Genomic DNA, 56,886 nt, shown 5'->3' on the forward strand with positions numbered 1-56,886 from the left:
CCATGGTCTCGGCGACCTGCGGGGTGTCGGCGTGGGTGACGCCGAGCAGCACCAGCAGGCCGTCGGTGATCGCGCCGACCACCTCGTCGTCGACCGTGACGCTGGCCCGGCCGACGGTCTGCACCACCGCCCGCATCAGCCGCGCCCTCGCATGCCGCTCACGGCCGGGACCGCGTCGCTCACGGCCGGGACCGCGTCGCTCGCGGCCCGGACTGCGCTCACGGCCCGGACTGCGCCGCTCGCGGCCGGGACTGCGCCCGTCACGCGGTCACCGGCTCGATGAAGCCGCGCTCGACCAGGTGGGCCACGATCGGGCCGGCCGCCTCGGCCAGCTCCTCCGGCGCCACGTCGTGCGCGGCGGCGAGCAGCGCCAGCTGGTCGCGCAGGGCGAGCCGGCCGTCCGCGCCGCCGACCAGGGCCAGCACCAGCGGGTCGACCTCCTCGGTCCAGCGCAGCCCGTGCGGCATGGCGAGAACCTGCCGGTCCACCGCCCAGCCGTCGTCGCCCATGGTCGCCTCCTGGCGCAGCTGGAGGCCGTCGGCGGCCCGGTAGCGCTCGGCGAGCAGCGCTTCCGTGTCGCGTACCCGGAGGAAGTCCTGGCGGTCGAACCAGGCGGCGATCCGGTCGCCCATCGGCGGCTCGACCCGCTGGCGCAGGTCCTCCACCCGGACCATTGGCTGGTCGTGGCCGGAGCGGCGCAGCGAGACGATGCCGAAGCCGATCGCCTCGACCTTGTGGGCGTCGAACCAGTCCAGCCAGGCGGCCATCCGCTGCGGGTCGTGCGCCTCACCCACGTCGGTCAGCCAGAGATTGACGTACGCCATCGGGTCGGCGACCTCGCGCTGGACCACCCAGGCGTCCAGCCCGGTGCCGGCGAACCAGCCGGCCACCCGCTCGCCCCAGTCCTCACCGGCGACGTGCACCCAGTTCGCGAGGTACTGCATCGTCCCGCCCTCGGTGAGCAGGTCCGGCGCGGCGGCGGCCAGTTCGGCGCCGATCGCGTCGCCCACCCGGCCGGAGTCCCGGTAGACGTGGGTGGTGGTGCCCGGGCCGACCACGAACGGCGGGTTGCTCACCACCAGGTCGAAGCGGCGCCCGGCCACCGGCGCGACCATGTCGCCGCGTCTCAGCTCCCAGTCCTGGCCGTTGAGCGCCGCCGTGGTGGCCGCGAAGCGCAGGGCCCGCTCGGAGAGGTCGGTGGCGGTCACCCGCCGGGCGTGGGTGGCCAGGTGCAGCGCCTGGACGCCGGAGCCGGTGCCGAGGTCCAGCGCGGTCTCCACCGGCCGGCGGACGGTGGCGCCGATCAGCGTCTGAGTGGCCCCGCCGATGCCGAGCACGTGCTCGCTGTGCAGCGGGCGCCCCGGCCGGGCGCTGGCCGGCACGTCGGCGAGGACCCACCAGTCGTCGCCGTACGGCTCCAGGTCCAGGCCCATCCGCAGCCCGTCGCCGTGCCGCTCGACCAGGCCACCGGCGAGCGCCTCGTCCAGTGGCAGCGGCGCCAGCGCGGCGCCCACCGCGGCCTCCGGCTCGGTCTGCTCGCAGATGAAGACCCGGATCAGGGTGCCGAGCGGGTCACGGTCCTCGGTGGCGCGCAGGGCCGCTCGGAAGTCGTTGCGGGCCACCCCGCCGGTGGCTTGCGGCCCGAGCCGGGCGGCGATCCCGTTGGACGTGTAGTCGGCCCGGGTCAGCGCGGTGCGCAGCGCGTCGACGCCGGCGGGGGAGAGCAGCATGTCGTGTCGGTCCACGCAGCCATCCTGCCTCGCCGCCCGGCCCGACCGGCCGGCACCCGCGACATCCGCCCCGCCGGAAGAGTTGATCGATATTCATCTCTTTCATGTTCATCGATTGTTGCCTAGAGTCTGCGGCAACGTTCGTGACAGGAGCGCCCGGTGGCCACGAGTCCGTCCGGGCGCCCCGGTAGGAGGTCAGTCGATGTCCGTTGTGCCCGTACCCCGACGCCGTGTGATCCGCGCGATCGCCGTGGCCGCCGCAGCCGCCGCCGTGTCCGCCGCCGCCTCCACGCCCGCCCTGGCCGCCCCCACGGGGGAGATCCGCGGCGCCGGCGTCCCGGGCGCCATCAGCGGGAGCTACCTGGTCGTCCTCAAGGGCGATGCGGTCGGCTCCGTCAACAGCCTCGCCGCCCGCACCGCCGTGCCGGACCGCGCCGCCGCGCTGACCCGGCGGTACGGCGGCAGCGTCGCCGAGACGTACAGCGCCGCCCTCACCGGCTTCGCCGCGAAGATGTCCGCCGGGCAGGCGCGGCGACTGGCCGCCGACCCCGCCGTCGCGTACGTCGAGCAGGACCAGGTGCTGACCGTCCAGGGCACCCAGACCAACCCGCCGTCCTGGGGGCTGGACCGGATCGACCAGCGCAGCCTGCCCCTGAACGCCTCGTACACCTACCCCAACACCGCCACGAACGTGCGGGCCTACATCATCGACACCGGCATCCGGATCACCCACAGCGACTTCGGCGGCCGGGCCAGCTGGGGCACCAACAAGGTGGACACCAACAACACCGACTGCAACGGTCACGGCACCCACGTCGCCGGCACCGTCGGCGGCGCCTCGTACGGGGTGGCCAAGGGTGTGCGGCTGATCGCGGTCAAGGTGCTCAACTGCTCCGGCAGCGGCAGCACCACCGGCGTGGTCAGCGGCGTCAACTGGGTGACCGCCAACGCGGTCAAGCCGGCCGTGGCGAACATGAGCCTCGGCGGTGGGGCGAGCACCACGCTGGACAACGCGGTCGCCAACTCGATCAGCTCCGGGGTGACGTACGCGGTGGCGGCCGGCAACTCCAGCGCCAACGCCTGCAACTCGTCCCCGTCGCGGGTCGCCTCGGCGCTCACCGTCGGCGCCACCACCAGCACCGACGCCCGCGCGTCGTACTCCAACTACGGCTCCTGCCTGGACCTCTTCGCGCCGGGCTCGTCGATCAAGTCGGCGTGGAGCACCGGTGACACCGCCACCAACACGATCAGCGGCACCTCGATGGCCAGCCCGCACGTGGCCGGCGCGGCGGCCCTGGTGCTGTCGGCCAACCCGGGCTACACCCCGTCGCAGGTGGCGAGCACGCTGACCAGCAAGGCCACCACCGGCGTGGTGACCAGCCCCGGCACCGGCTCGCCGAACCGGCTGCTCTTCGTCAGCTGACCCGCTCCGGGTGCGCCCCGGTGGACGGCTCCCGCCGCCACCGGGGCGTATCTCGTCGTCCGGCAGTCGCCCACCGCCGACCCCGACGTGCCGCGAGCGGGGCTGTCCGGGCGTAGGGATGGCCCGACGTGCCGGAAGCGGGGCAGTCCGGGCGTAGGGGTGGCCCGACGTGCCGCGAGCGGGGCTGTGTGTAGGGGTGGCCCGACGTGCCGCGAGCGGTGCCGTCCGCCCGCCGGGCCGGTCTGCGGGTCGGCGGAGTCGCGTGCTGGCGTGTCGCGGGCTGGATGCGATGTCGGTGACGAGCGTGATGACTCTCAGGTATATATATTCCTGACAGTCATCACGCTCGAAAAACTCATGCCGGCCGGCGTCCGCCGGGCGGGCCAGTCCGCTGGGCGGGCCAGTCCGCCAGGGGGGCCAGTCCGCCAGGGGGGCCGGTGTCCGCCAGGGGGCGCCGCTGTCCGCCAGGGGGCGCCGCTGTCCACCAGGGGGCCGGTGTCCGCCAGGGGGGCCGGTGTCCGCTTGCAGGACAGCGGGCCATGCGGACGGGCCCGCCGGGCGGGCCGGGCGTCAGCCGACCGGGACGGCGGGGACCGGGGCGCCGCTCGGCCGCGCCGGCCAGGCCCGCGCCGGGCCGTCCACCCGGAGGCCGACCTCGGCGCCGACCGACGCCGGCTCGGCGGAGTCGCGGACCCTGGCGGTGACCCGGGTGCCGTCGGCCAGCCGCAGGGCGACCAGCGCGTCGTGGCCGTGGAAGTCGTGCCGCAGCACCGTGGCCGGGACCGCTCCGTCGCGGTCGGCGGGGAGCAGGCAGACCTGTTCAGGGCGGACCAGCACGGTGACCGGGCCGTCCGGGGCCGGGCCGGCGATCGGCAGCGCACCCAGCGGCGTCGCGGCCCGGCCGGCCTCGGCCACGGCGGGCAGCAGCACGGCCTCGCCGACGAAGCCGGCGACCCACGGGTCGGCCGGTTCCCGGTAGACCTCGCTCGGCGTGCCGGCCTGCACCACCCGGCCGGTACGCAGCACCACCACCCGGTCGGCCACCGAGAGCGCCTCGCCCTGGTCGTGGGTGACCAGCACCCCGGTCGCCCCGTCGGCCCGCAGCGCCGCCCGGACGTCGTGCCGCAGTCCGGCCCGCAGCCCCGCGTCGAGGGCGCTGAACGGCTCGTCGAGCAGCACCAGCGACGGCCGGGGCGCCAGCGCCCGAGCCACCGCGACCCGCTGCTGCTGCCCACCGGAGAGCTGGTGCGGCATCCGGTCGCCGTAGCCGGCGAGCCCGACCAGGGCGAGCACCTCGTCGACCCGCTCGCCGCGCCGGGCCGGCCGGTCCAGCCCGTACCCGACGTTCGCGGCGACGTTCAGGTGCGGGAAGAGCGCACCCTCCTGGGGCACCACGGCGATCCGCCGCCGGTGCGCCGGCACGTGCCGGCCGCCGCCGGCCACCGGGCGACCGTCCACCCGGATCTCACCGGCGTCGAGTCGTTCGAAGCCGGCCAGGCAGCGCAGCAGGGTGGTCTTGCCGCAGCCGGACGGGCCCAGCACGGCGGTCAGCTCGCCGGCCGGCACGGTCAGATCCACGCCGGCCAGCGCGGTGACCGCACCGTACCGCTTGACCACGCCGGTCAGCCCCACCTCGCTCATCGGCGATCCTCCTTCTCCAGCAGGCCGCTGCGGGCGACCAGCAGCCAGGTCGGCACCGCCGAGATGGCCACCAGCAGGGCCGCGTACGGGGCCGCCGCGGCGTACGCGCCGACCGCGGTGTTGGTCCACAGCTCGGTGGCGAGGGTGTCGGTGCCGGTCGGGCGCAGCAGCAGCGTGGCCGGGAGTTCCTTCATGCCGGTCAGGAAGACCAGCGCCGCGCCCGCACCGATGCCGGGCAGGGTCAACGGCAGGGTGACCGTGCGCAGCACCGTCCACGGCCCCCGGCCCAGCGACCGGGCCACCTCCTCCAGCCCGGGCGGTGCCTGGCCGGCCGCGCCGGCCACCGCGCCGACGGCCAGCGGCAGGAAGAGGGTGGCGTACGCCAGAGCCAGCAGCCACCGGGTCTGGTAGAGCGGGTACGCGACGGTGATCCCGAAGAAGATCAGCGACAGCCCGATCACCACGCCGGGCAGTGCGTGGGCGAGGTAGGCGAGCCGGTCCAGCGCGGTGGCCAGCGGGCCGGGCGCGCGTGCGGTGAGCAGCCCCAGCGGCAGCGCGAGCAGCATGGTCAGCGCCGCGCCGGCCAGCGAGAAGGTCAGCGAGTTGCCGGCCGCGGCGAGCACCTCGGTCAGCGCGCCCGGCCGGGACACCCCGGCGGCGAGCCGGCGGGCCAGGCTCACGGCGGGCACGCCCAACGCCAGCGCGGCGACGCCGAGCAGGCCCGCCAGGGCCGGCCAGCGGGCGGCGCCCAGCCGCAGCCGCGCCGGGGGCCGGCGGGCGCCGCCGAGCCGGGCGTACCGGGCGCCGCGGCGACGGGTGAACGTCTCCCCGGCCAGCAGCAGCACGGTCAGCGCCACCAGCACGCAGGAGAGCACCAGCGCGCCGGTGCGGTCGAAGCCCAGGTCGAAGGCGACGAAGATGGCCCGGGTGAAGGTGTCGGCACGCAGGATGGAGACTGCGCCGAAGTCGGAGAGCACGTAGAGGGCGACCAGCAGTGCCCCGGCGGCGGTGGCCGGCCGGATCTGGCGCAGCGTCACGTCGGTGAAGGTGCGCCAGCCGCCCCGGCCCAGGGAGCGGGAGACCTCCTCCTGGGCCGGGTCCGCGCCGTGCAGCGCGGCGGCCACCGGCAGGAAGACGTACGGGTAGGAGCAGAGGGTGAGCACCAGCGCCGCCGGCCAGAAGCCCTCCAGCCGGTCCACCGTGGAGACCCAGGCGAACGCGGCGATGTAGGTGGGCACCGCCAGCGGCAGCGCGGCGAGCACCGCGAAGAGCCGCCGGCCGGGCAGGTCGGTGCGGGTGACCAGCCAGGAAGCGCCCACGCCGATCAGCACGCAGGCGGCGGTCACCACGGCGGCCAGGGCGAGGCTGCGCAGGGCGAGCAGGCCGACCCGCGAGGTCCACAGCTCGGCGGCGATCCGGTCGGCGCCGGCCTCGGCGGTGCGTACCCCGAGGTAGACCAGGGGGACCAGGGCGACGGCGACCGCGGCGGTCGAGGCCGCGAGCAGCGCCGGTCGTGGCGCCAGCCGACGCAGCCCCGGGCGTACGCCGGAGCGGGCCGGCCCGGTGCGGGCCGGCCCCGCGCCGGTGGTGGTGGCGGTCATGGTCAGGGGACCAGGCCCGAGTCCTTGATCAGGGCGATCGTGGCGTCCAGGGTGTCCAGGTCGTTGAGGTCGATGTCCGGGCTGTCCAGGTCGGCGAGCGGGGGCACGCCGGCCGGTCCGGTGACCCCGGCGACGACCGGGTACTCGAAGGTCTGCTCGGCGAAGTACCGCTGCGACTCGGGGTTGAGCAGGAAGTCCACGAACGCCTTGGTGTCCGGGTCCTGCGCGGAGCGCTTGAGCACGCCCACGCCGGCGACGTTGACCAGCGCGCCGGTGTCCCCGCCGGGGAAGAAGTGCAGCTTGGCCTTGAGGGCCTCGGGCGTGCTGCCCTGCTCCTTGGCGACCTCGCCGAGGTAGTAGTGGTTGACCAGGCCGGCCGGGATGGTGCCGGCGTTCACGTCCTCGACGATCTTGACGTTGTTCTCCCGGATCTGCGGCTCGTTGGCGGCCAGGCCGGCCAGGAACTCCTTGGCCTTCGCCTCGCCGTGCTGCACCTTGATCGCGGTGACGAAGGCCTGGAAGGAGGCGTTGGTCGGGGCGACCCCGATCCGGCCCTTCCACTTCGGGTCGGTCAGCTCGAAGACCGACTTCGGCAGCTCGGCGGCGGGCACCGCGTCCGCGTTGTACGCCAGCACCCGGGACCGGGCGCTCACGCCGACCCACTCGCCGCTGCGGGACCGGTACGTCTGCGGCACCTTCTGCACGGCGTCGGCGGGCAGGGTGGCGAACATCTTCCGCTTGCTGACGGCGCCCAGCGCGCCGGCGTCCTGGGCGAAGAACGCGTCGGCGGGGGAGCGGTCGCCCTCCTCGACCAGCTGCGCGGCGAGCTGGGCGGTGGTGGCGTACCGGGTCTTCACGGTGATGCCGGTCTGCTGGCTGAACCGGTCGAGCAGCGGCTTGACCAGCTGCTCGTTGCGACCGCTGTAGACGGTGAGGATCTTGTCGCCGGGCTTGCCGGGGTCCGCGTCCTCGGACTCGCCGGAGCCGCAGGCGGCCAGGCCGAACGAGAGCAGTCCGGCGGCGAGCAGCGTCGCGATGGACCTGCGGGCGGGCACGGGCACGGCGGTCTCCCTCTTGTCCGGCGCGGGCGGTCCTGGTCGGGGGCCGCCTCGGGCGGTCCGGTCGGGCCGCCTCGGCAGGTAAGTTAGCACAGCCTAACCTCACCTCGAAAGCCGCGGGGGTCCCGGGGAGTCGCCCCGGACCGGCCCGCGCCGGCGGGCAGGATGGACGGCATGACGCTGTCGCTGCCCATCGACCCCGAGGCCAACCGGCTGCTGGAGCGCAGCCCGCTGGCCCTGCTCAACGGCATGCTGCTCGACCAGCAGATCCCCATGGAGAAGGCGTTCTCCTCGCCGTACGTGCTCAGTCAGCGGCTCGGCCACGACCCGGACGCCCGCGAGTTGGCCGGCTACGACCCGGACGCGCTGGTCGAGGTCTTCGCCCGGCCACCCGCGCTGCACCGCTTCCCCAAGGCGATGGCGGCCCGGGTGCAGGAGATGTGCCGCATGCTGGTCGACCGGTACGACGGCGACGCCGCCGGCCTCTGGGCGGACGTGCCCGACGGACGGGAACTGCTGCGCCGGGTCGGCGAGCTGCCCGGCTTCGGCAGGCAGAAGGCGCAGATCTTCGTCGCCCTGCTCGGCAAGCGCTACGACGTACGCCCCGACGGCTGGCGGGAGGCCGCCGGCGCGTACGGCGACGCCGACGCGCACCGGTCGGTGGCCGACATCACCGACGCCGACTCGCTGCGCCGGGTCCGCGAGTTCAAGCAGGCGGCCAAGGCGGAGGCGAAGGCCGCGAAGGGCTGACGCAACCCGCCCGTACGCCCGGTCGTTGACACCCCGGACGGCGGCGACGGGTGGGTGATGACGGACCAGCGGGGGGCGGCGCTGCTGCGCGGCGGGATCAGCTCGCCCCGGGCCACCTTCCTGGAGCTCTTCTTCGACCTGGTCTTCGTCTTCGCCCTGACCCGGGTCTCGCAGCGGCTGATCGACGACGTCTCGGCCCACGGCCCGGAGCTGCTCCGCCAGCTGGCGGAGACCGTGCTGCTCTTCCTGGCGCTCTGGATGGTCTGGTCGCTGACCGCCTGGGTGACCAGCCGGTACGAGCCGGAGAGCAGCGCCATCCAGTTCGTGGTGGTCGCCTCGATGTTCGCCAGCCTGGTGATGGCGGTGGCCGTCCCCCGGGCGTTCGCCGAGCGGGCGGTGACGTTCGCGGCGGCGTACCTGGCGGTCCAGGTGGGCCGCCCGCTCTTCCTCACCCTGGCCCTGCACCGGCATCCGCGCCGGACGGTCACCGCGCGGATCCTGGCCTGGTCAACGGTCGCCGCCGTGCCCTGGCTGGTCGGCGCCCTCTGGTCGCCGGCGCGCCCGGTGCTCTGGACGGTCGCCCTGTCCGTGGACTACCTGGGCCTGGCGCTCGGCTGGCCGCTGCCTGGGATCGGGTCGGCGCGGGCCGCCGGCTGGGCGGTGATGGGGGAGCACCTGGCCGAGCGCTACCAGCAGTTCTTCCTGATCGCGCTGGGCGAGACGATCCTGGTGACCGGGCTGACCTTCAGCGGCGGCGACTTCTCGTCCACCCAGGCCGCCGCCTTCACGGTGTCGTTCGTCACCACCGCCCTGCTCTGGCGGATCTACTTCCACCGGGCCGGGCATGTGCTGGCCGAGGCGCTGCGGGCCTCGGCCCGGCCCGGGGTGCTCGGCGAGTCGGCGAGCTGGACGCATCTGGCGATCGTCGCCGGGGTGCTGCTCACCGGCGTCGGCTACGAGCTGGTGATCGCTCACCCGTGGGGGCGTACCGCGCCGAGCTGGACGCTGTTCGTGCTGGGCGGTCCGGCGCTGTTCCTGGCCGCCCGGGCCCGTTTCGAGTACGAGATCTTCGGCCGGGTCTCCCGGAGCCGGGTGGCCGGGGTGCTGCTGCTGGTGGCGCTCGTGCCGGTGGGTCTCCGGCTGCCGCCGACGGTGGTGCTGGTCCTCGGCGCCGTGGTGCTCGCGGCGATCGCCGTCGGGGACGGGCTGCGTGCCCGGGGGCGTCCCCTGGAACAGCCGGCGTCACCGCTGTAGCCGGCGTCACCACGGTATCGGGCGGATCGGCTGAGTCGATTCTCGCCGATCAACCGTGGCGAGTGACAGGATGGACCGTAATCCCCTCGAGGAGGTCCGTGGTGAAGCATCAGGCGTACCAGCCGATCCTGATCACCGACGCCTCGCGCAGCCAGGACGACCAGCTCAACAGCCGGCAGAAGCGCTACGTGCTGATGATGGGCGTCCGGGTGGCCTGCCTGGTGGTCGGCGCGATCCTGGTCGGCGTGCGACCGCCGCTGCTCTGGCTCTGGCTCTCGCTGTGCGGCCTGGGCATGGTGCTCATCCCCTGGCTGGCCGTGCTGCTGGCGAACGACCGCCCGCCCAAGGAGGAGCACCGGCTGGCCGGCAGGTTCCAACCCCGTGGGCGGGACGCCGCCCCGCCGATGAGCCTCACCTCCGACGAGCGGCCGCACAAGGTGATCGACGCCGAGCCCTGACCGGGCCGCACCGTCACGGCGCCGGTCGGGCCCCGACCGCGCTGACCGCCATCGCGCCCAGGTCGCCGGCCCGGTCCAGCGCAGCCCGCGGGTCCGCCCCGGCGAGCCACGCGGTGAGCAGTCCGGCCGCGAAGGCGTCCCCGGCGCCGGTGACGTCGACCACCGCGACCCGCCGGGCCGGCGCCTGGACCAGCCGGCCGGCGCGGTCCAGCCAGAGCGCCCCGGCGGCGCCCCGCTTCACCACCACCGTCCGGGCCGTCGCCGACAGGGCCCGCGCCTGCGCCGCCGGGTCCAGCCCGCCGGCCAGCACCGTCGCTTCGTCCGTGTTGACCAGCAGCAGGTCGACGTCGCGTACCCAGGTCAGGAAGGCCGCGCCCGCGCGCCGCAGCGGCGCCGCGGACGCCGCGTCGACGCTGGTGGTGAGCCCCCGCTCGCGGGCCGCGGCCAGCGCCCGCAGGCCGGCGCCGCGCGACCCGGCGTCCAGCAGGGTGTACGCGGAAAGGTGCAGATGGGCGGCGTCGGGCGCGTCGGCCAGGGCCCGCTCCACGTGTGCGCCGTCCAGCCGCAGGTTCGCGCCCCGCTGGCTGGCCATGGTCCGCTCGCCGTCGGTGGTCAGCACGATCACCGTGCCGGTCGGGTAGCCCTCCTGCCGTTGCACGGCGCAGTCCACCCCGGCCTGCGCCAGCTCGGCGACCCGGTCGCGGCCGGCCTCGTCGTCACCGACCGCGCCGACCAGGGTCACCGGGGCGCCCTGCGCGGCGATCCAGGCGGCCGTGTTGGCCGCCTGCCCGCCGCCGCTGAACCGGATCCGCGCCGCCGTGTCCGAGCCGGCCACCAGCGGCCCGGAGAGCACCGCGACCACGTCGGTGATCACGTCGCCGACGACGACGATCCGCGACCCGCGGGTCATGCCGCGACGGCCCGGCGGCGGGCCGCGGCGACCGCGATCCGGGCGGCGAGGTCGGCGTTGCGCAGGATGATCCGGACGTTCACCGCCAGGCTCGCGCCCTCGGTGGCCGAATGGAAGTGGGCCAGCAGGAACGGGGTCACCGCCTTGCCGGTCACCCCGTCGCGCTCCAGCCGGGCCAGCCCCTCGGCCAGGGTGCGGTCGTGCAGCGCCGGGTCCAGCTGCTCGTCGGCCGGAAGCGGGTTGGCCACGATCAGCCCGCCGTCGTGCACACCCTGCTGCTCGCGGGCGGCCAGCACGTCCGCCACCTGTTCCGGGGAGTCGACCGACCAGTCCAGGTCGAAACCGGCGTCGGTCAGGTAGAAGCCCGGGAAGCGCCGGGTCCGGTAGCCCAGTACCCCGACGCCGAGGGTCTCCAGCCGCTCCAGGGTGGCGCCCACGTCGAGGATCGACTTCACCCCGGCGCAGACCACCGCGATCGGCGTGCGGGCCAGGGTGACCAGGTCGGCAGACTCGTCGAAGGTCTGCGCGGCCTCCCGGTGCACCCCGCCCAGGCCACCGGTGGCGAAGACGCCGATCCCGGCGGCGGCGGCCACCGCGCTGGTCGCGGCGACCGTGGTGGCGCCGTCCGCGCCGGTCGCGGCGGCCACCGCGAGATCGCGTACGGAGAGCTTCGCCACCCCGTCGGCGGTGGCGAGCCGGGTCAACTGGTCGTCGTCCAGGCCGACCACCAGCCGGCCGGCGACCATGCCGATGGTGGCCGGGACCGCGCCGGCGGCGCGTACCGCCTGCTCGATCTCGCGGGCCACCCGCAGGTTGTCCGGCCGGGGCAGGCCGTGCGAGACGATGGTGCTCTCCAGGGCGACGACGGGCCGGCCGTCGCGCAGGGCGGCGGCCACCTCGGCGCCGTGACTGATGTGAAAGTTGGTCACCTCCGTTACCGTACGGCCCGCCGCGCGGTACGGCCTGCGGTGGACCCCGGTCTGCGGGCCTGTCAGACTGGAACGTTGTCAGAGCGTGGAGGTGTGACAGTGAGCACAGAGGTTCTCGAGCGTCCCGAGGTGAAGGACGCCGACACCGGTCCGGAGATGTTCCACTACGTCCGCAAGGACAAGATCGCCGAGAGTGCCGTGATGGGCACCTTCGTCGAGGCGCTCTGCGGAGAGAAGTTCCCGGTGACCAAGGCCGCCAAGCCGGGTTCCCCGGTCTGCCCGAAGTGCAAGGAGATCTACGACTCCTGGGCCGCCTGATCCCGGTCCGGCCGGTTCGGCCGCGCCGTACCCTGCGGCGGTGAACACCTCCACCGCCCTGCTCTTCGCCGATCTCACCGGGGTGGCCGTCTTCGCCGCCTCCGGGGCCTCCGCGGCGGTGGCCAAACGGCTCGACATCTTCGGCGTCGTCTTCGTCGGAGTGGTCGCCGCGCTCGGTGGCGGCATCTTCCGGGACCTGGTCATCGACGAGGTGCCCCCGCTGGCCTTCGGCGACTGGCGGTACGCGGTGACCGCCGCCGCCACCGCCACCGCGGTCTTCTGGCTGCACCCCCAGCTCGCCCGGTTGCGCACCACCGTGCTGGTGCTCGACGCGGCCGGTCTCGGGCTGTTCACCGTCACCGGCACCCTCAAGGCGCTCGACGCGCACGTGCCCGCGGTCGGCGCCTGCATGATCGGCATGCTCACCGCGATCGGCGGCGGGTTGGGCCGTGACCTGCTCACCGGGGAGATCCCGGTGGTGCTGCGGCGGGAGATCTACGCGGTGGCCGCGCTCGCCGGCTCGATCGCGGTGGCGCTGCTGAACGTCGCCGGCCTGGCCAACGCCGCCTGGCTCACCGGCGCCGCCGTGCTGGTCTTCGCGCTGCGGCTGGTGGCGCTGCGGCGGCGCTGGTCCGCCCCGGTACCGGCGATGCGCCCGCCCCGCACCGGCGTACGCGGCCCGCAGGGCTGAACCGCCGCACCGGTCCGTCTGCCGCACCTGGCTCCGGTCCGGGGTCGGGCGGGGGTGGCGGATGTGACGGGCGTGGCGTCGGGTGGGGCGACGGGGCCCGGCTGGTTATGCTGAGTCGGCCTTCGCGGCAGCTACTGCGCGGAGGCGTTTTCATGGGCGGCGGTACCCGTGGCCCTCGGCCGGGGTCCGCCTTCGTGCGGTCGGAGAGGAGCCTTCGCGTGGCAGCCCGGACGCCGGCGCTCGAGACGTTTCCGGCACTACGCGCGTGGCAGCGCAAGGCGCTGGTGGAATACCTGCGCCGCCGGACCGATGACTTCACCGCGGTCGCCACGCCGGGCGCGGGCAAGACCACCTTCGCCCTGCGGATCGCCGCCGAGCTGCTCGCCGACGGCACCGTCGAGGCGGTCACCGTGGTCGCCCCGACCGAGCACCTGAAGACCCAGTGGGCGCAGGCCGCCGCCCGGGTCGGCGTCCAGCTCGACTCCGCGTTCCGCAACGCCGACCTGCACTCCTCCGCCGACTTCCACGGCGCGGTGGTGACCTACGCCCAGGTCGGCATGGCCCCGCAGGTGCACCGCCGGCGCACCATGACCCGGCGCACCCTGGTCGTCCTCGACGAGATCCACCACGCCGGCGACTCCCGGACCTGGGGCGACGGCGTCAAGGCCGCCTTCGAGCCCGCCGTACGCCGGCTGATGCTCACCGGCACGCCGTTCCGCTCCGACGACAACCCGATCCCGTTCGTCAGCTACGAGCGGGGCGGGGACGGGCTGCTCCGCTCCCGCGCCGACTCCGTCTACGGCTACTCCGACGCGCTGCGCGACGGCGTGGTCCGGCCGGTGCTCTTCCTGGCGTACTCGGGGGAGACCCGGTGGCGCACCAACGCCGGTGACGAACTGGCCGCCCGGCTGGGTGAGCCGATGACCCAGGACCTCATCGCGCAGGCCTGGCGTACCGCGCTGGACCCGGCCGGCGACTGGATGCCCCAGGTGCTCCGCGCCGCCGACGCCCGGCTGACCGTGCTGCGCGAGAACGGCATGCCCGACGCCGGCGGCCTGGTGATCGCCACCGACCAGCAGGTGGCCCGCGCGTACGCGAAGCTGATCGAGCAGCTCACCGGCGAGAAGGCCGCGGTGGTGCTCTCCGACGACCAGGGCGCGTCCGCGCGGATCGCGACGTTCGCGGCCTCCGAGCAGCGTTGGCTGGTCGCGGTCCGGATGGTCTCCGAGGGCGTCGACATCCCCCGGCTGGCCGTCGGTGTCTACGCGACCAGCGCGAGCACCCCGCTCTACTTCGCCCAGGCGATCGGCCGTTTCGTCCGGGCCCGCCGGCCCGGGGAGACCGCCTCGGTCTTCCTACCCAGCGTGCCGCACCTGCTCGGGCTGGCCAGCGAGATGGAGGCCGAGCGGGACCACGTGCTCGGCAAGCCGAAGGACCGCGAGGGCTTCGACGACGACCTGCTGGAACGCGCCCAGCGCGACGACCAGGCCAGCGGGGAGCTGGAGAAGCGCTTCGCGGCGCTCTCCGCCACCGCCGAGCTGGACCAGGTGATCTTCGACGGCGCGTCCTTCGGCACGGCCGCCCAGGCCGGCACGCCGGAGGAGGAGGAATACCTGGGCCTGCCCGGCCTGCTCACCGCCGATCAGGTCTCGCTGCTGCTGACCAAGCGCCAGGCCGACCAGCTGGCCGCCCAGCGCCGCCGGGCGGCCGCGCAGCCCGTCGAGACGGCCCCTGCGGCCTCCGCGGCGCCGCCGGCACCGATGAGCGCCGCCCAGCGTCGGGTGGCCCTCAGGCGCCAGCTGAACGCCCTGGTGGCCGCCCGGCACCACCGCACCGGACAGCCGCACGGCAAGATCCACGCGGAGCTGCGGCGGTTGTGCGGGGGGCCGCCCAGCGCCCAGGCGACCATCGAACAGCTCGAGGAACGCATCGCCACCGTCCAGACCCTCTGAGCCGACGTTCGCCAGGTCGTGGCGTTCCGGGCTTCGACAGGGCCGGGTTGCGGCGGGTCGCCCTGTCCGGTTGGTCGGGCCGGGCCGAGTTGGGGCCCGTGCTCGCCCCCCGCTGCGGATCGTGCCCGGCCCGGCCCTTCTGGTGCCTACAGACTTGAGAGCACCGGTGACTCACCCGGCGGGAAGCGCGTGCCCCCGCGGGAGACGGTGTCCGCCGGTGCGTCAGGTCGCCGATATCGGGGTCCCCCGCAGGCCCCCGGGGACCCGGTCGGATCCGGCCCGCGCCTCCGCTGAGTCGTCCACGCTCTCAAGTCTGTAGGCGGCCCGACCGATGTCCGCACCCGGTCGATCCTCGGCCATCTGGAAAAAGCCGACCGGAGGGCCCTGGTGGGCGCCTCCGGTCGGCTTTGTCGTCGGGTTGCGGTTATGAATTCAGTTCGCCATCAGATCGGCGCCACGCCAGCTGAACTCCGGGTCCGTCGCGTACCGCACGGTGATCTTCACGAGATCCTCCGCGTACTTGTTCGCGTGGTGCCCGCAGAACACCAGTTCGCTTCCACCAGCCAGAGTGATCCGGAGCTTGCCGGCAGCATTGCAGCGGTCGCACCGTTCATCGGCGGCCGGGGGGCTCACCGTCTCGGGCGGCGGCGTGAGGGTCGGGGTCATCGCCTTCCTCCTCTGGTCGTCACCGATGAACAATCTCTTCGGTCGTTGCTCACCTATCCTGCAACACCCACGAGGGGTGCTGCCTTCCCTGAGTGCCCGCGGGGGACCGAGGTCACACATGGCAGGCACAGTGTGCCGTGCACCAAGGGTGCCACGTCAACGATCACATTCGTGCAACCGGCCGGTCACCATGCGGTGTTGCACGCCAGGTGATCAAAGCGACACGGCCGGTTGACGAATTCGATCAGTCCAGGTAGTCGCGCAGCACCTGTGAACGGGACGGGTGGCGCAGCTTCGACATCGTCTTGGACTCGATCTGCCGGATCCGCTCCCGGGTCACGCCGTACACCTGGCCGATCTCGTCCAGGGTGCGCGGTTGGCCGTCGGTCAGGCCGAACCGCAGCCGGACCACCCCCGCCTCCCGCTCGGAGAGGGTCTGCAGCACCTGCTGGAGCTGGTCCTGCAGCAGCGAGAAGGAGACTGCGTCGACCGCCACGACGGCCTCCGAGTCCTCGATGAAGTCACCGAGCTGGCTGTCGCCCTCGTCGCCGATGGTCTGGTCCAGCGAGATGGGCTCCCGGGCGTACTGCTGGATCTCCAGCACCTTCTCCGGTGTGATGTCCATCTCCTTGGCCAGCTCCTCCGGGGTGGGCTCGCGGCCCAGGTCCTGGAGCAGCTCGCGCTGGATGCGACCGAGCTTGTTGATCACCTCGACCATGTGCACCGGGATGCGGATGGTGCGGGCCTGGTCGGCCATGGCGCGGGTGATGGCCTGCCGGATCCACCAGGTGGCGTACGTGGAGAACTTGTAGCCCTTGGTGTAGTCGAACTTCTCGACCGCGCGGATCAGGCCCAGGTTGCCCTCCTGGATCAGGTCCAGGAACGCCATGCCGCGGCCCGTGTACCGCTTGGCCAGCGAGACCACCAGGCGGAGGTTGGCCTCCAGCAGGTGGTTCTTGGCCCGCTCGCCGTCGCGGGAGATCCAGCCGAGGTCCCGCTGCATCTCGCGGGTGAGCTTCTCCTCGCCCTCGTCGGCGGCGCGCAGCCGCTCGGCGGCGTAGAGGCCGGCCTCGATCCGCTTGGCGAGCTCGACCTCCTGCTCGGCGTTGAGCAGCGGCACCTTGCCGATCTGCTTGAGGTAGGCCCGGACGGAGTCCGCGGAGGCGGTCAGCTCGGCGTCGCGACGCGCCTGCTTGAGCGCCTCGGACTCCTCGTCGTCCCACTCGAAGTCGTTGTCGGTGGCCGACGCGGCGGCGTCGGTCGCGGCGGCCCGGGCCAGCTCGGCCGGCTCCTCGACCACCACGTCCTCGATCTCGGCGGCCAGCTCCTCCGGGTCGATGTCGCCCTCGGCGCCCTCGCCCTTGGCGGCCTTGGTCCCGGCCGCCTTGGCCGCCACGGTCGCCTTGGTGGCCCGGGTGGCCTTCGTCGCCTTGGCCGGCGCGGCGGCCTTCGCGGCCACCTCGGCCGTGGTGCCCGCGGCCTTGCGCGGAGCCGCCTTGCGGACCGCCGCCGGAGTCGCCTCCTCGGCGGCGGGCGCCTGCTTCGGGGCCGGCGCCGCGGCCTTCTTGGTGGTCTTGGCGGTGGTGGCCCGGGACGCCGGAGTAGCCGAGCGGGCGGCGGCGACCCGGCGGCGGGTGCTCGCCGAGCCGTCCACGACCACGGTCACGCCCGCTTCCGAGAGCGCCCGCAGGATCTTCTTGGCCTGGGCCGGAGTCACCTCGGCGGACTCGACGGTGCGCGCGAGCTGAGCCGACGTCAGCTGCCCGCCCGCGCTCTGCGCGTGGGCGATCAGGGTGTCGGTGAGCGAGCGAACGTCGGCGCCGTTCTGGCGGGGTTCTGTCACGAATGACCTTCCGGAGGCGAAGAGCGAGCACGGCCGGGTCGTCCGGCGCAGCGCGGGACACCGTGCCGGGCGATGTGGTTGAGGGACCCCCGTGTCCCGGGCCGGCCGGTCGTTGGCGGTCCGTGGCGCGTGGGCAGGGGTGAATTGTAACGCCGTCTGCCGCGATCATCCTGCGCCGCACGGCGTACCGGCGGTCGGGACCGCCGATTCGGCGCAGATGTGGACTTTGTAAGGATGATACTCGCGCGCGGCGGGGGAGGTCCCACTCGTGCGGGAAGGGGACGAACCATGAGCCGTTCGGCGCCGTCGTCGGAGGAACTGCTGCGGATCGCCGTGGCGGTGGCGCGGGAGGCCGCGGCCACCGCGTACCGGATGCGGGCCGAGGGGGTCTCGGTGGCCGCGACGAAGAGCACCGCCACCGACGTGGTCACCGCCGCCGACCGGGCGGTGGAGCGGCAGGTCCTCGACGCGCTGCGCCGGCTGCGCCCCGACGACGCGGTGCTCGGCGAGGAGTACGGCGAGGGCGACGCCGGCGCGGCCGGCTCCGACGGCGTGCGCTGGATCGTCGACCCGATCGACGGCACGGTCAACTACCTGTACGGGCTGCCCAACAGCGCGGTCTCGCTGGCAGCGGAGGTCGCCGGCACGGTGGTCGCCGGGGTGGTCCGCAACATCACCACCGGCGAGGAGTGGACCGCCACGTCCGGCGGCGGCGCCCACCGGGACGGCGTCCGCCTGCGCTGCTCCACCGAGACCGATCTGGGGCAGGCGCTGGTCGCCACCGGGTTCGGCTACGCCGCCGAGCGGCGGGCGCACCAGGCCCGGGTGCTGGGCGGGCTGATCGAGCACGTCCGGGACATCCGCCGGTTCGGGGCGGCCGCCATCGATCTCTGCCTGGCCGCCGAGGGGCGGGTCGACGCGTACTACGAGAAGGGGCTCGCCGCCTGGGACCTGGCCGCTGGCGGGCTGGTCGCCACCGAGGCGGGGTTGCGGGTGGCCGGCCTCGGTGGTCGGGCGGCCGGACCGGACCTGGTGCTGGCGGCGCCGCCGGCCCTGTTCGGGCCGCTGCACGAGCGGCTCGCGGACCTGGACGCCTCCGGCGGCCCCTGAGGGCGAGCGGCCCGGACCGGCGGGCCGTGCCCGAAGGGCGGACTACTTGTCGGCGGGCATCGGGCAGGTGCCGTCGGGCAGGTCCGGGGTGCCCAGGTCGCCCAGCGCCTGGTTGACCTCGGTGGTGGTGGCCAGCTGCTGGAACTGGCTGCCGAGGATCACGTCCACCGTGTCGTCCTTGCGCTTGATGTCCCAGCTCAACTTCACGTTGTCCAGGAAGTACGCCCGCAGGAGCTGCGCGGAGCCGACGCCCTTGGGGCCGTACCGCAGGACCGCCACGCCGTCGAGCCGCTGCTTGGCGTTGTCGACCTTCTTGATCTGGAACTTGCGGTAGCGGAAGTCGTCCGCCACCTCGGCGGCCTGGCCGGGCGTGCTGGTCGCGTTGAAGACGTTGATCTTGATGTCCTTCTGCTCGCGCAGGCGCAGGTCCGCCAGGGGCCAGCCGTCCGGGCAGCTCTGGGCGCTGACGGCGTTGCCCTGCGAGTCCCGGACCACGGCCACGACCACGACGACCAGGGCGGCGACCGCCAGCAGGCCGACGACAACGAGTGCTCGCACTCGCGCAAAGCTCATCTGGGGGCTCCCGGGCGATGGGTGGGTGGCGGCGGCCGTCGGCGGTCGGGCCGCCCCGCCGGCCGTCGAGTACGCCGCTGAGGTTAACGGGTGTCCGGCCGTCGCGTGGAAACAGCCGGACATGCCGGCGCGCCAACCGGGAACCAGGTACTACTACCCCTATCTTCGTGTCGCCTGAGTCACATTGGGAACAACTTCCGGCGCAGGGGCGTACATCTCTGCCGCGAGGGCGGTATACATGCCTCGCCCGAGGGGGAGGTAAGGTACCGCGCTCGCCGGAGGCGTTTCTCTGGCGGCCCCGGTCCGGCCGGCAGCCGGGTCGGGAGACCGACACAAATGGTGGCCGGCCAGCGGAACCGAAACAGTGTCGTCCGGCGTTACAACCGGAAGCGACCATATCGATATGGGAGAGTGAAACCGATGGCCACCGACTACGACGCCCCGCGTCGCGACGAGGTCGACCTCGGCGAGGACAGCCTGGAAGAGCTCAAGGCCCGGCGGGTCGACTCACAGTCGGGCGCCGTGGACGTCGACGAGGCCGAGGTTGCCGAGAGCTTCGAGCTGCCCGGCGCTGACCTGGCCGACGAGGAGCTCACGGTCAAGGTGCTACCGATGCAGCAGGACGAGTTCCGGTGTGCGCGCTGCTTCCTGGTGCACCACCGCAGCCAGCTGGCGGTCGAGCGCAATGGCGAGCTGATCTGCCGAGAGTGCGTCTGATCACGACGCGAGTCACGAGCGGCGGCCTCCGGGACGGGGCCGCCGCTGTTCGACCCCACCGACGCCGACGGCGGGGAACCGCCTGACGCGGATCAGGTGGTTTCCGCGTCGCCGGAACCGGGGAGTTCGAACGCCATGAGCGGACCGATGACCGTGTCCGGCGCGCCCCGGGCGTACGCCGGCACCGGACGGAACGGGGTGGCGGCGTGAAGTGGCGCAGCGGGCGGGACGACAAGTCGGCCGGTGACCACCGGGACGACGCCGATCCCGCGGCCCACCGTGCCGCCGGTGACCTGTCGGTGAGCGACGACGTCGTCGCGAGCCGGCCCGGCGTCGGGGTCGACCGGGACGAACCGGCCGGCCGTGAGCTGGCCGCCCGGGACGAGCTGGGGGAGACCGTGGCGGCGCTGACCGCCGACGACCTCGCCCCGGCCCGCCGTCGTCAGCTGCTCACCCGGCTGGTCGGGGAGACCCGTGCCCGCGGGGTCGCCGACCTGTTCAAGCCGAAGGCCGCGCTGCGCTGGATGACCGACACCGTCGCCGACGTCGCGCCGCACGTTCCGGTCCGTGACCTCGCCACCCTGCGCCGGCACTTCCCCGGCCTGGACGACGAGGAGCTGGCCGAGCGGCTCGTCCGCAACGCCGCCCGGGCCACCGCCGGGGTGGGCGCGGCCGGTGGCGGCGTGGCCGCCGTCGAGTGGGTGGCCACCCCGACCCTGCTCTCCGCGCCGGTGCTGCTGGCCGCCGAGACCGTCGTGGTGGTGGCGATCGAGCTGAAGCTCATCGGCGAGCTGCACGAGATCTACCGGATTCCGATCCCCGCCACGGGCACCCAGCGCGCGGTCGCCCTGGTCCAGTCCTGGGCCGGCCAGCGGGGGATCAACCCGATGACGCCCGGCGTGGGGGTGAGTGCCGTGCTCGGCACCGCCGCCCGCAAGGAGCTGCGGGACACCCTGCTCAAGCGATTCGGCCGCAACCTGACCACCCTCGGACCGTTCCTGACCGGCGCCGCCGTGGCCGGCTACCTCAACCGACGCTCCACGCTTGCGCTGGCCGGCCAGCTCCGCGGCGACCTGCGCCGCCGCCGCGGCAAGCGCTGAGCCGCCGGTCAGGCCGGGCCGCGGGCCCGCAGGATCGCCTCGGCCAGCGCCACCGGGTGGCGGGAGCTGACCACCCAGAACGGCGTGGGGTCGGCCGGGTCGTCGAGCACCACCTGCACGGCGCCGCCGATCCAGGGCCGCTGCACCACGAAGGCGAGCGGGTCGGCCCCGACGCCCAGCACCTCCCGGCGGCCGGCCGCGTCCAACGGGACGGCGTCGGCGACGAACCGGACCGGCAGCCGCGCGTCGTCGACCAGCAGCTCCCCGTCGCGTACCGCGACCCGGATCCGGCCCAGCCACCACAGGGCGGCGGCGGTCGCCGGCAGCAGCACCGCGAAGGGCAGCCAGGCGCGTACGCCCGCGCCGCCCAGCCACACCTCGGCGGCGAGCAGGGCGGCGACGGCCAGCCCGGCCAGCGCGTACCACCAGGGCAGCCGGAGCTTCTCGGAGTATTCGACGGCGGCGTTGGCGGGCGTCGGCGACGGGGACACGCTCACGGTTCGAGGGTACGGCGCACGGCCGCCCGTCGATTCGGCAGGATGTCAGGGGCAGCGAGTGGAACCGGACGGAAGAGGAAGATCGTGACGGACGTCGTACCCGTACCGGTGCGGCAGCTCGACCCGGAGCTGCCGTTGCCGGCGTACGCCCATCCCGGTGACGCCGGGGCCGACCTGGTCGCCGCCGCCGACGTGGAGCTGCCGCCCGGCGGACGCGCGCTGGTGCCGACCGGCGTGGCGCTGGCCCTCCCGGAGGGGTACGTCGGGCTGGTCCACCCCCGGTCCGGACTCGCGGCCAGGCTCGGCGTGACCGTGCTCAACGCGCCCGGTACGGTCGACGCCGGCTACCGGGGTGAGATCCTGGTCAACCTGATCAACCATGATCGGGTCGCCCCGGCGCGGATCGCCCGCGGTGACCGGATCGCGCAGCTCGTCGTCCAGCAGGTGGCGCGGGCGCAGTTCCGGCCGGTGGCCGAGCTGCCCGACACGCCGCGCGGTTCGGGCGGGCACGGTTCGACCGGCGGCCACGCCGGGCTGACGCCGTACCCGACCGGGGCGGAGGGCCGGCGCGCCGACCCGGATCGGGCCGGCGGGTTGACGGAAGAGGTGGCAGGGTGAGTGTGAACAGCGGAGGGTGGGCGCAGTGATCTTCTCCCGAAAGCGGGACAACGGCCGGGACGAGCGGGGCACCGAGGTCCTGGGGACCTCCGCGGCGGACGAGCCGGCGGTGCCGGCCCGCGGGCCGTACGACGCCTCCGAGGCGCCGGCCGACATGCCCCGGCTCGACCTGGGCAGCCTCCAGATCCCGGCGGTGCCCGAGGTCGAGGTGCGCGTGCAGGCCGACCCGCAGGGCGTGATCCAGCAGGTGGTGCTGGTGCACGGCGACAACGCCCTGCAGCTCGGTGTCTTCGCCGCCCCGCGCAGCGAGGGCATCTGGGACGAGGTGCGCGAGGAGATCCGCCAGTCGCTGTTCAACGACGGCGCCGCCGCCCAGGAGGTCCAGGGCGAGTACGGCACCGAGTTGCAGGCCCGGGTGCGTACCCCGGACGGCATCACCGACCTGCGGTTCGTCGGCGTCGACGGGCCGCGCTGGATGGTCCGCGGCGTCTACCAGGGCCGCGCGGCGACCGACCCGTCGGCGGCCGGGCCGCTGGCGGTCTGCCTGGACGGCCTGGTGGTCGACCGGGGTCACGAGGCGAAGCCGGTCCGCGAGCCGCTGCCGTTGCGGCTGCCCCGGGAGGTCGCCGACCAGGCCACCTCGGCGGACGACACGGCCGCCGAGGGCGGCGCGCCCCGCGAGGTCTGACCCGGTAACGCCGGTCCCGGCCACACCGTTCCGCCGGAACCGGACCCGTCGGCGTACGCTGGCGGGACGGTTCCGGCGCACCGGGGCCGGCCGGTGCCGGCGTGGCCGGTCAGCGTGGAGAGGGTGACGCGGAGGTCATGACGACCGACGGAGGTCGGGTGTCGCTGCGGCGCATCCTGCAACGGCTCACCGCGAGCGAGGCCGAGATCGAGGCGCAGGAACTGCAACGGGAGAGCGTCGAGTCCGGCGGCATGCCGGCCCGGCAGTGTTCCCGGGGTCAGGTCGTCTGCGTCAGCGGTCGACTGCGTACCGTGGTCTACACTCCCCGGACGAACCTGCCCACCCTCGAGGCCGACCTGTACGACGGCAGCGACGTGGTCACCCTGGTCTGGCTGGGCCGGCGGCACATCGCCGGGATCGAGCCGGGCCGGCACCTGACCGCCCGCGGCCGGGTGGCCGTACGGGACGAGCGCAAGGTCATCTACAACCCGCACTACGAGCTGGAGTCGCCGAAGTGACGACGCGGACGCGGCGGACGGAGGACCCACGATGACCGCCGGAGCCCAGCGGCCGACGCAGCCGGCGACCGGCGTGCCCGACGAGGAGCCGCTGCCCACCCTGGCCGAGCAGATGGCCGACCAGCTGGGCGGCTGGCGGGGGCTGGTCGAGTCCAGCATCCCGGTGGTCGTCTTCGTGCTCGCCAACGTGATCGGCGAGCTGCGCCCCGCGGTGCTCGCCTCGGTCGGGGTGGCGCTGGTGATCGCCGTGGTGCGGCTGGTCCAGCGGCGGCCGGTCCGGCACGCCGTCAACGGGCTGTTCGGCGTCGCGATCGGTGCGGCCATCGCCTGGCGCACCGGTGACGAGCGGGACTTCTACCTCCCCGGCATCCTCTACGGCATCGGCTACGGCCTGGCGCTGCTGCTCTCCGCGCTGCTGCGGCAGCCGCTGGTCGGCTGGATCTGGTCGGTGCTGGTGGCCAAGGGGCGCTCCGAGTGGCGGGACGACCCCCGGCTGGTGCGCACCTTCACCCAGCTCACCGTGCTCTGGGGCGTGGTCTGGCTGGCCAAGGTCGGGGTGCAGGCCGCGCTCTACCTGGCGCAGCAGGACACCGCGCTGGGCATCGCCCGGCTGGCCCTGGGCTACCCGCCGTACGCCCTGCTGCTGCTGATCACCGTCTGGACGGTGCGCCGGGTGACCCGGGAGCCGGCGCCGGACCCGCTGCCCGGCGCCTGACGGCCCGCCCGGCCCGCCGAACGCGTGCCGGGCCTTGCTCAGCCCGCGCCGGGCCCGCTCAGCCCGCGCCGCGGGTGCGTTCGACGCTGTCCGGGCCGAGGATCACCGCGCGGACCTCGTCCTCCACCTCGGCGGTGCAGACGAAGACCAGCTCGTCGCCGGCCTCGATCGGGTCGTCCGGGCTGGGTACCAGCACCCGCTTGCCGCGCAGGATCGCCACCAGGGCGGCGTCGCGGGGGATCGGCACCTGGTGGATCGGCTGCCCCACGTAGGGCGCGGTGGGTGGCAGGGTGATCTCGACCAGGTTCGCCTCGCCCTGCCGGAAGGTCATCAACCGGACCAGGTCGCCGACGGTGACCGCCTCCTCGACCAGCGCGGCCATCACCCGCGGCTTGCTGACCGCGACGTCGACCCCCCACTGCTCGGTGAAGAGCCACTCGTTCTCCGCGCGGTTCACCCGGGCCACCACCCGGGGCACCGCGAACTCGGTCTTGGCCAGCAGCGACACCACGAGGTTGACCTTGTCGTCGCCGGTCGCGGCGACCACCACGTCGCAGCCGGAGACGTTCGCCTCCTCCAGGCTGGCCAGCTCGCACGCGTCGGCCAGCACCCAGTCGGCGGCCGGCACCCGGTCCGGCCGGAGCATCTTGGGCTGGCGCTCGATGAGCATCACCTGGTGCCCGTTGTCGATCAGCTCCTGGGCGATCGACCGGCCCACGTTGCCGGCGCCCGCGATGGCGATCCGCATGGCTCAGTGCCCTCCTTCCGGCGGCGTCGCCGCCACCGACGTGACCGCCGCGGTGATGTCGTCGGTCACCAGCATGAAGATCTGGTCACCCTCCTGCACGACCGTGGAGGCGATGGGCAGGGTGCCGATGCCGAAGCGGATCAGGTAGGCCACCCGGGCGCCCGCCGCGTCCTCCAGGGCACGCAGCGGCCGGCCGATCCAGTCCTTGTGCACCGGCACTTCCATGATCGACACGGTGCTGGTCGGGTCGCGGAAGATCTCCACGTTCCCCTCGGGCACCAGGTGCCGCAGCATCCGGTCGGCGGTCCACCGCACGGTGGCCACCGTGGGGATGCCCAGCCGCTCGTAGACCTGCGCCCGGCGCTGGTCGTAGATCCGGGCGGCGACCCGGGAGACGCCGAACGTCTCGCGGGCCAGCCGGGCCGAGATGATGTTGGAGTTGTCGCCGCTGGAGACCGCCGCGAAGGCGTCGGCCCGCTCGATGCCCGCCTGGCGCAGCACCTCGCCGTCGAAGCCGGCGCCGGTGACCGTGATCCCGGCGAAGTCGGGGCCCAGCCGGCGGAACGCGTCGGCGTCCTGGTCGATCACCGCCACCGAGTGCCCCCGGGACTCCAGGCTGTGGGCCAGGGTCGACCCGACCCGGCCACAGCCCATGATCACGACATGCGCGGTGTCCTCCCAAGGTGCGCGCCCGACGCTGCGGGCGGTGCATCTTTCGAGCCTGCCACGTCCCCGGCGTGAACGGGGGACCGACCGTACCGCGTCCCGTCCGCCCACGGTGATCAGGCACCCCCACCACCGGGCGGGCGGTGGTCGTACTCTTGGCGCTTGTGGCCAGACCCACCTCACTGCTGAAGCGGCTCCTCGTCGGTCGACCGTTCCGGTCCGACCGGCTCCAGCACACCCTCCTGCCGAAGCGCATCGCGCTGCCGGTGTTCGCCTCGGACGCCCTCTCCAGCGTGGCGTACGCCCCGGACGAGATCCTGCTGACCCTCTCCATCGCGGGCGCGTCGGCGTACCTGTTCTCGCCGTGGATCGCGCTGGCCGTGGTGGTGGTGATGCTCACGGTCGTCGCCAGCTACCGGCAGAACGTGCACGCCTACCCCTCCGGCGGCGGCGACTACGAGGTGGCCACGGTCAACCTCGGTCCACGCGCCGGCCTGGCGGTGGGCAGCGCGCTGCTGGTCGACTACGTGCTCACGGTGGCGGTGTCGGTCTCCTCCGGGGTGGCCAACCTGGGTTCGGTGGTGCCCTTCGTCGCCACCCACAAGGTGCCGGTCGCGGTCGCCGCGGTGGCGCTGCTCACCGCGATGAACCTGCGTGGGCTGCGGGAGTCGGGGACCGCGTTCGCCATCCCCACCTACGGCTTCATCATCGTGATGGTCGGGATGATCCTCACCGGCCTGTTCCGGGTCTTCGTCCTCGGTGACGACCTGACCGCGCCGAGCGCCGGCCTGGAGATCCAGGCCGAGCACAGCGTGACCGGTTTCGCGCTGGTCTTCCTGCTGCTGCGGACCTTCTCCTCCGGCTGCGCCGCGCTGACCGGCGTGGAGGCGATCTCCAACGGGGTGCCCGCGTTCAAGGCGCCGAAGTCCCGCAACGCGGCCACCACGCTGCTGCTGCTCGGCAGCATCGCGGTGGGCATGCTGGTCGGCATCATCTGGCTGGCCCGGCTCACCGGACTGCAGTTCGTCGAGGACCCGAGCACGCAGATCCTCTCCGGCCCCGAGGGGTACGTGCAGAAGACCGTCACCACCCAGCTCGGCGAGACGGTCTTCGGCTCCGGCTCGGCGCTGCTCTTCGTGGTCGCCGGGATGACCGCGCTGATCCTCTTCCTGGCCGCGAACACCGCGTTCAACGGCTTCCCGGTGCTCGGCTCGATCCTGGCCCAGGACCGCTACCTGCCCCGGCAGTTCCACACCCGGGGCGACCGGCTGGCCTTCTCCAACGGCATCGTCTTCCTGGCCAGCTTCGCGATCGTGCTGATCGTCGGCTTCCAGGCCGAGGTGACCCGGCTGATCCAGCTCTACATCGTCGGGGTGTTCGTCTCGTTCACCCTCTCCCAGGCCGGCATGATCCGGCACTGGAACCGGCACCTGCGTACCGAGCGGGACCCGGAGGCCCGGCGGCGGATGGTGCGGTCCCGGGCCATCAACGCCTTCGGCATGGCCATGACCGGCATCGTGCTGGTCATCGTGCTGCTCACCAAGTTCCTGCTCGGCGCGTGGATCGCGATCGCCGCGATGGCGGTGATCTACCTGTTGATGCTGGCCATCCGGCGGCACTACGACCGGGTCGCCGCCGAGCTGGAGCCGACCGAGGTGCGCGGCGTGCTGCCCGCCCGCAACCACGCCATCGTGCTGGTCAGCAAGCTGCACCAGCCGACGCTGCGGGCCATCGCGTACGCCCGGGCCACCCGCCCCGACACGCTGACCGCGGTGACCGTCAACGTCGACGAGAAGGACACCCGGGACCTGCAGGCGGACTGGGAACGCCGCGAGCTGCCGGTGCCGCTGACCGTGGTCGACTCCCCGTACCGGGAGATCACCCGCCCGATCCTGAACTTCGTGGCCTCGGTCCGCCGGGAGTCGCCCCGCGACGTGGTCACCGTCTTCATCCCCGAGTACGTCGTCGGCCGCTGGTGGGAGAACCTGTTGCACAACCAGAGCGCGCTGCGCCTCAAGGGCCGGCTGCTGTTCGAACCGGGCGTGATGGTGACCAGCGTGCCGTGGCAGCTCGCCTCCACCGCCGGCAAGAACCTGGACCGGCTGGACGCCACGCTGACCCGCGGGCCGGCCCGTGGGCCGCGGGTGGCGCCGCGCAGCACCCTGCCGCCGAGCGTGCCGCCGGTGGTCTCCGCGCCGCCCGGCGAGAGCGGCGCGGGCACGGGGGAGTCCCGGTGACCGCCGCGACCGGCGGCTCCGGCGTGACCCGACCCTCGGCCGCCGGGCCGGAGGCCGACGGGCGGCGGGTGCTGGAGGAGGCCGAGCGGGTCGAGTTGACCGTCGACGCGGTCGCCCCGGGCGGGCACTGCGTCGCCCGGGTCGACGGGCAGGTGGTCTTCGTCCGGCACGCGCTGCCCGGTGAGCGGGTGGTCGCCGAGATCACCGAGCTGCACCGCGGGTTCGCCCGGGCCGACGCCGTCGAGGTGCTCGACGCCTCCCCGGACCGGGTGGTTCCGCCCTGCCCGTACGCGAAGCCGGGCGCGTGCGGGGGTTGCGACCTCCAGCACGTCGCCCCCGCCGCCCAGCTGACCTGGAAGGCCACGGTGGTGCGCGAGCAGCTGACCCGGCTGGCCGGCCTCACCGACGCCGAGGTGGACGCGCTGGGCGTGGCCGTCGAGGCGCTGCCCGGCGGCCCGCTGGGCTGGCGGTCCCGGGTCCGGTACGCGGTCGACGCCGCCGGCCGGGCCGGCCTGCTCAAGCACCGCTCGCACGAGGTGGTGCCGATCGACCGCTGCCGGATCGCCCACCCGGCGATCCAGGAGCTGCCGGTGCTGGGCACGCCCTGGCCGGACGCGGACGCCGTGGAGACGGTGGCCTCCACCGGTGGCGACGTGAGTGTCACCGCCGTCGACAAGGGGGTCGCCAGCCTGTTCAGCGGACCGGAGACGGTCGGCGAGCGGGCGGCCGGGCGGGACTGGACGCTGCCCGCGTCCGGCTTCTGGCAGGTGCATCCGGCCGCGGCGGACACCCTCGTGGGCGCGGTGCTGGAGCTGCTCGACCCGAAGCCGGGGGAGCGCGCCTGGGACCTGTACGGCGGCGCGGGCCTCTTCGCCGCCGCGCTGGCCGGCCGGGTCGGCGACGCCCGGGTCACCCTGGTCGAGTCCGCCGCCGACGGGGTGGCGGCGGCCCGGGAGAACCTGGCCGACCTGCCCCGGGTGGAGGTGGTGGCCGCCCGGGTGGAGACCGCTCTCGCCCGCCGGCGGGTGACCGGCCCGGTGGAGCTGGTGGTGCTGGACCCGCCGCGCTCCGGCGCGGGCGCGCGGGTGGTCCATGACGTGCTGGCCGCTGGGCCGCGCGCGGTGGCGTATGTGGCCTGCGACCCGGCCGCCTTCGCCCGGGACGTCCGCACCTTCACCGGGGCCGGCTGGCGGCTGGCGGCGCTGCGCGGCTACGACCTGTTCCCGATGACCCAGCACGTCGAGCTGGTCGGCCTCTTCCTGCCGCCGGCCTGAGCCTTCTGTTGCCGGGCGCAGCTGGTTAGCCTGGCCCGGTGAAGATCGTCGGGTTGATGTCCGGGACGTCGTACGACGGGGTGGACGTGGTGGCGGCCGAGTTCACCCGGGCCGGCCAGACGCTGCGGATGCGCCCGCTGGGGCACCGGGAGCTGGGCTACGACGACGAGCTGCGGTCGGCGATCGGCGCGCTGCTGCCCCCGGCGGCCACCACGATCGAGGCGGTCTGCCGGCTGGACAACCGGCTCGGCGAGGTCTTCGCCGAGGCGGCGGCGCTCGGCGTCGAGCTGGCCGGCGGGCAGGCCGACGCGGTGGTGTCGCCCGGGCAGACCGTCTTCCACTGGGTCGACGCCGGGACGGTCCGGGGCACCCTCCAGCTGGGTGCGCCGGCCCGGTTGGCGGCGCGGGTGGGCGTACCCGTGCTGTCGGACCTGCGGTCGGCGGACGTGGCGGCCGGCGGGCAGGGCGCGCCGCTGGTGCCGGCCTTCGACGCCCTGCTGCTCGACGCGGCCGACGGGCCGCGGGCGGCGCTCAACCTGGGCGGCATCGCCAACCTCACCGTGGTCGCGCCGGAGGCGCCGGTCCTCGGGTACGACGTGGGCCCGGCCAACGCGCTGCTCGACGCCGCCGCCCGGAAGCTGCTGGACCGGCCGTGCGACACCGACGGGGCCCGGGCGGCCGCCGGCCGGGTGCACCCCGCACTGCTGGCGCTGCTGCTGGCCGAGCCGTACTACGCGGCGGCGCCACCCAAGTCCACCGGCAAGGAGCTGTTCCACGCCGGCTACCTGGACGCGAAGCTGGCCGCGCTCGGCGAGCCGGTGGCCGCCGACGACGTGCTGGCCACGCTGACCGAGCTGACCGCGGCGACGGTGGCCGCCGAGTGCGACCGGCACCGGGTGACCGAGGTGGTGGCCGCCGGCGGCGGGGTGCGCAATCCCACACTCACCGGCCGGCTGGCCGCGCTGGGGGCCGGCCGGTGGCGGCTGCGCACCACCGACGAGCTGGGCGTACCGGCCCAGGCGAAGGAGGCGTACGCGTTCGCCCTGCTGGGCTGGCTCTCCTGGCACGGACTGCCGGGGGCGCTGCCCTCGGTGACCGGGGCCGCGCGGGCCGCCGTGCTGGGCTCCTGGACCCCTTCCGGGCCGTCCCGGGCGGCCGAGCCACCCGTCCCGCCGCGCCGGCTGGTGGTGTCGGGCTGACCTGCGGTGCCGCACGGCCGAGCTGCGGAGTGTCGGACGGCCGATAGACTCTCCGGTCATGAGTGTTGAAGAGGGCACGGCCAACCACGGTCGGCTGCTGGACACCGTTCGTGGCCCCCAGGACGTCAAGCGGATGTCGGGGGAGCAGCTGGACATCCTCGCCGCCGAGATCCGTGACTTCCTGATCGCGAAGGTCTCCCGCACCGGCGGGCACGTCGGCCCGAACCTGGGCGTGGTGGAGCTCACCCTGGCCATGCACCGGGTGTTCGACTCCCCGCGGGACCGCCTCCTGTTCGACACCGGCCACCAGGCGTACGTGCACAAGATCGTCACCGGGCGGCAGGGCGGCTTCGACAAGCTGCGCCAGCGTGGCGGCATCTCGGGCTACCCGAGTCAGGCCGAGAGCGAGCACGACCTGATCGAGAACTCGCACGCCTCCACCGCCCTGTCCTACGCCGACGGCCTGGCCAAGGCGTACGCGCTGCGCGGCGAGCAGCGCGCCGTGGTGGCCGTGGTCGGCGACGGCGCGCTCACCGGCGGCATGTGCTGGGAGGCGCTGAACAACATCGCCACCTCCGGCAACCCCCTCGTCATCGTGGTCAACGACAACGGCCGGTCCTACTCGCCGACCATCGGCGGCCTCGCCGACCACCTGTCGTCGCTGCGGCTCAACCCCGGCTACGAGAAGGTGCTCGACACCGTCAAGGACGCGCTCGGCAACACCCCGTTCGTCGGCAAGCCGATGTACGAGGTGCTGCACGCGGTCAAGAAGGGCATCAAGGACGCGGTCGCCCCGCAGGCCATGTTCGAGGACCTGGGCATCAAGTACGTCGGGCCGGTCGACGGCCACGACGTCGCCGCCGTCGAGTCGGCGCTGCGCGCCGCCAAGAACTTCGGCGGCCCGGTGATCGTGCACGCGGTCACCCGCAAGGGCTACGGCTACCGCGCCGCCGAGGAGGACGAGGCGGACCGCCTGCACGGCCCGGGCGGCGCGTTCGACATCGAGACCGGCAAGCTGCTCGCCGCCCCGTCGGTGAAGTGGACCCACGTCTTCGCCGACGAGCTGGTGGCCATCGCCGACGAGCGCCCCGACGTGGTGGGCATCACCGCCGCGATGGCCGAGCCGACCGGCATCGCCACCCTGGCCCGCAAGCACCCCGAGCGGGTGTACGACGTGGGCATCGCCGAGCAGCACGCCGCCACCTCGGCGGCCGGCCTGGCGATGGGTGGCCTGCACCCGGTGGTCGCCGTCTACGCCACCTTCCTCAACCGCGCCTTCGACCAGGTGCTGCTGGACGTGGCGATGCACAAGCTGCCGGTCACCTTCGTGCTGGACCGGGCCGGCATCACCGGTCCCGACGGGCCCAGCCACTACGGCATCTGGGACATGTCCGTCTTCGGGGTGGTCCCCGGCCTGCGGATCGCGGCCCCGCGTGACGCGGCGACGCTGCGGGAGGAGCTGCGGGAGGCGGTGGCCGTCGACGACGGCCCCACCATCGTCCGGTTCCCGACCGGCGCCGTCGCCGCCGACCTGCCCGCGCTGCGCCGGGTCGGCCCGGTGGACGTGCTCGCCGAGTCGGCCCGTACCGACGTGCTGCTGGTGGCCGTGGGCTCCTTCGGCCAGCTCGGCATGGAGGTCGCCGCCCGGGTCGCCGAGCAGGGCTACGGCGTGACCGTGGTCGACCCGCGGTGGGTCCGCCCGGTCCCGGCCGAGCTGGTCGAGCTGGCCGCCGGGCACCGCCTGGTGGTCACCGTCGAGGACGGCGTCCGGGTCGGCGGGGTGGGCGACGCGCTCGCCCAGGCGATGCGGGACGCCGACGTCCGGGTGCCGCTGAAGGACCTGGGTGTGCCGGCCGACTGGCACCCGCACGGCACCCGCGCGCAGATCCTGACCGACCTGCGGCTCACCGCTCAGGACGTGGCCCGGGACGTGACCGGCTGGGTCTCCGGCCTGGACGCGCAGCCGATCGAGCCCGCCGACCAGCCCGACGGGGCCGCGGCCCAGAACTGACGTACGGCGAGAGGGACGGCCCGGGGATCCCCGGGCCGTCCCTCTGCGTGTCTGCGAGCGGTCAGCGACCGCCGACCGAGCGCTGGTACGTCTTGCCGGAGCCGGTCAGCCGGAAGGTCTGCCGGTCGGCGGCCTGCGGCACCACCACCAGCCCCGGCCGGTCCACCAGCCGCGGGGTGCCAGGTGGCACCGCCAGCGGGGCGTCCAGGTCGGCCTGCCAGGTCAGCACCACCAGCGGGTGGCCCGGCACCGGCAGCACGTACGCCTGTAGCGGGTTGGACCGGTCGGCCCGGGACAGGATCTGCTCGCCGCCGCCCGGTGCCCGGTAGCGCACCGCGCTCATCTCGCCGTGGCCGGTCCGCCAGACCAGCCGGGTCAGCCGGCCCGCGTGGCGACCGTCCGGGGCGACCGGGCCGAGCGCGCGTTCGGTCAGCTCCGCCAGCGGCCAGGACTCGGGCACCGACGCCGGCGCGTCCCGGTCGCCGATCCGGCGGGGGACGCTGCCGAACGGCCCGTCCCTGCCGGCCAGCAGGCAGGTGTCCAACCCGGTGAGGGCCTGCCCGCCGGAGCCGGTCTCGTCGCGGACCAGCGGGTAGCGCGGGTCGGTGGTGGCGGTGCCCAGGTCGAGCAGCCGGTCGGCGGCCCGGCCCTGGGGCAGGGTGGCGGTCGCCCGCAGCGTCGCGGTGACTCCGACGGCGCGGCAGGCCGGAACGTCGACCGGTTCGCTGAGCCCGTCGGCGACGGCCAGCGGCCGGCCGTCCGGCCCGAGCAGCCGCTCGACCCGGGCGGAGGTGAGGTAGCGCCGGCCCGCGTCGGAGCGCACCGGCAGCACGTCGGCGTAGACCAGGTAGCCGGGGTCGGTGTACTCGCTGGCCCGGCGGACCGCGTACCGGTCGCCGTCGCGGCCGAGCTGCAGCAGCCAGGAGGCGCCCTCACCGGGCACGTCGGCGGCGACCAGCGCGACCGGCTCGCCGTCCACCTCGCCGGACCAGAGGATGCCGGAGGAGGACAGGTGGGCCCGGTCGTCCTCGGGGGAGCGCCAGCGGCGTACCGCCTCGGTGACCTCGGCGGTGGCGGTGGGGTCGCCGGCGAGGGTGCCGCGGGCCGGCCACACCTTCAGCTTGCCGTCCAGGCTGTCGTACCCGACGGGGAGGTCTTCGGGCTTGAGGTCGGCGACCGGGCCGCAGCCGGCGGCGGTGAGCAGCAGGGTGAGCAGCGCGGTGGCGATGGTGCCGCGCCGGCGGGCTGGAGCCACCTGTACGCCCCCGAATTCACGTCGCGGTCGGTGTCGAGGGCCCATGGTACGAGACGTCCGTCGGGCAGGACCGGTTAGCGGAGCCGGGTATCGTTCGTAACACAAGTGACACCCGTGAGCATTCGCGAAGTATTTCCACCCCGGTAGACTCCGCAAACTGTGACGTCTACTGACCTACGTGGCGAATCCCCGCCGGCCGTCGACGCCCGACACGTCGAATCGCACGCCGTTGCAGCCACACTGGTCGATGCCACAGCGCCGCTCGGCGACCTCCGGCCCGCGCCGCCGACCGCCCCGGCGCCGGTCGAGGCGACCCCGTCGCCGGCACCCGCTCCCCGCCCCCGACGCCGCCCGGACCGCCGGGACCTGGCCGTGTACGGCCTCTTCCTGCTGACCGCCCTCTGGGTCACCAGCCGCATCTGGGCCGACCCGGCCGGTCGGGTGGCGTCGCTCTACAGTAGCGACCCGGCCCAGGTGCAGTTCTTCCTCGCCCACTCGGTACGCGTGGTGCTGCACGGCGAATTCCCGTTCTACACCGACCAGTTCAACTATCCGGACGGCGTGAACCTGATGGCCAACACGGCCATCCTGGCGCTCGGCATCCCGATGGTGCCGGTCACCCTCCTGTTCGGACCGGCGGTCTCCTTCGTGACGCTGGTGACCCTGGGCCTGGCCGGCACCGCGGCCGCGTGGTACCACGTGCTCTCCCGGCACGTCCTGCGCCACCGGCCGGCCGCCCTGGTCGCCGGCTGGTTCTGCGGCTTCTCCCCGGCGATGCTCGCCCACGCCAACTGGCACCCGAACATCATCTCCCAGTTCCTGCTGCCCTTCCTGGTGTGGCGGGCGCTGGTGCTCACCCGCACCACCCGCCCGGTACGCGACGGCGCGCTGCTGGCCCTGCTGGTCACCGTCCAGGCCTTCATCAACGAGGAGATCCTGCTCTTCACCGCCCTGGGCATCGGGGTCTTCCTGCTCGCCATGCTGGCCCAGCAGCCGGCCCGGTGGCGGTCGGCGTGGCGTCCGCTCGGCGCCGGGCTGGCGGTCTGCGCGGCGCTCGCCGGGGCACTGCTGGCGTACCCGCTGTACGTGCAGTTCGCCGGGCCGATGGCGTACCACGGGCTCAGCGACGCGGTCCGCGACTACGGCAACGACCTCGCCGCCTTCGTCACCCCCGGCTCGGCCACCCTCGGCGGCAACCAGCGGGCCAACGCCAACCTGGCCCCGAACTACTCCGAGGAGAACGCCTTCTTCGGCTGGGGCCTGACCCTGATCGCGGTCGGCATCGTGGTCTGGCTGCGCCGGGAGCCGCTGGTCCGGGCGCTCGCCGCGACCGGCCTGTTCTTCGCCGTGCTCTCCCTCGGCGAACGGGTCTCCTGGTGGGACCGGGACCTGGTCACCGGCCCGTGGCAGCTGCTGGTCCGGCTGCCGCTGCTGGACGCCGTGGTGCCCACCCGGTTCGGCATGATCACCAGCGTGGTGGTGGGCGTGCTGCTGGCCCTGGCCGTACGGCGGGCCCTCGCGCTGCGGCTCCCGGACCGGCGCACGGTGCGTACCCTCACCAGCGCGGTGCTGGCCGTCGCCCTGCTGCCGATCGCGCCCATGCCGTTGCAGGTCGTCTCCCGCCCGGCGGTGCCGGAGTTCATCACCTCCGGCCGCTGGCGGCCCTACGTCGGGGCCGAGCAGACCCTGGTGCCGGTCCCGGTGCCCAGCATGGGCAACACCAACGGGATGCGCTGGGCGGCCTCGGCCAACCTCGACTTCAAGATCCCCGGCGGCTACTTCCTCGCCCCGCGCAACGGCAACACCGGCGACCCCGGCCAGTTCGGTGGCCGGCCCAGCGGATTCGGTGACCTGTTGCAGCGGGTGTCGAAGACCGGCCGGGCGGACCGGCTGGACGAGCGGCAGCGCCGCCGCAGCCTGGACGAGCTGCGGCACTGGCGGGCGGCCGTGCTGGTGCTGCCGGTCGGCCAGCCGAACGCCGAGCCGCTGCGGCGCACCGTCGAGCAGGTGGCCGGGCCCGGCCGGCGCGAGCTGGACGTGTGGGTGTGGGACGTCCGCCGGCTGACCGAGCCGCGCGGCCCGCGGCCCCGGGCCACCGCCCGCTGATCCTCCCCGGTCAGGGCACCAGCGGCCGGACGTCCCAGAGCCAGACGTCGTCCACCCGGCGGCCCGGGCCGAGCAGCCCGGTGAGCAGCTCCCGCAGGGCCGCCTCGCGGGGGTGGGCGCCGAGCACCACCACCGACGCCCGCCAGAAGGTCAGGTCCTCCACGGCCCGGCGGCGGTCCGCCTCCGTCAGCGCCGGCACCCGGCCGGTGTCCACCGTGGCGTAGATCAGCTTGGTGGTCGGCCGGTTCGGGGTGCCGAACACTCCCTCGCCGTCGCTGTTCGGGCCGATGAAGTAGCCCCCCGGCACCGGGAACTCGTGCAGGGTCAGCGCGCTCCAACGCAGCGTCGCCAGTCCGTGCCCGTTGTTCGGCACCGGCACCGGCACCAGGGTCCGCCCGGCCGGGACGTACGGCCGCCAGCCGCCCGAGGTGATGAAGTGCGGCGGCGGGTCGACCGGCTGCGCCGGCAGCGGCCGGGGGACCAGCGGCAGCACGGCCAGCGCGATCGCCGCGTAGCCGACCGGCCGGACCCAGCGGGGCCGGCCCGGCGCCTCCGGCGCGGGGGTCACCGCGTCCCAGGCGAGGGCCAGCAGCACGCCGAGCGCGCCGGCCACCACCAGGGCCAGCCGGGTCGGCATCATCATCTCGACCAGCGGCAGGTCGTCCGGCACGTACGCCCACGGGCCGTCGACGCCGGTCAGCTTCCCGTCGAAGCGCACCCGCGGCCCGATCGAGGCGACCGTGAAGACCACCACCAGCACCGCGACGACCCGGGCGGCCGGTGAACGCCGCCAGAGCAGCACCAGCGCGGCCAGCGCCAGCAGCACCAGCGGCCAGCCGAACCAGCTGTTCTGCTCGGTCAGCCCGATGGTCCGCTCCACCGCCTCGTCACCGGCCCAGGTGTCCCGGGCGAAGGTGACGAAGGCCATCAGGTCCTCGCCCCAGCTGTGGAACACCCCACCCTGCAACCCCCGGTAGGACTGCGGGCCGGTGAACTGGAACCACACCGGGTAGGCGATCAGCAGCAGCGCCAGCCCGCCACCGAGGCCCAGACCGGCCGCGAAGACGCCGGCCCGGGCCCGCGCCGCCCGGGGCCGGGCCAGCAGGTACGTGAGCACCACCACCAGGCAGGCCAGCGCGGTGAGCAGCAGCATCTCCTCGTTGACGAAGACCTGGTAGGCCACCAGCAGACCGAGCACGACGCCGTCGCGCCGCCAACTCCGCCCCGGCCCGCCGAGCAGCAGCACCCGGGCCACGATCAGCGGCAGCAGGAAGTTGGAGGCGAAGTTCGGCTGCCCGTTGGCGTGGTGCACCACCCCGGGGGCGAAGCCGACGAAGGCGCCGCCGACGAAGGCCGCCGCCCGCGACCGCACCAGGTGCCGGGAGAGCATCCAGTACGCCGTACCCGCCGTGGTGGCCAGCGCCCCGCCCAGGTAGAGCGCGTAGGTGACCTGCGGGCCGAACAGCAGGGTCAGCGGCGCCAGCGGCAGGGTCACCCCGAGCAGCGAGGTGTTGGCCATCATGTTCACCCCGTCCGGGGCGTTCTGCCGGGTGCTGAACAGCGGGTTCTCCAGGTGCCGCACGGAGTGCGCGCCGTGGGCGAAGAGCCACTCGAACCAGCTGTGGTCGGTCGGCAGGTGGGACGACACCCGGTGCTGGACGTCCACCCAGTAGTTGAGGCAGACGAAAACACCGAGGAGCGCATAGGCTCCGATGGCCAACACGTCGACCCGGGTCGGCCGCCGGAGTCGCCGGCCGGCGTCACCGTGGTCGACAGGCCCGTCGACCACGGATTCGGTCGCAATGTTCAACGAGGGTTCCACCACCGGCACAGCCACGACGCGCCATCGTACAGGCGGGGAGGCGTCGCACCTGCCGGCCCGGGACGGTCGGGAGGTCCAGGTGACGGTCATCGACCTGGGCGAGCTGCGCGACGATCCCGACGAGGACCGCCGCGAGCCCCGGCCGCCCCGGTCCGTCGGCCGACCGCTGCGCCTGGCCCTGGTGCTGGCGTTGGTGCTCGCCACCGTGGCGGGCGCCGACGCGGGGCGCGAGAGACTGCCCGCCCTGGTGCCGGCGCCCACGGGCGCCACCCCGTTCCTCGCCGCGGAACGGCTCTACGTGGTCGAGCCGGGCCCCGACCGGCAGAGCCCCGGCACGCTGGTCGCCTATCCGCTGCCGGCGGCCGGCCGGCGGGGGCCGCTGCGGCCGGCGCCGCTGTGGCGGGCGGGCCTGCCCGGCCGGGGCGAGATCTTCGGGGCCCTGGAGCTGGCCGGGACGGTGGTGGTGACCGGCACGGCGGTCCGGGACGACACCTACCTGACCGCCGCGTTCGACCGGGCAACCGGGACACTGCGGTGGCAGCAGCCCGGCGTGGCGATCAGCGGCGGCCGGGAACTGCTGGTGCAGACCGGCCCGGCACAGGGGACGACGGGCACGGTCCGCCGGGTCGACCCGGCCACCGGGCACGCGCTCTGGTCGGTGCCGAGTTCGCCCGACGCGCTGCACGTCGGGTGGCGGGACGACCGGGTGGATCGGCTGGTGCTGGTGCCGACCGAGGGTCCGGTGGAGGTGTGGGACGCCCGCTCCGGGCGCCGACTGCGCGCCGCCGACCTCGCCCCGGGTGCGTTGCCGCAGTACCAGCGGGCGCAGATCGTCGACGACCTGCTGCTGCTCCTGCCCGACGCCAGCACCGTCATCGCGTACGGACTGGAGAAGCTGGACCGGCGCTGGCAGGTCGACCTTCCGCTGGTCGGCTACCTGACGTCCTGCGCAGCGCTGATCTGCGCGCTCGGCCAGACCGGCGGGATCCGGGCGCTGGACCGGGCGACCGGCCGTACCGTCTGGAGCGACCAGCGTGGGCAACCGGTCGACGAGCGGGACGGCCGACTGCTGGTCACCGAGCCCGGCCCGCCCGGAGCCGGCCCGTTGCGGCTGGTCGACGCGGCCACCGGCCGCGTCGAGGCCGACCTGGGCGACTGGGAGCTGGTCCGACGGCTGCGGCGCGACGATCCGCCGGTCGGCGTGCGCCGGGCCGGTGAGGACAAGGTGCTGGTCGCCGACCTCGACCTGGCCGCCGGTGCGGTGGGTAACCTGGACGTGCTGGTCGGCGCCACCGGAGACTGCCAGGCCAACCCGGATGTGCTGCTCTGCTCGCGCGACGACGGCACGTTCGGCCTGTGGCAGCGGGAGCGGTGACGCCTTGTCGATGATCGAGCTGGGCGAGCTGCGGCACGGGGACGACGACGACCCGCGGCCCGACCCGGTCCGGGCCGCCCCGCCGGCCCGCGCCGGCCGGGTCCTGCTGGTGCTGCTGCTGGTGCTGCTCACCGCCGCCGGGTCCGCGCCCGATCCGGTGCGGCGGGAGTACGTGACGTTGCCCGGTCCCCAGGTGTCGACCTTCGAGCTGGCCGACGGCCGGCTCTTCGTGGCGGACGGTCCGCAGAGCATGCGCCCGACCACGGAGGTGGTCGCCTACCAGGTCCCCGAGGGGCGGCGGCTGTGGCGGATGCCGCTCGTCCGCGGTCACCGGGTGCTCGGCCTCACCGTCGAGGCCGGCACCCTGCTGATCGCGAGCAGCCCGGCCGGCAACGGTCAACCGGCCACCACCGCTGTCGACGTGGCCAACGGGCGGGTGCGCTGGCAGCGGGACGGCTACCCGCTCTTCGGCCGGGAGGGCACCGTGCTCCTCCAGGCCGGCTCCGGGACGGACCCGGGCAACCTCGAGGCGGTCGGCGTCACCTCGGGCCGGGTGCGCTGGACCCGGCCCTGGCCCACCACCGGGACCACCTTCGAGTACGGCGACCCGGCCGGGGTGGGCCGCTTCCTGCAGCTCGACCGGCGGGGCCGGGTGCAGGTGTACGACGCGCGGACCGGTGACCTGATCGTCGCCGGCCCGATCGTGCCCGCCAGCCACGGGTTCTACGACCGCGTCGACACCATCGGCGGGCTGCTGCTCGTCGAGGACGGCTCGGGGACGGTGTACGCGTACGGCCTGGACCGGCTCGACGCGCGGTGGCGCCTGCGATTGCCCGTCGAGGCCCGCGACGGGTGGGGCTACCAGGACTGCGGAGACGTCATCTGCCTGGTCACCGGCGAGTCCGGGGCGCAGGTGATCGATCCGGCGACCGGGCGGATCCGGTGGAGCACGGACCGGGCGGACGGCTTGTTCCCGATCGGCGACCGGCTCCTCGCCGGCCTCTTCACCCAGGGTCAGGAGGCGGAGCTGACCGTCCTCGACCCGGCCACCGGCCGCCGGATCGCCGACCTGGGGCGCTGGCGGGTGGCCGTCACCGATCCCACCCGGGAGCCGCTGTTCGGGCTGCACCGGCTGAAGGACAACCGGGAGCTGGTGGCGGAGCTGAACGTCGCCGCCGGCCAGGCCCGGGTGCTCGACGTGCTGCCCGGCTACTGGGACGACTGCGCCACCCGGGACCGGATCCTGGTCTGCCGCCGGCTGGACGGCACACTGGGCGTGTGGCGGCTCGGCCGCTGAGCGGTGGTGCCGTGGCACTAGGTTGTCGGGCAGGTCGCCCCGCGTCGGGTGGCGGCCGGCGCGGGAGGTCGGGATGCGGGTACTGGTGGTCGAGGACGAACGCAACCTCGCCGACGCGATCGCGCGCGGGCTGCGCAAGCGGGGCATGGCGGTGGACGTCGCGTACGACGGGGACACCGGCCACGAGGCCGCCTTCGTCACCCGCTACGACGTGGTGGTCCTCGACCGTGACCTGCCCGGCAGGCACGGCGACGAGATCTGCGCCGACCTGGTCGCCTCCGGCACGCTCACCCGGGTGCTGATGCTCACCGCCAGCGGCACCGTCGCCGACCGGGTGGAGGGCCTGCAGCTCGGCGCCGACGACTACCTGCCCAAACCGTTCGCCTTCGACGAGCTGGTGGCCCGGGTGCAGGCGCTCGGCCGGCGAGCCACCCCGGCCGCGCCCCCGGTGCTGGAGCTGGCCGACCTGTCGCTGGACCCGGCCCGCCGGGTGGTGACCCGCGCCGGTACGCCGGTCGACCTGACCAACAAGGAGTTCGGGGTGCTCTGCGAGCTGCTCAAGGCGCGCGGGGCGGTGGTCTCCAGCGAAGAGCTGCTGGAGCGGGTCTGGGACGCCAACACCGACCCGTTCACCACGATCGTCCGGGTCACCGTGATGACCCTGCGCAAGAAGCTGGGCGACCCGCCGTTGATCGAGACGGTGGTCGGCGCCGGTTACCGGGTCGCCGAGGTGGCCGCGTGAGGAGGTGGCGGCCGGGTGGCTGGGTGCGGCCGACCCTGCGGTTGCGGCTGACCCTGCTCAACGGGGTGCTGCTGGTCGGCGCCGGGGCGATCCTGCTGATCCTGGCCTGGCTGCTGGTCCGCGACGCGTTGCGCCCCACCGACGAACTGCTGCCCGGCACCACCGTGCTGCTCGCCGACGGCCGGTCCCTGGACGCCGCGCAGTGGCAGCGGCAGTTGGTCGACGCCGCCTCCCGGGAGCTGCTGGCCAAGGGGCTGGGCGCGCTGGTCGCGGTGGGCGTGGTCGGCGTCGTCGGGGCGTACGCGGTCGCCGGCCGGGCGCTGCGCCCGCTGCACCAGGTCACCGCCACCACCCAGCGGCTCGGCGAGGCCACCCTGGACCAGCGGATCGGCTGGTCGGGGGCGGACGACGAGGTGGCGGAGCTGGCGAAGACGTTCGACGCCATGCTGGACCGGCTGGCCGACTCGTTCGAGGCGCAGAAGCGGTTCGTGGCCAACGCGTCGCACGAGTTGCGTACTCCGCTGGCGGTGATGCGGACCGAGATCGACGTGACGCTCAGCGACGACGAGGCGGACCTTGCGGAGTACCGCCGGATGGCCACCGTGGTCCGGGACGCCTCGGAGCGGGCCAACGGCCTGGTCGACGCGCTGCTGCTGCTGGCCCGCAGCGAGGCCCAGGCGGGCCGGGCGCTCGGCCGGCGTACGGAGTGCGACCTGGCGACCGGGGTGGCGAGCGCGTTGTCGGCGGTCCGGCGGGAGGTGGAGCGGATCGGCCTGCGGGTGCAGACGTCGGTGGAGCCGGCGCCGGTGCTCGGCGACCCGGGGCTGCTGGACCGGCTGGTCGGCAACCTGGTCGAGAACGCGGTCCGCTACAACCACCTGCACGGCCGGCTGTGGGTGCGGACCGGCTCGGACGGCCGGCGCTCCTGGTTGGTGGTGGGTAACACCGGCTTCGAGGTGAACCAGGCCGACGTGCCGGGGCTGTTCGAGCCGTTCCGGCGGGGTGGTCAGGAGCGCACCGGGGCGCGCGGGTCGGGGCTCGGGCTCTCGATCGTCCGGGCGGTCTGCGACGCGCACGGCGGTCGGGTGAAGGTGGTCGCCCAGCCGGGCGGCGGGCTGGAGGTCACCGTGACGCTGCCCGCGCCGGGCGCCGCACCGGCCCCGGCGGTACGCTCCGTCGGCCGCCCGGCGGACGGTTCACCGACCCGCTGACCGGCCGGTGCTCGTTGCCTTCGTGCCGATCTGGGTGCTCACCGGCCTGGGTTGGCTCACCGGCCGGCGGGGCCTGCTGGGCGCCGAGGCGGAACGGGTGCTGGGCGGCTTCGTCCTCCACCTGGCGATGCCGGCGGCCCTGTTCACGGCGCTGTCCCGCAGTCGGTTGTCGTTCCACCCGGGCGCCCTGGGCGCCTTCGCCGTGGGCGCCACGCTCACCATGGCCCTGGGTTTCCTCCTCTGCGCCGGGCCGTTGCGTCGCGGTCCGGGCGAGGCGACCATCGGGGCGATGGCGGCCGGCTACGTCAACTCGGCGAACCTCGGCATCCCGGTCGCGCTGCACGTGCTGGGCGACGTCACCTTCCTCACCGAGGTGCTGCTGTTCCAGGTCCTGGTGGTCACTCCGGTGATCCTGGTGCTGCTGGACCGGGCGGCCGGGCAGGCGCTGCGGCCGGGCCGTCTGGCGAGCATGCCGCTGCGCAATCCGGTGATCGCCGGCCTGGCCCTGGGGGCGCTCTCCTCGGCCCTGCGCTGGAGCCCACCGCAGTGGCTGGCCGGGCCGCTGGACCTGCTCGGCGCGGCGGCCGTGCCGACGGCGCTGGTGGCGCTCGGGTTGTCGCTGACCACCGCCGGGCCCCGATCGGCCGCCGCGGGCGGCGAGGTGGCCGCGCTCTGCGGGCTGAAGCTGCTGGTCCAGCCGGCGCTGGCCGGCCTGGCGGGCTGGGCGGTCGGGCTGGACCGCACCGCCCTGCTGGCCGTGGTGGTGTGCGCCGCGCTGCCCACCGCGCAGAACACCTGGGTCTACGCCGCCGGGTACGCCCAGGGGGAGTCGGTGGCCCGCCGTACGGTGCTGGTCAGCACCGGGCTCTCGATGGTCACGCTGGCGGTGGCCGGGTGGGTGCTGGGCGGCTGAAATCCGGTTGCGCCGGCCGTGGGCGGCTGGCAGGTTCGGTCGCTCCCACCACCCTGAGGAGCACCGTGAGTTCACGGATCTACAACGTCAGCGTCGACTGCCGGGACACGTACGCACTGGCCGGCTTCTGGTCCGAGGTCTGGGGTTGTCCCCGGCATCCGGACGACTTCCCGGGCGACCCGGAGGCCCGGCTCGACCCGCCCGGCGGCCCGATGGTGCTCTTCCTCGCCGTACCCGAGGGCAAGGCGGTGAAGAACCGGCTCCACTTCGACCTAAAGCCGACCGACCGGAGCCGGGCCGCGGAGGTCGAGCGCCTGCTCGGTCTCGGCGCGACCCTGGTCGCCGACCACAGTCGACCCGACGGTGGGGGCTGGGTGGTGCTGGCCGATCCGGAGGGCAACGAGTTCTGCGTGCTACGCAGCGCGGCCGAGCGCGCCGCCACGTCCGGCTGACCCGGCGCGGCCCCGCCCGCCCTGTGGCGGGCGGGGCCCGAGGTCAGGACTTCTTCTCGACCTGGCCGCGGATCTCGACCAGCTCGGCCGCGGCCTGCTTACCGTTCTTGAAGTACAGGATGACCATCCCGAGGCTGCCCTTGTCGCTCCAGACGCAGATGCCCAGCGGCACGGTCGCGGCCTTCGCGTCGCCGCACTTGGCGACCCCACCGAGCGGCCCGGCGTCGACCGTCTTCATCTCGCCGATGACCAGGTCGCTGGTGCGCGCGCCGGCGATGCTCTCGTCGAGGGTCTTCTGCGGGTTGACGTTCAGCCCGGAGGCCGCCGCCATCATCACCAGGTCGCGGTTCTCGGGGCTGCCGTAGAAGCCGCCGACGGTACTGGTGGAGTCCGGCAGGGCGTCCTTCAGCCCGGTCTCGAGCTGCTGGGCGCCCTTCTCGAACTTCGGGTCGGTGGCCCGGGCCCGCCCGGCCAGGGTGTCCGGGGCGACCACCCGCACCTTGGTGGCGTCGACGGTCTCCTTGACGTCGTCCTTGACCAGGAACCAGATCGCCGCGCCGCCGCCCAGGCAGAGCAGCAGCACGGCGGCGACCACGATCGCCACGATCCGCCCGGCCCGCGACTTCTTCGGCGCCGGTGCGCCGGGGCCGCCGAATCCCGGCGCGGCGGGCGGGAAGCCCTCCGGCTGGGTCGGGTATCCGCCGGGCTGGCCGGTCTCCAGGTAGCCACCGCCCTGCTGCGGGTAGCCGCCCTGCTGGGGATAGCCGCCCTGCTGGGGATAGCCGGGCTGCTGGGGCGGCGGGTAGCCGCCGGGCTGCTGCTGGCCCGGCCAGCCCTCCTGCGCCGGCGGGTAGCCGCCCGGCTGCTGCGCTGGCGGGTACGAGCCGTAGGGTGCGCCGGAGCCCGGCTGCGAGGGGTAGGGATTGGCCGGCGGCTGGGACATCAGGTCAGCTCCAGATCTGATCTGTGAAACACGAACGCGTGATCCTAGTCGGCGCGTCGCCCGCCCGGGGCCCCGCGTCCGACGGCTCCCGGTGAGCGGCATGCACCGTCCAACCGGGAGCGTTGGGTCAGGACTGCTTCTCGATCTGCCCCCGCACCTTGACGAACTGCGCCTTCGCCTTCGCCGCGTCGGAGAAGAAGAAGATCAGCACACCGGTGCTGCCGGTGTCCGCCCAGACGCAGACGCCCATCCGGACGCCGTTGCCGCTGCCGTTGCCGCACCGGGCCTTGCCGCCCAGCGGCCCCGGAGCGACCCGGTTCATCCCGGTGAGCGACAGGTCCCGGGTGAGCCCGGCGACCGCGTCCGTCATCTCCTTGCCGGGATCGAGGATCAGGCCGGAGGCGGCGGCCACCATCACCATGTTCCGCTGCTCGGGGCTGCCGTAGAAGGCACCGACCGTTCCGGTCTCGTTGCGGACCGTCGACCTCATCTCGGTCACCATGTCGGCGGCCAGCGCCCGCAGCTGCGGGTCGGTGCTCTTCGGCCGTCCGGAGAGCGTCTTCGGGGTGACCAGCCGGACCCGGGGGAACGAGGTGTCGCCCTCCGGCTCCTCGTCGTCGTCCGCCGAGGGGGTCGGCCGGGTCGTGCCGGGTGAGGCCGCGCCGGTCGCGGCCGGGCGGGCCGGACCGGGCTCGTCGTCGCCGCCGGAGAGTGCCACGTAGGCCAGGCCGCCCCCGCCTAGGCAGAGCACCAGCAGGCCGGCCAGGGAGAGCGAGAGCACCAGCGGCAGGCGGGACCCCCGGGCCGGCGGAGCCTGCGGCGGGCCGTACCCCTGCTGCGGCGCCGGAGGGTACGCCGGGCCGGGCGGGAACCCGCCGGCCGGCGGCGGGTACGCCGTGATGGGTCCGGCCGGAGGGCCCCACGGCGCGGCCGGCGGCGCCCCCGGGGCGGCCGGGTACGCGGCGGTGTGACCCGCCGCGCCGGGCGGCCCGGAGATGGCCGGGTACGCGGCGGTCGGATCGCCGCCGGTGCCCTGGGCCGGGACGCCTGGATATGCGGCGGTCGGATCAGCGCCGGGGCCCGGGACACCCGGGTACGCGGCCGTGGGCCAGTCGTCGGCCACGGTCGGCTCGGGCCGCTGTCCGTGCAGGGAGGGGTGTGCCGGCTGCCGGGACCAGGGGTCGACCGGTGGTGAGGACATCGGATCAGCTCCAGGCGGAAGGTGGGCGGCTGATCGTAGCCCAGGGGCCGGACATGACGATCGCGGTGGCCGATCCGTCCAGTGCGGACGGCCGGCCACCGCGATCGCGGGGGAGCGGTATGTCTCGGGCGGGTCAGCGCAGGCTGGCAGCCCCGCGCGGCAGGAACCGCTTGCCGGCGACCCGCTCGGAGGTGCCGGTCCGGTCCAGGTACGGCGTGACGCCGCCCAGGTGGAACGGCCAGCCGGCGCCGAGGATCATGCACAGGTCGATGTCCTGCGCCTCGGCGACCACGCCCTCGTCCAGCATCAGCCGGATCTCCTGGGCCAGCGCGTCCAGCGCGTTCTGCCGGACCTGCTCCTCGGTGAGCGGCTGGTCGCCGACCACGAGCAGCTTGGCGACCTCGTCGTTGATCTGGTCGTCGGTCACGATGGGCTGGCCGGAGTCGGCGATCCGCTTGAGGTTCTCGCTGACCGCGAACCGGTCCGGGAACGCGGCGTGCAGGGTGCCGCCCACGTGGTACGCCACGGCCGGCCCGACCAGCTGGAGCAGGGCGAGCGGACGCATCGGCAGGCCCAGCGGGTCCAGCGCGCGGTTCGCCACCTCCAGCGGGGTGCCGGCGTCGACGGCGGCGAAGACGGTGCCGAGGAAGCGGGTCAGCAGCCGGTTCACCACGAACGCCGGGGCGTCCTTCACCAGCACCGACGACTTCTTCAGCTGCTTGCCGACGGCGAACGCGGTGGCCAGCGTGGCGTCGTCGGTGCGCTCGCCCCGGACGATCTCCAGCAGCGGCATCATCGCCACCGGGTTGAAGAAGTGGAAGCCGACGACCCGCTCCGGGTGCTCCAGGTCGGCGGCCATCTCGGTCACCGACAGGCTGGAGGTGTTGGTGGCGAGCACCGCCTCCGGCTTGACGATCTTCTCCAGCTCGGCCCAGACCTGCTTCTTGACGCCCAGGTCCTCGAAGACGGCCTCGATGACGAAGTCGGCGTCGGCGAAGACGGACTTGTCGACCGAGCCGCTCACCAGGCCGTACAGCTTGGCGGCGGTGCCCTTGTCCATCCGGCCCTTGCTGACGGCCTTCTCGATCTGGGTGTGCACGTAGCCGACACCCTTGTCCACCCGGGACTGGTCCAGGTCGGTCATGACGACCGGCACCTGGAGGCGGCGGGCGAAGAGCAGGGCGAGCTGGCTGGCCATCAGGCCGGCGCCCACGATGCCCACCTTGGTCACCGGTCGGGCCAGGCCCTTGTCCGGCGCGCCGGCCGGCCGCTTGGCCCGCCGCTGCACCAGGTCGAAGGCGTACAGACCGCTGCGCAGCTCCTCGGAGAAGACCAGGTCGGCCAGGGCCTCGTCCTCGGCGGCGGTGCCGGTGGCGAAGTCGGCGTCCTTCGCCGTCTCCAGCAGGTCCAGCGCCTTGTACGCGGCCGGGACCGCGCCGTGCAGCCGCTGGTCGAGGGTCTGCCGGGCGAAGTAGAGCACGCCCGCCCACATGTCCTTGTCGACCTCGGGCCGGGTCACGGTGACCTCGCCGCGGACCACGCCGGCGGCCCACTCCAGCGACCGCTCCAGGAAGTCCGCCGGCTCCAGCAGCACGTCCGCCATGCCCAGCTCGGCGGCCTGCTTCGGCTTGAGCATCTTGTTCTGCATCAGCGGGTTCTGGATGATCACCTGGGTCGCGGCCGGGATGCCGATCAGGTTCGGCAGCAGCTGGGTGCCGCCCCAGCCGGGGACCAGCCCGAGCGACACCTCGGGCAGCGCCAGCGCCGCCGCGCCGGACGACAGCGTCCGGTAGTGGCAGTGCAGGGCCAGCTCCAGGCCGCCGCCCATCGCCGCGCCGTTGACGAAGGCGAAGGTGGGGACCGCGCTGTCCTTGAGCCGGGCGAAGACCCGGTGGCCGAGCCGGCCGATCTCCAGCGCCTGGTCCCGGTCGGCCAGCGCCGGCAGGCCGACGATGTCGGCGCCGACGCAGAAGATGTACGGCTTGCCGGTGACCGCGATGAACGCCGGGTCCGCCGCAAGGGCGGCGGTGACCGCCTCGTCCAGGCTGGTCAGACCGGCCGGGCCGAAGGTGTTCGGCTTGGTGTGGTCGAAGCCGTTGTCCAGGGTGATCAGGGCGGCCGGCTTCTCCAGGCCCGGTACGCGTACCTGGCGCAGCAGCGCCCGGGTCACGACCTCGTTCGGTGCGGCGAGCGCGCTCACTTGTTGCCCTCCGTCCAGTGCGGGTTCTCCCAGATCACGGTGCCACCCATGCCGATGCCGATGCACATGGCGGTGAGGCCGTAGCGGACCTCGGGGTGCTCGGCGAACTGCCGGGCCAGCTGGGTCATCAGCCGTACGCCGGAGGAGGCGAGCGGGTGACCGATGGCGATCGCGCCACCCCACGGGTTGACCCGCGGGTCGTCGTCGGCGATGCCGAAGTGGTCGAGGAAGGCGAGCACCTGCACGGCGAACGCCTCGTTCAGCTCGAACAGGCCGATGTCGTCGATGGTCAGGCCGGCGATGCGCAGCGCCTTCTCGGTCGACGGGATCGGGCCGACGCCCATCACCTCGGGCTCGACGCCGACGAAGCCGTACGACACCAGCCGCATGGCGACCGGCAGGCCCAGCTCGCGGGCGGTGGCCTCGTCGGCGAGCAGGCTGGCGGTGGCGCCGTCGTTCAGGCCGGCCGCGTTGCCCGCGGTGACCTTGCCGTGCGGGCGGAACGGGGTCTTCAGGGTGGCCAGCTTCTCCAGCGAGGTCTCCCGGGGCGCCTCGTCGGTGGTGGCCAGGCCCCAGCCGCCCTCGGCGTCGCGGATCGCCACCGGCACCAGGTCGTCCTGGAGCTTGCCGTTGGCGTACGCCTTGGCGGTCTTCTGCTGCGAGGCGAGCGCGAACGCGTCGGTGCGCTCCTTGGTGATGTGCGGGACCCGGTCGTGCAGGTTCTCCGCGGTCGAGCCCATGACCAGGGCGGACGGGTCGACCAGCTTCTCCGCGATGATCCGCGGGTTGGGGTCGACGCCCTCACCCATCGGGTGGCGGCCCATGTGCTCGACGCCGCCGGCGATGGCGATGTCGTACGCGCCCATGGCGATGCCACCGGCGACGGCGGTCACCGCGGTCATCGCGCCGGCGCACATCCGGTCGATGGCGAAGCCGGGAACGGTCTTGGGCAGGCCGGCCAGCAGGGCGGCGGTCCGACCGATGGTCAGCCCCTGGTCGCCGATCTGGGTGGTGGCGGCGATCGCGACCTCCTCGACCCGCTCCGGCGGCAGCTGCGGGTTACGGCGCAGCAGCTCGCGGATGCAGCGGATCACGAGGTCGTCGGCGCGGGTGTTGGCATACATCCCACCCGCCTTGCCGAACGGGGTGCGGACGCCGTCGACGAAGACGACATCCCGGACTTCACGGGGCACTTGAGCCTCCTTATCGACCATGATTCGGCCTCCGTGCCGACAGGCGGCACAACGGACCGAACGAGGGTCGCCGGCACGGGCGTGGCCCCTCGGATGCTACTCGTCAGTAACCAACCTCGACACCACCCCCCGTGTGGCCCATCCCACACCGGCGTCCGCACGCGGGCGGATCAGGGGGTGGGTTCCGTCAGCGCCCGGGTGAGGTCGGGCAGGAGAAGGCCGAGCTGCCACTCCCGGGCGCCGAAACCGCGCAGCGTCTCGGCGACCGTGTCGTCGGTGACCTCCTCCGGGGGCTGCCAGGCAAGCCGACGGATCGAGTCCGGGGCGATCAGGTTCTCCGCCGGCATCCGGTGCTCGCCGGAGATCCGCACCACGACCTCCCGGCACCGGGCCAACCGGCCCGCCGCCACCGGGTCCCGCTCCGCCCACCGGTGCGGCGGGGGAGGACCCTCCACCGTCGGCGTGACCGGCAACGCGTCCTCCGGCAACTGCCGGGCGTCGTCCAGCGCGGCCAGCCACGTCCGGGCCAGCCGGCGCACCGAACGGCCACCGAACCCGGGGAGGGTGAGCAGGGTCTTCTCGTCCTTCGGGTCCAGCTCGGCGGCGGCCACGATGGCCGAGTCCGGCAGCACCCGGCCGGGCGCGGCGTCCCGCCGGGCGGCGATCTGGTCGCGGGCGTACCAGAGGGAACGGACCCGCGCCTGCGCCCGCGCCCCGCGGACCCGGTGGATCCCCGAGGTCCGTCGCCACGGCTCCGCGCGCACCTTCGGCGGACGCGCGCCGTTGCGGACCAGCGCGGCGAACTCCTCCGCGGCCCACGCCGACTTGCCCTGCCGGGTCAGCTCCTCGTCGAGGGCGTCCCGCAGGTCGACCAGCATCTCCACGTCGAGTGCCGCGTAGGTCAGCCACGACTCCGGCAGCGGCCGGCTGGACCAGTCCGCGGCGGAGTGGTGCTTCTCCAGCGTGTAGCCGAGCAACTGCTCGGTCAGCGCGGCCAGGCCGACCCGCTCGAAGCCGGCCAGCCGGGCGGCCAGCTCGGTGTCGAAGAGCCGGCGCGGGCGCAACCCCACCTCCGCGAGGCAGGCCAGGTCCTGGCTGGCCGCGTGCAGCACCCACTCCGCCTCGCCGATCACCGCGTCCAGGGTGCTCAGGTCGGGCAGCGGCAGGGGATCGATCAGGGCCGTGCCGGCGCCGGCCCGGCGCAGCTGCACCAGGTAGGCCCGCTGGCTGTACCGGTAGCCCGAGGCGCGCTCGGCGTCCAGGGCGACCGGGCCGCCGCCCGCCGCGAAGCGGGCCACGACCTCGTCCAGTTCGCGCGGTGTGGCCACCGGCTGGGGGGTTCCGTCACGGGGGGCGGTCAGCGGAACGGGGCCGCCGACGGGCTGGTCGGCCGCCGCGTCCGCCGGCTCGGGCGCGGCCGGGGAGGGGACGGCTCCATCACGGCTGTCGACGGCCCGACGGCGCAGGGGTGGTTCGTCTGTCACCTGACAACCCTAGTGCCCGCCACGATCCGGTGTGCGGAGCCGGTCGGCGTGGTGTCCACGAAGCGGCCGCGCAGTGGCGTGCCGAAGCGGACAACGGGGGAGACAAACCCCCTTCACGCAGGTACGGTCCATCGAGCGTCGTGCCGGTCGAGGTGCCCGAGGCGGCGTCGCAGGAGACGTCGACGGGGAGGCAGAACGATCATGACGGCTTGGTACGGGCCGGGCGGCGCGCCGCCGGGCAGCGACGCCGAGCGCCGGCCGGAGCTCGCCGGTGACGGCCCGCCGGGGCCGCGGGCGCCCCGGACGGAGCGGCCCTGGCCGCCGACCAACGCGTACCCGACTCCGCCCCCGGCCCCGCCGGTCGGGCCGGCCTACCCGCCCGCGCCGTCCTACCCGCCGGCCGCCGCCGGCCCGTCCGGTGGCACCGCCTGGCCCACCGCCGGTGAGCAGCACCGGGGCTTCGCCGGGCAGCGCGGCACCGCCCCGCCCGCCGGCACGGCCGTCGCGCCGCCGGCCTCCCGGGACGGCTGGTCCCCGCCGCCGGTCACCGCTCCGTGGGGTGGCGTCCCCGCCACCGGCGGGGCCGTCCCGCCGGTACCGCCCGGCCCGGTCTCCGCTGCGCCCTTCGGCCCCGGTCCGGTCGCGTCCGGCCACGGCGGTGGCCTGCCCGGGACGGGTGCCGACGCACCGTCCCGCAGGCGCTGGACCGCTCCGGTCGCGATCGCGGTGGCGGTCGTGCTGGCGGTCGTCACCGGCGTCCAGGCGTACCAGATCGGTCGGCTTTCCGACACCGGCCGGCGGCTGGAGGCCGGGCAGGACGATCACGAGGCCCGCCTCGACGACCTGACGCAGCGGACCGACGCACTGGAGCGGCAGGCCGACGCCGCGTTCAACCCGGAGGCCATCGCCAAGACCGTGCTGCCCAGCGTCTTCCGCGTCCGGGCCGGCCAGTTCACCGGCACCGCCTTCGTGGTCGGCAAGCCCGCCGCCGGTGGTGGGGCGAACCTGTTCACCAACTTCCACGTGGTGGAGTCGGTCTGGAGTGACGGCGGTCGCAAGGTCTTCCTGGAGCGCACCGGCCAGCGCTTCCCGGCCACCATCGTCAAGGTGGACAAGGAGCACGACGTGGCCCACCTGCGGACCACCGCCAAGTTCACCGGCCTGACCACCGCGCCCAGCCCGGTCCGCTCCGGCCAGCAGATCATCGTGGTCGGCGCCCCGCTCGGCCTGGAGGACAGCGTCACCACCGGGGTGGTGAGCGCCTTCCGCAAGGACGAGAGCGGTTCCGGGCAGGTCATCCAGTTCGACGCGCCGATCAACCCTGGCAACTCGGGCGGGCCGGTCATCAACGGTGCCAAGCAGGTCGTCGGCATCGCCACCGCCAAGGCCCGTAACGCCGAGGGCATCGGCCTCGCCGTACCAATCAGGACCGCCTGCGCCGGCTTCCGGATCTGCTGATCCGCGCGGCCTCCCGTCCGCGTCGACACCGACCGTCAGCCCGACCGCCCGACGCCGCACGCCGGCCATCGACCCGCTTCACCTTTCGGTCCGCCGCGGGGAACCCGCACCGGACCAGCAGTGCCCTGGAGGAATGCAACGATGTCCCAGCCACCGACCGAGCCGGGCGGCTACCGGCCGGCGTACCCGCCGCCGGCCGCCCCGCCCGGTCAGCGCCCGGCGGGTTCCGTCTACGGCAGCCGCCACGGCGGCGGCTCGTACCCGGCCGCCACCCCGCCGGCGCCGGACGCGCCGGATCCCGCGCCCTCAGGCGCCGGCCGGTACGCCCCACCGACGTCGGGACCGGCGTACGGCCAGCCGCCCCCGCCCCCGCCCCCGCCCCCGACGTCGGGACCGGCGTACGGCCAGCCGCCCCCGCCCCCGCCCGCGCCACCGACGTCGGGACCGGCGTACGGCCAGCCGCCCCCGCCCGCGTCGAGGTCGCCGTACGGGCAGCCGATGTCGGCCCCGCCCGGCTCGGCACCCCCGTACGGCGCGCCCGCCCCGCCGGTGTCGGGCCCGACGTTCGGGCAGCCCCCGCCCACGCCGGCGACACCGCACCCGGGATTCGGGCAGCCGGGGCAGACCACCGCGTTCGCGTCGCCGGCCCCGGCGTTCGGGCAGCCGATGTCGGCGCCACCCGGATCGGCGCCGCCCTACGACCTGCCGGCCCCGAAGGCGGGCCGCAGCCGCCAGCTGCTGATCCTGGCGGTGGTGGCCGGGCTGCTGTTCGTGCTCAGCGGCGTGATGACCGGCCTGTACGTCGCCAAGAGCGGCGAGCTGACCAGCGCCGAGCGCCGGGTCAGCGAGCGGGACGACACCATCGCCGGCAACACCGAGGAGATGAAGAAGCTCCGGGGCGACCTTCAGGGGGCCCGGGACAAGCTGGCCGACACCCAGCAGGACCTCACCGGCACCCGCAACGACCGGGACGAGCAGGCCCGGCAGAAGAAGATCATCGCGACCTGCCTGGACAAGCTGACCACCGCCCTCAACGCGGCGGCGGCGGGCAACCGGAGTGCCTTCGAGACCGCCAGCAAGGGGCTGGACAAGATCTGCAACGAGGCCGAGAACTACCTCTGACCGGGTCGCCCGGCCGTCGCCGCCCCTCAGGTGGCGGCGGCCGGGGTCAGACGGCGCCGGCGGGTCGGCGGTCGGCCAGTGCGGTCACCCCGGGCGGCGGCAGCCCCGCCGTCGAGGCCAGCAGCGTGCACCAGGCCAGCAGGTGGGCGCTCAGGTTCTCGCCGAGCGGGGTCCAGGACGCCCGGATCTCGATGTCACCGGCCGCGGGTGGCCCGGCCAGCTCGCCGAAGCGGGTGGAGAGGGTCTGCGTGATCGTGCCGCCGGCCGCCCGGTATCGCGCCCCGTGCGCCTCCAGCGCATCGGTCAGCCACGTCCAGCCCACCCCGGGCAGCAGCGGATCGGCCGCCAGGTCGACCTCCAGGTCGGCGGTCACGTAGGTGACCAGCCGCAGGGTGCCCTGCCACGCCTCGTGCCCGGCGGGGTCGTGCAGCAGGATCAGCCGTCCGGTCGCCACCTCGTCGTCGTCCCGGTGCACCCCGGCGGAGAGCGCGAAGCCGTACGGCGCGAGCCGCTGCGGCGCGCCGACCTCCTCCAGGACGATCTCGGGACGGCAGGTGGCCGACCGCAGCCCCGAGACCGCGCGGGCGAACGTCTCCGGAATCGCGGTCGGGGGGGCCATGCCGGAAGCCTATGCCCGCACGGCCCCACCGCCGGCAACGGCACGCCGACGGCCGGCGCGGGTTGAGAAGGGGCTGCGGCTCCACCGGCGGCGTCCACCGGGGGCGTGCCCGCACGTCACAAAAGGCGGCGGGGGTGCGGGGGCGGCCCGGCGGGCGTGGCACGATTGCCGCGATGACCACCGACACCACGGGCACTGCCGCCCGAGACGGAGCCCCCCGCCCCGGCGGACCGGCCGACTCGCCGTTCGTCCGGGCCTGCCGGCGTCAGCCGGTCCCGCACACCCCGGTCTGGTTCATGCGCCAGGCCGGCCGGTCGCTGCCGGAGTACCGCGAGATCCGGGCCAACGTGGCGATGCTGGAGTCCTGCCGCCGCCCCGAACTGGTCTCCGAGATCACCCTCCAGCCGGTGCGCCGGCACGGGGTCGACGCGGCGATCCTGTTCAGCGACATCGTCGTGCCCGTCGCCGCCGCCGGGGTCGACCTGGACATCGTGCCCGGCACCGGTCCGGTGGTGGCCGAGCCGGTGCGTACCGCCGCCGACGTGGAGCGGATCCGGCCGATCGGCCGCGACGACGTCCCGTACGTCGACGAGGCGGTCCGGCTGCTCGTCGCCGAGCTGGGCGACACCCCGCTGATCGGTTTCGCGGGCGCCCCGTTCACCCTGGCCAGCTATCTGGTCGAGGGCGGGCCGTCGCGCACCCACGCCAAGACCAAGGCGATGATGTACGGCGACCCGGAGCTGTGGCACGCGCTCTGCGGCCGGCTCGCCGACGTCACCCTGGCGTTCCTGCGGGTGCAGGTCGCGGCCGGGGTCTCCGCCGTGCAGCTCTTCGACTCGTGGGCCGGCGCGCTCTCCGAGGCCGACTACCGCCGCTTCGTCATGCCGCACTCGGCGAAGGTGCTGGCCGGCCTGGCGGACGCCGGCGTGCCGCGGATCCACTTCGGGGTGGGCACCGGGGAACTGCTCGGCGCGATGGGCGAGGCCGGCGCCGACGTGGTGGGCGTGGACTGGCGTACCCCGCTAGACGTCGCCACCCGCCGGATCGGCCCGGACAAGGCCGTGCAGGGCAACCTCGACCCGACCACCCTGTTCGCCCCGTGGCCGGTCGTCGAGGCCGAGGTCCGGCGGATCCTCGCCGAGGGCCGGGCCGCGCCGGGGCACGTGTTCAACCTCGGCCACGGCGTGCTGCCGGAGACCGACCCGGACGTGCTGACCCGGGTGGTCGCGCTGGTCCACGAGCTCTCCGCCGCCCCGGCGGACCGGGGCTGACCATGACCCGGGCACGGCGGATCGCGATCATCGGGGGCGGGATCACCGGCCTGGCCGCCGCGGTCCGGTTGCGCGACCGCGCCCCCGCCGGCACCGAGATCACCGTGTACGAGGGCTCCGCCGCCCTCGGCGGCAAGCTGCGCACCGGCGAGGTGGCCGGCCGCACCGTCGAGCTGGGCGCCGAGTCGTTCCTGATGCGCGACCCGGCCGGCGGGGAGTCCGCGGCGGTGGCCCTGATCCGCCGGCTCGGTCTGGCCGAGCAGATCGTGCACCCCACCGTCGGGCAGGCCGCCCTCGCCGTCGACGGCGCGCTGCGCCCGATCCCGGGCGGCACCCTGGTCGGCGTACCCGGGGACCTGGCGCAGGTGGCCACGGTCGCGCCGCCGGCCGCGGACGCCGACCGCGACGCCGGCCGGCCGCTGCTCGGCGCGGACGACGACGTGGCCGTCGGCGCGCTGGTCCGGGCCCGCCTCGGCGACCCGGTGGTGGACCGGCTGGTCGACCCGATGCTCGGCGGCGTCTACGCCGGCCGGGCCGACGACCTGTCGCTGGCCACCACCATGCCGGCCCTGGCCCGGGCCGCCCGGGTCGAGCACACCCTGGTCGGCGCGGTCCGGGCCGCGCAGGCCGCCGCCCCCCGGGCGCCCGGCGCGCCGGTCTTCGGCACCCTCGCCGGCGGGCTGTCCACCCTGGTCGACGCGGCGGTACGCGCCAGCGGAGCCACCGTCCGCACCGGCGCCACCGTCCGCGAACTGACCCCCACCGCCGACGGCGGCTGGCGGCTGGTGGTCGGGCCGACCCGCGAACCTGAGCTGGTCGAGGCGGACGCCGTGCTGCTCGCCGTGCCGGCCCGCCCCGCCGCCCGGCTGCTCGGCGCGGCCGCGCCCGCGGTGGCCGCCGCCGTCGGCGGCCTCGACTACGCCAGCGTCGCCCTGGTCACCCTGGCGCTGCCCGCGCCGCGGCTGCCCCGCCTGTCCGGCTTCCTGGTGCCGGCCACCGAGGGGCTGTTGATCAAGGCGTCGACGTTCTTCACCACCAAGTGGGGGCACCTCGCCCAGCCCGACGGGCTGGCCCTGGTCCGCGCCTCCGTCGGCCGGTACGGCGAGGAGACCTCGCTCCAGCTCGCCGACGACGACCTGGTCGCCGCCGTGCGCAAGGAGCTGTCCGGGGTGCTGGGCGACCCGCTGCCCACCCCGGTCGCCGGCCACGTGCAGCGCTGGGGCGGCGCCCTGCCGCAGTACACCCCCGGTCACCTCGACCGGGTGGCGGCGGCCCGGGCGGCGCTGCGCGCGGCGCACCCCACGCTGGTCCTGGCCGGCGCCGGCTACGACGGCGTCGGCATTCCGGTCTGCGTCCGCTCCGGCGCGACAGCGGCCGAAGAGATCATCACAGCACTGGGAGGATCGGGGACATGACCGAGCAGACCAACGCCGCCCGACTGCGGGAGCTGAACGCCAGCATCCGCTACACGATGTGGTCGGTGTACCGGTCCACCGGGCCGCTGCCGTCCCTGCGGGACAACGTCACCGGCGAGGTGGAGTCCCTCTTCGAGGAGCTGGCCGGCAAGGACGTGGTGGTCCGCGGCACGTACGACGTGGCCGGGCTGCGCGCCGACGCCGACCTGATGATCTGGTGGCACTCGTCGTCCAGCGACGCGCTCCAGGACGCGTACCTGCGGTTCCGGCGGACCACGCTGGGCCGGTCGCTCACCCCGGTCTGGTCGCAGATGGCGCTGCACCGGCCGGCCGAGTTCAACAAGAGCCACATCCCGGCGTTCCTGGCCGGCGAGGAGGCCCGCCCCTACCTCTGTGTCTACCCGTTCGTCCGGTCGTACGAGTGGTACCTGCTGCCGGACGCCGAGCGGCGCGAGCTGCTGGCCGAGCACGGTCGGCTGGCCCGCGGCTATCCGGACGTCCGGGCCAACACGGTCGCCTCGTTCGCCCTGGGCGACTACGAGTGGATGCTCGCCTTCGAGGCCGACGAGCTGCACCGGATCGTCGACCTGATGCGGGACCTGCGCGCCTCGGGCGCCCGGCGGCACGTCCGGGAGGAGATCCCCTTCTACACCGGTCGCCGTCGCTCGGTCGCCGACATCGTCACCTGCCTGGTCTGATGCGCCGGTAACCGACGGCGGGCCCCGGAGGAACTCTCCTCCCGGGCCCGCCGTGTCAGCTCACCTGCTCACCGGATGACGGCGACGCCATCGGTGATGACCGTCGGTCGGCCGGCGGTGCCGACCACCCGAACCTCGACGGTGTGGCTGCCGCTGGCCGTCCAGGTCTGGTGGTAGATCGCCTTGCGGTACGAGTTGTAGGCCAGGTACGTGT

53 protein-coding genes (2 of these 53 running past the window's edge) are annotated in these 56,886 nt (G+C 74.5%); 30 read left to right on the forward strand and 23 right to left on the reverse strand.

Annotated features, from left to right (window positions below; all coding sequences use genetic code 11):
• Both dtd and GA0074704_RS11235 read right to left on the reverse strand, forming a co-directional pair.
• Positions 1-136, reverse strand: the start of a protein-coding gene (dtd, locus tag GA0074704_RS11230) for a D-aminoacyl-tRNA deacylase (protein WP_088970454.1). 287 nt of this gene lie to the left of the window's left edge; the window shows 136 of its 423 coding nt (coding positions 1-136); it begins with the start codon at positions 134-136; its stop codon lies beyond the left edge, outside the window.
• A gap of 124 nt (positions 137-260) precedes the next feature.
• Complete coding sequence (locus GA0074704_RS11235; protein WP_172880510.1) at positions 261-1,745, reverse strand: DUF7782 domain-containing protein; 1,485 nt, start codon at positions 1,743-1,745, stop codon at positions 261-263.
• A gap of 187 nt (positions 1,746-1,932) precedes the next feature.
• On the opposite strand from GA0074704_RS11235, the gene GA0074704_RS11240 reads away from it, so the two are divergent.
• A complete protein-coding gene (locus tag GA0074704_RS11240; protein WP_088970456.1) occupies positions 1,933-3,153 on the forward strand; it encodes a S8 family peptidase in 1,221 nt (406 codons plus the stop codon).
• 570 nt (positions 3,154-3,723) lie between these two features.
• Here GA0074704_RS11240 and GA0074704_RS11245 read toward each other — a convergent pair.
• The 3 genes from GA0074704_RS11245 to GA0074704_RS11255 form a co-directional block, all read right to left on the reverse strand.
• The gene (locus tag GA0074704_RS11245) at positions 3,724-4,794 is read right to left on the reverse strand and encodes an ABC transporter ATP-binding protein (protein WP_088970457.1); all 1,071 of its coding nucleotides are present in this window, start codon (positions 4,792-4,794) and stop codon (positions 3,724-3,726) included.
• Positions 4,791-6,326: an ABC transporter permease gene (locus tag GA0074704_RS11250; RefSeq protein WP_088973603.1), complete on the reverse strand. Its 1,536-nt coding sequence runs from the start codon at positions 6,324-6,326 to the stop codon at positions 4,791-4,793. Before GA0074704_RS11250 ends, GA0074704_RS11245 begins: the two co-directional genes overlap by 4 nt.
• Before the next feature lie 71 nt (positions 6,327-6,397).
• A complete protein-coding gene (locus tag GA0074704_RS11255; protein WP_088973604.1) occupies positions 6,398-7,450 on the reverse strand; it encodes an iron ABC transporter substrate-binding protein in 1,053 nt (350 codons plus the stop codon).
• A 168-nt stretch (positions 7,451-7,618) separates the two neighbouring features.
• Between GA0074704_RS11255 and GA0074704_RS11260 the strand changes: the two genes are divergently transcribed.
• From GA0074704_RS11260 to GA0074704_RS11270, 3 genes are all read left to right on the forward strand, one after another.
• On the forward strand, positions 7,619-8,203 hold the full coding sequence (locus GA0074704_RS11260; protein ID WP_088970458.1) for an HhH-GPD-type base excision DNA repair protein: 585 nt from the start codon (positions 7,619-7,621) through the stop codon (positions 8,201-8,203).
• A 57-nt stretch (positions 8,204-8,260) separates the two neighbouring features.
• The gene (locus GA0074704_RS11265; protein WP_088970459.1) at positions 8,261-9,457 is read left to right on the forward strand and encodes a low temperature requirement protein A; all 1,197 of its coding nucleotides are present in this window, start codon (positions 8,261-8,263) and stop codon (positions 9,455-9,457) included.
• Positions 9,458-9,558: 101 nt separating this feature from the next.
• Complete coding sequence (locus tag GA0074704_RS11270; protein WP_088970460.1) at positions 9,559-9,915, forward strand: DUF3099 domain-containing protein; 357 nt, start codon at positions 9,559-9,561, stop codon at positions 9,913-9,915.
• A 13-nt stretch (positions 9,916-9,928) separates the two neighbouring features.
• Here GA0074704_RS11270 and GA0074704_RS11275 read toward each other — a convergent pair whose 3' ends face one another.
• Entirely contained in the window at positions 9,929-10,825 is an 897-nt protein-coding gene (locus GA0074704_RS11275; protein WP_088970461.1) for a carbohydrate kinase family protein, read from the reverse strand.
• Complete coding sequence (locus GA0074704_RS11280; protein WP_088970462.1) at positions 10,822-11,754, reverse strand: pseudouridine-5'-phosphate glycosidase; 933 nt, start codon at positions 11,752-11,754, stop codon at positions 10,822-10,824. Before GA0074704_RS11280 ends, GA0074704_RS11275 begins: the two co-directional genes overlap by 4 nt.
• 93 nt (positions 11,755-11,847) lie before the next feature.
• On the opposite strand from GA0074704_RS11280, the gene GA0074704_RS11285 reads away from it, so the two are divergent.
• The 3 genes from GA0074704_RS11285 to GA0074704_RS11295 all read left to right on the forward strand — a co-directional run bounded on the left by GA0074704_RS11285 (position 11,848) and on the right by GA0074704_RS11295 (position 14,715).
• Positions 11,848-12,072, forward strand: coding sequence for a DUF3039 domain-containing protein (locus tag GA0074704_RS11285; RefSeq protein WP_172880513.1), 225 nt, complete (start codon positions 11,848-11,850; stop codon positions 12,070-12,072).
• Positions 12,073-12,112: 40 nt separating this feature from the next.
• On the forward strand, positions 12,113-12,763 hold the full coding sequence (locus GA0074704_RS11290) for a trimeric intracellular cation channel family protein (RefSeq protein WP_088970464.1): 651 nt from the start codon (positions 12,113-12,115) through the stop codon (positions 12,761-12,763).
• A gap of 218 nt (positions 12,764-12,981) precedes the next feature.
• Positions 12,982-14,715 carry a DEAD/DEAH box helicase gene (locus tag GA0074704_RS11295; RefSeq protein ID WP_088970465.1) on the forward strand — a complete coding sequence of 578 codons (1,734 nt, stop codon included), beginning with the start codon at positions 12,982-12,984 and terminating at the stop codon, positions 14,713-14,715.
• A gap of 432 nt (positions 14,716-15,147) precedes the next feature.
• Here GA0074704_RS11295 and GA0074704_RS11300 read toward each other — a convergent pair whose 3' ends face one another.
• Together GA0074704_RS11300 and GA0074704_RS11305 are read right to left on the reverse strand one after the other, a co-directional pair.
• The gene (locus tag GA0074704_RS11300; protein ID WP_073835435.1) at positions 15,148-15,381 is read right to left on the reverse strand and encodes a DUF7455 domain-containing protein; all 234 of its coding nucleotides are present in this window, start codon (positions 15,379-15,381) and stop codon (positions 15,148-15,150) included.
• 244 nt (positions 15,382-15,625) lie between these two features.
• Complete coding sequence (locus GA0074704_RS11305; protein ID WP_088970466.1) at positions 15,626-17,224, reverse strand: RNA polymerase sigma factor; 1,599 nt, start codon at positions 17,222-17,224, stop codon at positions 15,626-15,628.
• A 288-nt stretch (positions 17,225-17,512) separates the two neighbouring features.
• Here GA0074704_RS11305 and GA0074704_RS11310 point away from each other — a divergent pair, with 288 nt between their 5' ends.
• Positions 17,513-18,334, forward strand: coding sequence for an inositol monophosphatase family protein (locus GA0074704_RS11310; RefSeq protein ID WP_088970467.1), 822 nt, complete (start codon positions 17,513-17,515; stop codon positions 18,332-18,334).
• Positions 18,335-18,376: 42 nt separating this feature from the next.
• Here the strand turns inward: GA0074704_RS11310 and GA0074704_RS11315 are convergent, their stop codons facing one another.
• Positions 18,377-18,892, reverse strand: coding sequence for a LytR C-terminal domain-containing protein (locus GA0074704_RS11315; RefSeq protein ID WP_172880516.1), 516 nt, complete (start codon positions 18,890-18,892; stop codon positions 18,377-18,379).
• Between the two features lie 435 nt (positions 18,893-19,327).
• Here GA0074704_RS11315 and GA0074704_RS11320 point away from each other — a divergent pair, with 435 nt between their 5' ends.
• Together GA0074704_RS11320 and GA0074704_RS11325 are read left to right on the forward strand one after the other, a co-directional pair.
• Positions 19,328-19,624 carry a DUF4193 domain-containing protein gene (locus GA0074704_RS11320; RefSeq protein WP_007075406.1) on the forward strand — a complete coding sequence of 99 codons (297 nt, stop codon included), beginning with the start codon at positions 19,328-19,330 and terminating at the stop codon, positions 19,622-19,624.
• 368 nt (positions 19,625-19,992) lie between these two features.
• Positions 19,993-20,724: a hypothetical protein gene (locus GA0074704_RS11325; protein WP_088973605.1), complete on the forward strand. Its 732-nt coding sequence runs from the start codon at positions 19,993-19,995 to the stop codon at positions 20,722-20,724.
• Between the two features lie 8 nt (positions 20,725-20,732).
• Here GA0074704_RS11325 and GA0074704_RS11330 read toward each other — a convergent pair whose 3' ends face one another.
• Positions 20,733-21,221, reverse strand: a complete 489-nt coding sequence (locus tag GA0074704_RS11330) for a DUF3093 domain-containing protein (protein ID WP_088970469.1) — start codon at positions 21,219-21,221, stop codon at positions 20,733-20,735.
• A gap of 84 nt (positions 21,222-21,305) precedes the next feature.
• Between GA0074704_RS11330 and dut the strand changes: the two genes are divergently transcribed.
• From dut to GA0074704_RS11350, 4 genes are all read left to right on the forward strand, one after another.
• Positions 21,306-21,839, forward strand: coding sequence for a dUTP diphosphatase (dut, locus tag GA0074704_RS11335; RefSeq protein ID WP_172880519.1), 534 nt, complete (start codon positions 21,306-21,308; stop codon positions 21,837-21,839).
• 25 nt (positions 21,840-21,864) lie between these two features.
• Positions 21,865-22,527, forward strand: coding sequence for a DUF3710 domain-containing protein (locus GA0074704_RS11340; protein ID WP_088970471.1), 663 nt, complete (start codon positions 21,865-21,867; stop codon positions 22,525-22,527).
• 137 nt (positions 22,528-22,664) lie between these two features.
• On the forward strand, positions 22,665-23,045 hold the full coding sequence (locus GA0074704_RS11345) for an OB-fold nucleic acid binding domain-containing protein (RefSeq protein WP_088970472.1): 381 nt from the start codon (positions 22,665-22,667) through the stop codon (positions 23,043-23,045).
• A gap of 31 nt (positions 23,046-23,076) precedes the next feature.
• Positions 23,077-23,760: a DUF3159 domain-containing protein gene (locus tag GA0074704_RS11350; RefSeq protein ID WP_088970473.1), complete on the forward strand. Its 684-nt coding sequence runs from the start codon at positions 23,077-23,079 to the stop codon at positions 23,758-23,760.
• Positions 23,761-23,818: 58 nt separating this feature from the next.
• Here the strand turns inward: GA0074704_RS11350 and GA0074704_RS11355 are convergent, their stop codons facing one another.
• Both GA0074704_RS11355 and GA0074704_RS11360 read right to left on the reverse strand, forming a co-directional pair.
• The gene (locus GA0074704_RS11355) at positions 23,819-24,508 is read right to left on the reverse strand and encodes a potassium channel family protein (protein WP_088970474.1); all 690 of its coding nucleotides are present in this window, start codon (positions 24,506-24,508) and stop codon (positions 23,819-23,821) included.
• A 3-nt stretch (positions 24,509-24,511) separates the two neighbouring features.
• Positions 24,512-25,162 carry a potassium channel family protein gene (locus GA0074704_RS11360; RefSeq protein WP_088973606.1) on the reverse strand — a complete coding sequence of 217 codons (651 nt, stop codon included), beginning with the start codon at positions 25,160-25,162 and terminating at the stop codon, positions 24,512-24,514.
• Between the two features lie 176 nt (positions 25,163-25,338).
• On the opposite strand from GA0074704_RS11360, the gene GA0074704_RS11365 reads away from it, so the two are divergent.
• From GA0074704_RS11365 to dxs, 4 genes are all read left to right on the forward strand, one after another.
• A complete protein-coding gene (locus GA0074704_RS11365) occupies positions 25,339-27,411 on the forward strand; it encodes an APC family permease (protein WP_088970475.1) in 2,073 nt (690 codons plus the stop codon).
• Between the two features lie 68 nt (positions 27,412-27,479).
• The gene (locus GA0074704_RS11370) at positions 27,480-28,685 is read left to right on the forward strand and encodes a class I SAM-dependent RNA methyltransferase (protein WP_088973607.1); all 1,206 of its coding nucleotides are present in this window, start codon (positions 27,480-27,482) and stop codon (positions 28,683-28,685) included.
• 38 nt (positions 28,686-28,723) lie between these two features.
• Positions 28,724-29,884, forward strand: coding sequence for an anhydro-N-acetylmuramic acid kinase (locus tag GA0074704_RS11375; RefSeq protein ID WP_088970476.1), 1,161 nt, complete (start codon positions 28,724-28,726; stop codon positions 29,882-29,884).
• 58 nt (positions 29,885-29,942) lie between these two features.
• Positions 29,943-31,895: a 1-deoxy-D-xylulose-5-phosphate synthase gene (gene dxs / locus GA0074704_RS11380; RefSeq protein ID WP_088970477.1), complete on the forward strand. Its 1,953-nt coding sequence runs from the start codon at positions 29,943-29,945 to the stop codon at positions 31,893-31,895.
• 61 nt (positions 31,896-31,956) lie between these two features.
• Here dxs and GA0074704_RS11385 read toward each other — a convergent pair whose 3' ends face one another.
• Positions 31,957-33,150 (reverse strand): hypothetical protein, encoded by a 1,194-nt coding sequence (locus GA0074704_RS11385; protein ID WP_088970478.1) that lies wholly within the window; start codon positions 33,148-33,150, stop codon positions 31,957-31,959.
• Between the two features lie 159 nt (positions 33,151-33,309).
• Between GA0074704_RS11385 and GA0074704_RS11390 the strand changes: the two genes are divergently transcribed.
• Complete coding sequence (locus GA0074704_RS11390) at positions 33,310-35,256, forward strand: glycosyltransferase family protein (RefSeq protein ID WP_088970479.1); 1,947 nt, start codon at positions 33,310-33,312, stop codon at positions 35,254-35,256.
• A 10-nt stretch (positions 35,257-35,266) separates the two neighbouring features.
• On the opposite strand, the gene GA0074704_RS11395 is transcribed toward GA0074704_RS11390, so the two are convergent.
• Positions 35,267-37,093: a hypothetical protein gene (locus GA0074704_RS11395; protein ID WP_088970480.1), complete on the reverse strand. Its 1,827-nt coding sequence runs from the start codon at positions 37,091-37,093 to the stop codon at positions 35,267-35,269.
• Positions 37,094-37,157: 64 nt separating this feature from the next.
• On the opposite strand from GA0074704_RS11395, the gene GA0074704_RS11400 reads away from it, so the two are divergent.
• From GA0074704_RS11400 to GA0074704_RS28730, 6 genes are all read left to right on the forward strand, one after another.
• A complete protein-coding gene (locus GA0074704_RS11400) occupies positions 37,158-38,453 on the forward strand; it encodes an outer membrane protein assembly factor BamB family protein (protein ID WP_172880521.1) in 1,296 nt (431 codons plus the stop codon).
• 10 nt (positions 38,454-38,463) lie between these two features.
• The gene (locus GA0074704_RS11405; RefSeq protein ID WP_231926903.1) at positions 38,464-39,750 is read left to right on the forward strand and encodes an outer membrane protein assembly factor BamB family protein; all 1,287 of its coding nucleotides are present in this window, start codon (positions 38,464-38,466) and stop codon (positions 39,748-39,750) included.
• 73 nt (positions 39,751-39,823) lie between these two features.
• On the forward strand, positions 39,824-40,492 hold the full coding sequence (locus GA0074704_RS11410; protein WP_088970483.1) for a response regulator transcription factor: 669 nt from the start codon (positions 39,824-39,826) through the stop codon (positions 40,490-40,492).
• Complete coding sequence (locus GA0074704_RS11415; protein WP_231926818.1) at positions 40,489-41,703, forward strand: sensor histidine kinase; 1,215 nt, start codon at positions 40,489-40,491, stop codon at positions 41,701-41,703. The genes GA0074704_RS11410 and GA0074704_RS11415 overlap by 4 nt, the downstream gene beginning before the upstream one ends.
• A 7-nt stretch (positions 41,704-41,710) precedes the next feature.
• The gene (locus tag GA0074704_RS11420) at positions 41,711-42,616 is read left to right on the forward strand and encodes an AEC family transporter (protein ID WP_088970485.1); all 906 of its coding nucleotides are present in this window, start codon (positions 41,711-41,713) and stop codon (positions 42,614-42,616) included.
• Between the two features lie 65 nt (positions 42,617-42,681).
• Entirely contained in the window at positions 42,682-43,068 is a 387-nt protein-coding gene (locus GA0074704_RS28730) for a VOC family protein (RefSeq protein ID WP_157743648.1), read from the forward strand.
• Positions 43,069-43,111: 43 nt separating this feature from the next.
• On the opposite strand, the gene GA0074704_RS11430 is transcribed toward GA0074704_RS28730, so the two are convergent.
• The 5 genes from GA0074704_RS11430 to GA0074704_RS11450 form a co-directional block, all read right to left on the reverse strand.
• Positions 43,112-44,011, reverse strand: a complete 900-nt coding sequence (locus GA0074704_RS11430; protein WP_088970487.1) for a flagellar basal body-associated FliL family protein — start codon at positions 44,009-44,011, stop codon at positions 43,112-43,114.
• A gap of 127 nt (positions 44,012-44,138) precedes the next feature.
• Positions 44,139-45,212, reverse strand: coding sequence for a hypothetical protein (locus GA0074704_RS11435; RefSeq protein ID WP_157743649.1), 1,074 nt, complete (start codon positions 45,210-45,212; stop codon positions 44,139-44,141).
• Positions 45,213-45,345: 133 nt separating this feature from the next.
• Entirely contained in the window at positions 45,346-47,412 is a 2,067-nt protein-coding gene (locus tag GA0074704_RS11440) for a 3-hydroxyacyl-CoA dehydrogenase NAD-binding domain-containing protein (protein ID WP_088970489.1), read from the reverse strand.
• On the reverse strand, positions 47,409-48,605 hold the full coding sequence (locus GA0074704_RS11445; protein WP_088970490.1) for a thiolase family protein: 1,197 nt from the start codon (positions 48,603-48,605) through the stop codon (positions 47,409-47,411). The genes GA0074704_RS11440 and GA0074704_RS11445 overlap by 4 nt, the downstream gene beginning before the upstream one ends.
• A gap of 170 nt (positions 48,606-48,775) precedes the next feature.
• Positions 48,776-50,089, reverse strand: a complete 1,314-nt coding sequence (locus GA0074704_RS11450) for a ribonuclease D (RefSeq protein ID WP_088970491.1) — start codon at positions 50,087-50,089, stop codon at positions 48,776-48,778.
• A gap of 201 nt (positions 50,090-50,290) precedes the next feature.
• On the opposite strand from GA0074704_RS11450, the gene GA0074704_RS11455 reads away from it, so the two are divergent.
• Positions 50,291-51,547 (forward strand): S1C family serine protease, encoded by a 1,257-nt coding sequence (locus GA0074704_RS11455; RefSeq protein WP_088970492.1) that lies wholly within the window; start codon positions 50,291-50,293, stop codon positions 51,545-51,547.
• A 230-nt stretch (positions 51,548-51,777) separates the two neighbouring features.
• On the opposite strand, the gene GA0074704_RS29385 is transcribed toward GA0074704_RS11455, so the two are convergent.
• Positions 51,778-52,131: a hypothetical protein gene (locus GA0074704_RS29385; RefSeq protein WP_231926819.1), complete on the reverse strand. Its 354-nt coding sequence runs from the start codon at positions 52,129-52,131 to the stop codon at positions 51,778-51,780.
• 82 nt (positions 52,132-52,213) lie between these two features.
• Here GA0074704_RS29385 and GA0074704_RS29390 point away from each other — a divergent pair, with 82 nt between their 5' ends.
• Positions 52,214-52,669 carry a hypothetical protein gene (locus GA0074704_RS29390; protein ID WP_231926820.1) on the forward strand — a complete coding sequence of 152 codons (456 nt, stop codon included), beginning with the start codon at positions 52,214-52,216 and terminating at the stop codon, positions 52,667-52,669.
• Between the two features lie 46 nt (positions 52,670-52,715).
• On the opposite strand, the gene GA0074704_RS11465 is transcribed toward GA0074704_RS29390, so the two are convergent.
• Positions 52,716-53,288, reverse strand: coding sequence for a DUF3000 domain-containing protein (locus GA0074704_RS11465; RefSeq protein ID WP_088970494.1), 573 nt, complete (start codon positions 53,286-53,288; stop codon positions 52,716-52,718).
• Between the two features lie 173 nt (positions 53,289-53,461).
• Between GA0074704_RS11465 and hemE the strand changes: the two genes are divergently transcribed.
• The 3 genes from hemE to hemQ are packed head-to-tail and all read left to right on the forward strand — an operon-like array spanning position 53,462 to position 56,672.
• Positions 53,462-54,559 carry a uroporphyrinogen decarboxylase gene (gene hemE / locus GA0074704_RS11470; RefSeq protein WP_088970495.1) on the forward strand — a complete coding sequence of 366 codons (1,098 nt, stop codon included), beginning with the start codon at positions 53,462-53,464 and terminating at the stop codon, positions 54,557-54,559.
• Between the two features lie 2 nt (positions 54,560-54,561).
• Positions 54,562-55,974, forward strand: a complete 1,413-nt coding sequence (hemG, locus tag GA0074704_RS11475) for a protoporphyrinogen oxidase (protein WP_088970496.1) — start codon at positions 54,562-54,564, stop codon at positions 55,972-55,974.
• Positions 55,971-56,672: a hydrogen peroxide-dependent heme synthase gene (gene hemQ / locus GA0074704_RS11480; protein ID WP_088970497.1), complete on the forward strand. Its 702-nt coding sequence runs from the start codon at positions 55,971-55,973 to the stop codon at positions 56,670-56,672. Before hemG ends, hemQ begins: the two co-directional genes overlap by 4 nt.
• A gap of 68 nt (positions 56,673-56,740) precedes the next feature.
• Here the strand turns inward: hemQ and GA0074704_RS11485 are convergent, their stop codons facing one another.
• Positions 56,741-56,886: the 3' portion of an N-acetylmuramoyl-L-alanine amidase gene (locus GA0074704_RS11485; protein ID WP_157743650.1), read on the reverse strand. 2,251 nt of this gene lie beyond the right edge of the window; only the last 146 of its 2,397 coding nucleotides appear in the window; its start codon lies beyond the right edge, outside the window; its stop codon occupies positions 56,741-56,743.

This window comes from Micromonospora siamensis (genome assembly GCF_900090305.1).
GTDB classification, from domain to species: Bacteria; Actinomycetota; Actinomycetes; order Mycobacteriales; family Micromonosporaceae; genus Micromonospora; species Micromonospora siamensis.

Excerpts from the sequence above, each read along its gene's own strand:
- GA0074704_RS11405 (WP_231926903.1), top strand. The coding sequence starts at position 38,464 with ATGATCGAGCTGGGCGAGCTGCGGCACGGGGACGACGACGACCCGCGG.
- GA0074704_RS11245 (WP_088970457.1), bottom strand. The coding sequence starts at position 4,794 with ATGAGCGAGGTGGGGCTGACCGGCGTGGTCAAGCGGTACGGTGCGGTC.
- GA0074704_RS11350 (WP_088970473.1), top strand. The coding sequence starts at position 23,077 with ATGACCGCCGGAGCCCAGCGGCCGACGCAGCCGGCGACCGGCGTGCCC.
- GA0074704_RS29390 (WP_231926820.1), top strand. The coding sequence starts at position 52,214 with ATGTCGGCGCCACCCGGATCGGCGCCGCCCTACGACCTGCCGGCCCCG.
- hemE (WP_088970495.1), top strand. The coding sequence starts at position 53,462 with ATGACCACCGACACCACGGGCACTGCCGCCCGAGACGGAGCCCCCCGC.
- GA0074704_RS11300 (WP_073835435.1), bottom strand. The coding sequence starts at position 15,381 with ATGACCCCGACCCTCACGCCGCCGCCCGAGACGGTGAGCCCCCCGGCC.
- GA0074704_RS11275 (WP_088970461.1), bottom strand. The coding sequence starts at position 10,825 with ATGACCCGCGGGTCGCGGATCGTCGTCGTCGGCGACGTGATCACCGAC.
- GA0074704_RS11435 (WP_157743649.1), bottom strand. The coding sequence starts at position 45,212 with ATGTCCTCACCACCGGTCGACCCCTGGTCCCGGCAGCCGGCACACCCC.
- GA0074704_RS11465 (WP_088970494.1), bottom strand. The coding sequence starts at position 53,288 with ATGGCCCCCCCGACCGCGATTCCGGAGACGTTCGCCCGCGCGGTCTCG.
- GA0074704_RS11360 (WP_088973606.1), bottom strand. The coding sequence starts at position 25,162 with ATGGGCTGTGGCCGGGTCGGGTCGACCCTGGCCCACAGCCTGGAGTCC.
- GA0074704_RS11355 (WP_088970474.1), bottom strand. The coding sequence starts at position 24,508 with ATGCGGATCGCCATCGCGGGCGCCGGCAACGTGGGCCGGTCGATCGCC.
- GA0074704_RS11310 (WP_088970467.1), top strand. The coding sequence starts at position 17,513 with ATGAGCCGTTCGGCGCCGTCGTCGGAGGAACTGCTGCGGATCGCCGTG.
- hemQ (WP_088970497.1), top strand. The coding sequence starts at position 55,971 with ATGACCGAGCAGACCAACGCCGCCCGACTGCGGGAGCTGAACGCCAGC.
- dxs (WP_088970477.1), top strand. The coding sequence starts at position 29,943 with ATGAGTGTTGAAGAGGGCACGGCCAACCACGGTCGGCTGCTGGACACC.
- GA0074704_RS11240 (WP_088970456.1), top strand. The coding sequence starts at position 1,933 with ATGTCCGTTGTGCCCGTACCCCGACGCCGTGTGATCCGCGCGATCGCC.
- hemG (WP_088970496.1), top strand. The coding sequence starts at position 54,562 with ATGACCCGGGCACGGCGGATCGCGATCATCGGGGGCGGGATCACCGGC.
- GA0074704_RS11265 (WP_088970459.1), top strand. The coding sequence starts at position 8,261 with ATGACGGACCAGCGGGGGGCGGCGCTGCTGCGCGGCGGGATCAGCTCG.
- GA0074704_RS11320 (WP_007075406.1), top strand. The coding sequence starts at position 19,328 with ATGGCCACCGACTACGACGCCCCGCGTCGCGACGAGGTCGACCTCGGC.
- GA0074704_RS11410 (WP_088970483.1), top strand. The coding sequence starts at position 39,824 with ATGCGGGTACTGGTGGTCGAGGACGAACGCAACCTCGCCGACGCGATC.
- GA0074704_RS11430 (WP_088970487.1), bottom strand. The coding sequence starts at position 44,011 with ATGTCCCAGCCGCCGGCCAATCCCTACCCCTCGCAGCCGGGCTCCGGC.
- GA0074704_RS11455 (WP_088970492.1), top strand. The coding sequence starts at position 50,291 with ATGACGGCTTGGTACGGGCCGGGCGGCGCGCCGCCGGGCAGCGACGCC.
- GA0074704_RS11345 (WP_088970472.1), top strand. The coding sequence starts at position 22,665 with ATGACGACCGACGGAGGTCGGGTGTCGCTGCGGCGCATCCTGCAACGG.
- GA0074704_RS11260 (WP_088970458.1), top strand. The coding sequence starts at position 7,619 with ATGGACGGCATGACGCTGTCGCTGCCCATCGACCCCGAGGCCAACCGG.